The following is a 57,188-nucleotide window of genomic DNA, read 5'->3' as shown; positions in this document are numbered from 1 at the left end:
CCGGCGGTCGAAGTCGGGCCACAGCACGTCCTGGAAGACCATCTCCGCGTACGCGCTCTGCCAGAGCAGGTAGTTGGAGGTGCGCTGCTCGCCGCTCGGGCGCACGAAGAGGTCCACGTCCGGCATGTCCGGGTAGTACATGTACTTCGCGAAGGTCTTCTCGTTGACCTTCGACGGGTCCAGCCGGCCCGCCGCCACATCGCGCGCGATGGCCTGCGCCGCGTCCGCGATCTCCGCGCGGCCACCGTAGTTCACGCAGAAGTACAAGGTCATCGCGTCGTTGCCGACGGTCTGCTCCTGCGCGACCTGGAGTTCCTGGACGACGGACTTCCACATCTTCGGCATCCGGCCGACCCAGCGGATGCGGATGCCCAGCTCGTTCATCTCGTCGCGGCGGCGCCGGATGACGTCACGGTTGAAGTTCATCAGGAAGCGGACCTCGTCGGGCGAGCGCTTCCAGTTCTCCGTCGAGAAGGCGTACAGGGAGAGGTTCTTGACGCCCATCTCCAGGCAGCCCTTGAGCACGTCGAGCACGACGCCCTCGCCGACCTTGTGGCCCTCGGTGCGCGGCAGGCCGCGCTCCTTGGCCCAGCGGCCGTTGCCGTCCATGACGATCGCGACGTGGTTCGGGACCAGCTCGCCGGGGATCTTCGGCGGGCGCTCACCGGACGGGTGCGGCTCGGGAACCTTGTACTCGGGGCGAGAGCGTCCCAGAATCCCGCGTCGTGCCATGTGCCCAGCTCCTATTTCTCGACGTATCGCAGGGAGCGCAGTCCGCGCTCCAGATGCCAGTGCAGATAGGCGGAGACCAGCCCGCTGCCCTCCCGTACGTGGCGCGCCTCGCAGGCGTCGGCGTGGCCCCAGTCGCCCGTCAGCAGCGCGCTGAGCAGGGCGATGGCCTCCGACGAGGGTACGACGCTGCCGGGCACCCTGCAGTCCCCGCACACCACCCCGCCCGCGCCGACGGAGAAGTGCCGGTTGGGCCCGTGGATGCCGCATTTCGCGCAGTTCTCGAAGCTCGGCGCGTAGCCGTTGACGGCGAGGGAGCGCAGCAGGAAGGCGTCGAGGATCAGGTGCGGCGCGTGTTCGCCGCGCGCGAGGGTGCGCAGGGCTCCGACGAGCAGCAGGTACTGCTGGACGGAGGGTTCGCCCTCGTTCTCGGTGAAGCGTTCGGCGGTCTCCAGCATCGCGGTGCCGGCGGTGTAGCGGGCGTAGTCGGTGACGATGCCGTTGCCGTACGGGGCGATGATCTCGGTCTGGGTGCAGAGCGGGAGGCTGCGGCCGACCAGCTCGCTGCCTCGGGCGAAGAACTGCACGTCGGCGTGGGAGAAAGGTTCCAGCCCGGCGCCGAACTTGGACTTGGTGCGCCGCACTCCGCGGGCGACGGCCCGCACCCGGCCGTGGCCCCGGGTCAGCAGGGTGATGATGCGGTCCGCCTCACCCAGCTTCTGGGTGCGCAGCACGATGCCGTCGTCGCGGAACAGACTCATGGGCCCATTGTCCCGTACCGGGAGGGGGCGTCGGGGCCGGGAGCGCGGGAACCGGGCGGCCCGCCGCGCCCGCGACGGGCCCGGCGGGGCCGAGGAAGGGGGCCTACGGGGCCCGGACCGCGGAGAGCAGGCGGGTCACCTCGTCCGCGTCGATCCGCAGGGCCGCGCCGACGGTGGCGAGGACCTCGCGCTCGGCCGGGATGTACGGTCCGTCCGCGAGCGCGATCCGGGCGCCCTGGAGCAGGATCGATTCGCGGCCCGGGGCCGCCAGGTGCGGGGCCAGCGGTTCCAGGACCTCGTGGAGCTCGATCGACAGCGCCGCCCCGCAGCACTCCGGGACGGAGTACAGCCCGAGCCGGCCCTCGTCGGTGGAGACCGCCTCCACCAGGGCCTCCAGCTGCTCCTCCGTACAGTCGGGGAACCCGGCGTTCCGTACGACGTGCGCCGCGGCCTCCAGCGCCCCGCGTGAGGTCGTCCCGCCCGCGGTGAGCACGGCCAGCGTCACCGTGTGCACGGCGTCGCGCAGCAGCGCCGTGAAGCGGGTCGTGGTGAGGCGGTCCAGGGCCTCAGTGGCGAAGCGTTCGCGGCAGCCCTGGCACTCGACGACGGGCCCGGCCTCCCCGCGCGGCAGCAGCGGCACGCCGAGGATGGTGAACCGGCGGCGCCCGGTACGGCGGCGGTAGTTGCGGTCGCCACCGCAGGCGGGGCAGAAGAACTCCCCGTCGCCCACGGTGCTCCAGGTGGTACGGATGCCCCAGACCACCGGCTTCCGGCCGCCCCCACCCCGAACTGGCACCACGTCGCACCTCCGTAACGCCCCCGTGGCCCTTCGGGCAGGGGAGGGATGCCCGGCGGCACCGCCGGGTTGGCGTGATGTTAGCCACATCGGTGAGGATGCGTCAGTCGTGTGACCGGACAACCTCTGCCCAGAGCCCGGACTTGGCCGGTCTGCGCCCCCCTTGTGCGCCCCTCCCGTACCTCCTGGCACGCCCTCCTCTGCGCCCCCTGTGCTCCTCTGCGCCCCCGCCCGCCCGTCCCGTCCTGTCCACCCTCGCGGCGGACACGACAGACACGACAGACACGGCGGACACGACGGAGCCCCGCCCTCCGCGCGAGAACGGGGGGCGGGGCTCCGGGAACCGGCGGCCGGGCGGGCGGGCTGGCCGGGTGGGTCAGCGGCCCGCGCGGTTGACGGCGGAGATGACCGCCTTCAGCGAGGCGCGCGTGGTGTTGGCGTCGATGCCGATGCCCCACAGGACCCGGCCGTCGATCGCGCACTCGATGTACGAGGCGGCCACGGCGGAGGCGCCCTCGCTCATGGTGTGCTCGGTGTAGTCCAGCAGCCGGGCGTCGATCCCGATGGCGGCCAGGGCGTCGAAGAAGGCCGAGATCGGACCGTTGCCGGTGCCGTTCAGCACGGTCTCCGCGCCGTCCACGACCGCCTCGACGGTCAGGGTGTCCGCCCCGTCCTTGTCGGTGGTCGTCTGGCCGGAACGCAGCTGGACGCGGCCCCAGCGGGCCCCGGCGTCGTCCGGGTGGGGCAGGTACTCGTCCTGGAAGACGGACCAGATCGCGGCCGGGGTGACCTCGCCGCCCTCGGCGTCGGTCTTGGCCTGGATGATCCGGGAGAACTCGATCTGCATCCGGCGCGGCAGGTCCAGCTTGTGGTCGTTCTTCAGGACGTAGGCGATGCCGCCCTTGCCGGACTGCGAGTTGACGCGGATGACGGCCTCGTAGGAGCGGCCGACGTCCTTCGGGTCGATGGGCAGGTACGGGACCGCCCACTCGATCTCGTCGACCGTCTTCCCGGCCGCGGCGGCGTCGGCCTCCCTCGCGTCGAAGCCCTTCTTGATGGCGTCCTGGTGGGAGCCGGAGAAGGCGGTGTAGACCAGGTCGCCCGCGTAGGGGTGGCGCGGGTGGACCTCCATCTGGTTGCAGTACTCGCTGGTGCGGCGGACCTCGTCGATCTGCGAGAAGTCGATCTGCGGGTCGATGCCCTGGGAGAACAGGTTCATGCCCAGCGTGATCAGGTCGACGTTGCCGGTGCGCTCGCCCTGCCCGAACAGGCAGCCCTCGATCCGGTCCGCGCCCGCCATCAGCGCCAGCTCGGCGGCGGCGACGGCGGTGCCGCGGTCGTTGTGCGGGTGGACGGAGATGCAGATGTGCTCGCGGCGGGTCAGGTTGCGGGCCATCCACTCGAAGCGGTCCGCGTGGGTGGAGGGCGTCGAACGCTCCACGGTGGCGGGCAGGTTCAGGATGATCTCGCGGCCCTCGCCGGGCTGCCAGACGTCGCAGACGGCCTCGCAGACCTCCAGGGCGAAGTCCAGCTCGGTGTCGGTGAAGATCTCCGGGCTGTACTGGTAGCCGAAGACGGTCTCGGGGCCCAGCAGCTTGTCGGCGTACTCCATGACCAGCCGGGTGCCGTCCACGGCGATCTGCTTGATCTGTTCCTTGGAGCCGCGGAAGACGACGCGCCGGAAGGTCGGGGCGGTGGCGTTGTACAGGTGGACGGTGGCGCGCCGGGCGCCGACCAGGGACTCCACGGTCCGCTCGATCAGGTCCTCGCGGGCCTGGGTCAGTACGGAGATGGTGACGTCGTCCGGGATCGCGCCCTCGTCGATGATGGAGCGGACGAAGGCGAAGTCGGTCTCGCCGGAGGACGGGAAGCCGACCTCGATCTCCTTGTAGCCCATGCGCACCAGCAGGTCGAACATCTCGCGCTTGCGGGCGGGGGTCATCGGGTCGATCAGCGACTGGTTGCCGTCGCGCAGGTCGGTCGACAGCCAGCGGGGAGCCCTGGTGACGCGGGCGTCCGGCCAGGTGCGGTCCGGAATGTCCACCTGCTCGTAGAACCCGTACTTGTGGACGGGCATCCCGGAGGGCTTCTGGGCGTGCGTCGCGTTCGTGATGGGCGTGGGGCTACCGGCAAAGGTGTGCTGGCTCATGACGTGGGGCTCCTCGCGTGTCCGCGTGCAGTTCGCTGGGACGGCCGACGGGCGGGGCGTGAATCCGCAACACCAGACTCCGCGGGGAGGGGGTCGGCCTACGACTACAGGCCCTCGCCGCGGCAGCTAAGGAGAAGCAGCCCGAAACGCATGATGGGCCGAGACTAGCCGAGCCGTGCCGTCTGCGGGGACCCGTTTCAGTATGCAAGACCGGCCGGTCCCGACCGCCCGGTATGTGGGCCATGTCTCCCCCGTCGGGGCGTCCCACGGTCCGTCCCGCGGTCCGGACCGTGGGACGGGCGGGGCGCGCCGTCCCGTCACGGGCGTGACACAACCGGATGAAATCACCGTCGCGGCTAGTGACAATCAGATCACCCCCTGCCACATTGCCGGGCATGAATGACTTCCGCGCACCCGGCCGCCCCGACGGCCGCCACCCGGTGTTCTGCACCGTCGTTCCGCCGCACCTGCACGACAGGATCGCCCGGTCCGAGGATCCCCGTCGCGCCGATGTCGCCCAGCGCACCCTCGAACACGACTCCTTCCTGCGCACCCGGCGCCGGGTCACCACGCTCCGGGGAATCGCCCCGGAACCGGTGACACCCGTCGTGGACGGCCCGCTCCGGACCGTCTACGACGCCCAGCACCGCACCCGGCTCCCCGGGAAGAAGGTGCGCGGGGAGGGCGACCCGGTGCACGCGGACGCCACCGTCAACCGCGCGTACGCGGGGCTCGGGGCCACGTACGAGCTGTTCCTGAAGGGCTTCGGTCGGCGCTCGATCGACGGCACCGGGCTCGCGCTGGACGCCAGCGTCCACTACAGCGAGGACTACGACAACGCCTTCTGGGACGGCCGGCAGATGGTCTTCGGCGACGGCGACGGGGAGCTCTTCCTCGACTTCACCGTGGCGGTGGACGTCATCGGGCACGAGCTGACGCACGGGGTCACCCAGTACTCGGCGAACCTGGAGTACCACGGCCAGTCGGGCGCCCTCAACGAGTCGGTGTCGGACGTGTTCGGCTCGCTGATCAAGCAGTACACCCTGGAGCAGACGGCGGACCAGGCGGACTGGCTGATCGGCGCCGGACTGCTCGGCCCGCGCGTGAGCGGGGTCGCGCTGCGGTCGATGAAGGCGCCGGGCACCGCGTACGACGACGACGAGCTCGGCAGGGACCCGCAGCCCGCGACCATGGACGCCTACGTCCGCACCAACCGGGACAACGGCGGGGTGCACATCAACTCCGGCATCCCCAACCACGCCTTCTACGTCGTCGCGACCGAACTCGGCGGCAAGTCCTGGGAGCGGGCCGGGCAGATCTGGTACGACACGCTGACCGGCGGACAGCTCGACACGGACGCGGACTTCGCCCAGTTCGCCCGGGTCTCGCTGGCCGCGGCCACGGCCCGGTACGGGGACGGCGGCGCGGAACACCGGGCCGTGCAGAAGGCATGGTCGGTGGTGGGCGTCCCGACGGCCGGGTAGACGGGTCCCATGCGGATTCAGGTGGTACGGACAGGCGGCTTCGCGGGCATCGAGCGCCGGGCCGAGGTGGACACCTCGGGACTCCCGGACGAGGCGGAGTGGCAGGCCCTGGCGCGGCTGGCGCTGCGCCCCGGCCCGCCGGGGCGCGGGGCGGACCGGGTGCGGGACGGTTTCTCGTACCGGATCACGGTGGACGGGCGGACGGTGTCCTGCCGGGAGCCGGACCTCTCGCAGGCGCAGCGCACGCTGATCTCACGGGTCCTGAAAGAAGGTGCCTGAGCGCCGCCGCTTTGCTTGGATGACCCGATGACCGATACGACGACCGTACTGGCGGAGCTGGAACGGTACTGCGACGCGGTACCACGGGTGGGCGGGGCGCGGGCCGAGGAGTTCGGCCCGCTGACCCTGTTCGTGCAGGAGGGCACGGGGTGGCCGTACTACGCGCGCCCCGCGCTCGGCGGCCCCGCCGGGACGGCCGCGGACGTGCGGCGGGTCCGGGCCCGTCAGCGGGAGCTGGGCCTCCGGGAGACCTTCGAGTGGCTGGACGGGACCGCTCCCTGGCTGCGGGCGGCGGCGGAGGCGGCCGGGCTGGAGGTCCACGCGTACCCGCTGATGGTGCTGGAGCCCTCGGCGGCGCCGCTTCCCGCGCACCCGCGGACACGGCTGCTGACCCCGGACGACCCGCTGCTGCGGGCGGCGGTGACCGTCCCGGAACTGGCCTTCGCCGACCCGGGGACGCGGGTGGGCGGGGCCGGACCCGTGGAGCTGGCGGAGGCCGTGGCGGACCCGGAGGCGCGGACCCGCCGGGAGCGGGTGGCGGAGATGGTCGCGTCGGGCCGTACGGTCGTGGCCGCCACCGCCCGGGACGGCGTGGTGCTCTGCTCGGGCCAGTACAACCCGGTCGGTGACGTCGGCGAGGTGGTCGGGGTCGGCACCCTTCCCTCGGCCCGCCGCCAGGGCCTGGCCGTCGCCGTCACGGCCGCCCTGGTCGCCCGTGCCCGGGCCCTCGGGGCGCGCACGGTCTTCCTCTCGGCGAGCGACGAGGACGTGGCCCGCGTCTACGCCCGCGTCGGTTTCCGCCGGGTGGGGACGGCCTCCGCCCTGGTCGCGCAGCCGCCGGGCTGATCACCCTGCTACCGGTGACCGGGTGACCGCTCGGGCCGGGCCCTCCTCGGACTTGCCGGAACGGCAAGGATATTTGCCTTGGGGTGCGGTTCGGGCGGACCATCGGCGCCACCGGCACCCGGGGAGACGGGTCCGCGCAGAGGAAGAGACCCCATGCCCGAGCACACGCACGCGCCCGCGCCCGCCCGAGACCACGGTCACCACCATGACCATGACCATGACCACGGCCAGGTGCCGGACTCCTCCTCCGGTCCGGTCGACCGGGAGGAGTTCTGGGACGCCTTCTACCGCGAGCGCGACCAGGTCTGGAGCGGCGAGGCCAACGCCCTCCTGATCCGCGAGGCCGAAGGGCTCGCCCCCGGCCGGGCCCTGGACCTCGGCTGCGGCGAGGGCGCCGACTCCGTCTGGCTGGCCCGGCAGGGCTGGCAGGTCACCGCGACCGACGTCTCCGGGGTCGCCCTCGGACGGGCCGCGGCCCACGCCGCGGAGGCCGGGATCGGTGACCGCGTCGAGTGGCAGCGCCACGACCTGGCCGAGTCCTTCCCCGCCGGGGAGTTCGACCTCGTCTCGGCCTGCTTCCTGCACAGCCACACGGAGTTCCCCCGCGAGCACGTCCTGCGGACCGCCGCCGCGGCCGTCGCCCCCGGCGGCATCCTGCTGGTCGTCGGCCACGGCGGCCGGCCGTCGTGGGTCGAGGAGCCCTCGCACCAGGGGGTCGAGTTCCCGTCGCCCGACGAGGTCGTGGCGCGGCTGGAGCTGGCGGAGGGCGCCTGGGAGGTCCTCCTCGCGGAGGAACACGTACGGGTCCACCACCAGCCCGACGGCCGGGCGGGGACCCTCGCGGACAACGTGGTGAAGGTGCGGCGTACCGCCTGAGGGCCACCGCGGCGGCCGGGAAGGGGCACCGGCCCGTCGGACCTCACCGGCCGCCGCACGGATGCGGCGGCCGGTGAGGTTCAACGACTAGAAACCGAGCTTGCGCAGCTGCTTGGGGTCCCGCTGCCAGTCCTTGGCGACCTTCACGTGGAGGTCGAGGAAGACCGGGGTCCCGAGCAGCGCCTCGATGTGCTTGCGCGACTTCATCCCGACCTCCTTCAGCCGGGAGCCCTTCGGGCCGATGATGATGCCCTTCTGGCTCGGCCGCTCGATGTAGACGTTGGCGTGGATGTCGAGCAGCGGGCGGTCGGCCGGGCGGTTCTCGCGCGGGATCATCTCCTCGACGACCACGGCGATGGAGTGCGGCAGCTCGTCCCGTACGCCCTCCAGCGCGGCCTCGCGGATCAGTTCCGCGACCATGACCATCTCGGGCTCGTCGGTGAGGTCGCCCTCCGGGTACAGCGGCGGGCTCTCCGGCAGCAGCGGCGCGATCAGGTCGGCCAGCAGCTGGACCTGGGTGTCACCGACCGCCGAGACCGGGACGATCTCCGCCCACTCGAAGCCGAGTTCCGCGGCGAGCTGGTGGATCGCGAGGAGCTGTTCGGCGAGGACCTTGGAATCGACCAGGTCGGTCTTGGTCACGATGGCGATCTTGGGGGTCTTCTTGATCCCCGCGAGTTCCTTCGCGATGAACTTGTCACCGGGTCCGAGCTTCTGGTCGGCCGGCAGGCAGAAGCCGATGACGTCGACCTCGGCCCAGGTGGTCCGTACGACGTCGTTGAGGCGCTCGCCGAGCAGGGTGCGCGGCTTGTGCAGGCCGGGCGTGTCCACAAGGATCAGCTGGGCGTCGGGGCGGTGCACGATGCCGCGGACGGTGTGGCGCGTGGTCTGCGGCCGGTTGGAGGTGATCGCGACCTTCGTCCCCACGAGTGCGTTGGTGAGGGTCGACTTCCCCGCGTTGGGGCGGCCGACGAAGCAGGCGAAGCCCGCACGGTGCGGGGCGGTGGGCTCGGGGGAACGATCGCTCATACGGGCCATTCTCCCCGATGCGGCCCCCGGCGCCGACCAGGCCACGGCCACGGGCGCCCGGGAGGCCCCACGGCCGCCCGCGCGAAGGCCCCCGAGGAGCCCTTCCGGGAGGCCGGAGAGGGCGCGGGAGAGGGTCCGCGCGGGGTCCCGGCCGGGCCCGGGGCGGGCCCGCCCCGGCCAGGACCGGGGCTCCGGGTCAGCCCGCCGGGGTCGTGGACTTCACGGTGCCGTCCGGGGCGGCCAGGAGGACCGGGGTCAGCGGGCCGCCGAGGTCACGGACGGCCGCGCGGTCGGCCGCGTCGGGGGCGTCCGCCTCGCTGACGACGGCGGCGGCCTCCAGGGAGCGGGCCCCGCTCGCCACCGCCATCGCGACGGCGGTCCGCAGCGCGCTGAGCTTCAGGGAGTCGAGCTCCACCGTCCCGGCGACGTACGTACGGCCGGTCTCGTCGCGCACCGCCGCCCCCTCGGGGACACCGTTGCGGGCCCGGGCGCTGCGCGCCAGCGTGATGATCTTGCTGTCCTCGGGGTCGATCCCGGTGGTGTCGGTCATGGGCGAAAGCATAGGGAGCCCCCCGGCCGGCCACGCACCGGCCCCGCCCGGCGGTCACCGCCCGGCGGTCACCGCCGGACGGGTCGCGCCCGCCGGGTCACGCCCGGTCGAGGCGCAGCCGCTCCGCCCGGGGCAGCCCGGCCACCACCAGGTCGTACGAGTCCTCCACCAGCTCCCGCACCAGCCGCTCCGGGAGCCCGTCCGGCCCGCCTGCGGTCACGGTGTTCCAGTGCCGCTTGTTCAGGTGCCGGCCCGGCACCACGGCCGGGTACCGCTCCCGCAGCCGCACCGCCTCCTCCGGCTCGCACTTGAGGCTGACCTTCAGCGGCCGCACGTCGAGCACCGAGAGCGCGAAGAGCTTGCCCAGTACCTTGAAGGCCGACAGTTCGGGGGTGAACGGGAACTCCTCCACCGCCGCGTTGAAACCGAGGCAGAAGCCGCGCAGCGCGGCCGGGGTCACGGCCCCTCCCCCGCGCCGTCCGGGGAGTCCGCCGGGACCACCGGCTCCACCAGGACCGTCACGATCTTGTTCCGGCGGCCTGCGGGAGACTCGGCCGTCAGCCGCAGCGGACGCCCGTCCGGCAGCTCCAGCACCGCCGAGGCGCCCGCGATCGGCACCCGGCCCAGCGCCTTCGCCAGCAGCCCGCCGACCGTCTCCACGTCCTCGTCGTCGAACGCCTCGACCTTGAACAGCTCACCGAGGTCGGTGATGTCCAGCCGCGCCGTGACCCGGTAGCGGTCCCCGCCCAGCTCCTCGACCGGCGGCAGCTCCCGGTCGTACTCGTCGGTGATCTCACCGACGATCTCCTCCAGGATGTCCTCGATGGTGACGATGCCGGCCGTGCCGCCGTACTCGTCGATGACGACCGCCACGTGGTTGCGCACCTGCTGCATCTCCCGCAGCAGGTCGCCCGCGTTCTTGGTGTCCGGCACGAAGACGGCCGGCCGCATCGCCGTCGGGACCAGCGCGGTCTCCGCCTCACGGCTGACGTGGGTCCTGCGGACCAGGTCCTTCAGGTAGACGATCCCGATGATGTCGTCCTCGTTCTCGCCGGTCACCGGAATCCGCGAGAACCCCGAGCGCAGCGCGAGCGTGGTCGCCTGGCGGATCGTCTTGTACCGCTCGATGCAGATCAGGTCGGTGCGCGGGACCATCACCTCGCGCACCAGAGTGTCGCCGAGCTCGAAGACCTGGTGCACCATCCGGCGCTCGTCGTCCTCGATCAGCGACTCCTTCTCCGCCAGGTCCACCATCGCGCGCAGCTCGGCCTCGGAGGCGAACGGCCCCTTGCGGAAGCCCTTCCCGGGTGTGAGCGCGTTGCCGAGGAGGATCAGCAGCTGCGGGACCGGCCCCATGATCCGGGCGAGGGGCACCAGGACGTAGGCGGCGGCCGTCGCCGTGTTCAGGGGGTGCTGGCGGCCGATCGTGCGGGGCGAGACGCCGACCGCGACGAACGAGACCAGCACCATCACGCCGATGGCCACGAGCAGCGCGGTCCAGGTCTCGCCGAACTCGTGGAGGCAGACGTACGTGACGAGCACGCCCGCCGCCATCTCGCAGGCGATCCGCACCAGCAGGGCGACGTTGAGGTAGCGGGTCGGGTCGGCGGCGACCTGCGCGAGCTTCGCGCTGCCGCGCCGCCCCGCCCGTACGGCCTCCTCGGCCCGGAAGCTGGAGACCCGGGCGATCCCGGACTCGGCACAGGCCGCGAACCAGGCCACGACCACCAGCAGCACCGCCCCGGCGATCAGCTGGGGGGCGCTCACGAGACGGTCGGGGCCGGTGAGGGACCCGTGATGCCGCGCTCTTCGCGCCAGCCGTCCACGATGGCCGCCTGGAGGCCGAACATCTCGGCCTTCTCGTCCGGCTCCTCGTGGTCGTACCCGAGCAGGTGCAGCACCCCGTGGACGGTCAGGAGCTGGAGCTCCTCGTCCATGGAGTGCCCCGTCGGGGCGTCCTCGCCCTGCCTCTTCGCCACCTCGGGGCAGAGCACGATGTCGCCGAGGAGGCCCTGCGGGGGCTCCTCGTCGTCCTTCGCCGGCGGACGGAGCTCGTCCATCGGGAAGGACATGACGTCGGTGGGACCGGGCAGGTCCATCCACTGGATGTGGAGCTGCTCCATCGCCTCCTCGTCGATGACGATGACGGAGAGCTCGGAGAGCGGGTGGATCCGCATCCGGGTGAGTGCGTAGCGGGCGATGTCGAGGATCGCCCGTTCGTCGACCTCGGTCCCGGACTCGTTGTTGACGTCGATCGACATGGTGCGCTGAGTTCTACTTCCCGTGTTCGCCGCCCCGGCCACTGCGGCCGTCACGGCCGTTGTGGACCTGTCGGTCCTGTCGGCTGTCGTACTTCTCGTACGCGTCGACGATACGGCCGACCAGCTTGTGACGGACGACATCCTCGGACGTGAGCCGCGAGAAGTGGATGTCCGGAACCCCTTCGAGGATGTCCTGGACCTGCCGCAGCCCGCTCTTGGCACCGCCCGGGAGGTCCACCTGCGTCACGTCACCGGTGACGACGATCTTCGAGCCGAAGCCGAGCCTGGTCAGGAACATCTTCATCTGCTCGGTGGTGGTGTTCTGCGCCTCGTCGAGAACGACGAACGCCTCGTTCAAGCTCCTGCCCCTCATATAGGCCAGGGGTGCCACCTCGATGGTTCCGGCGGCCATGAGCCGGGGGATCGAGTCCGGGTCGATCATGTCGTGCAGGGCGTCGTAGAGCGGGCGCAGGTACGGGTCGATCTTGTCGAAGAGGGTGCCCGGCAGGAAGCCGAGGCGTTCGCCGGCCTCGACGGCGGGCCGGGTCAGGATGATCCGGCTGACCTGCTTGGACTGGAGGGCCTGGACGGCCTTGGCCATGGCGAGGTAGGTCTTGCCGGTACCGGCGGGGCCGATGCCGAAGACGATCGTGTTCTTGTCGATCGCGTCGACGTACCGCTTCTGGTTGAGGGTCTTGGGGCGGATGGTGCGGCCACGGCTGGAGAGGATGTTCTGGGTGAGCACCTCGGCGGGTGTCTCGCGCGGGCCGTCGGCCCGGCCGTTGCTGTTCGACTTGAGCATGGCGATCGAGCGTTCCACTGCGTCCTCCGTCATCGGCTGCCCGGTGCGGAGCACGAGCATCATCTCGTCGAACAGGCGCTGGATCAGGGCGACTTCCGCCGCTTCGCCGACCGCGCTGACCTGGTTGCCCCGCACGTGGATGTCGGCCTTCGGAAAGGCTCCCTCGATCACGCGCAACAGGGCGTCGCCCGATCCGAGCACCGTCACCATCGGGTGCGTGGCCGGAACGGTGAAGTGGGCGCGCGCCTGACCCGGCGCGGGGGTGTGGGCTGTCGGTGTCTGAGTCATGGGCCGGCACTGTGGCCTGCGCACACCTCCCGCTGAGGGGCCGCGCCGTTCGACGGCCTCCGGATTACCAAGCCTACGTCTCCACCGCCCCGTCCCCGAGGGGTTTTCCCGCCCTCCCCGGGCGGGGCCGGGGACGGCTCTCGCCTCCCCCGGCCCGCCCCCGACCGGCCCGGCTACGCGAACTGGCGGAAGCCGATCGTCGGCACCGCCCGGCGGCGGGTGGCGGGGGCCGAGCCCGGCCGGACCAGGTCGTCGAGGAAGCCGTACCGGCCGCGCAGCCCGTCCGGCGCGGTCCGCCACCAGTGGGCCACCTCGCACCAGCCGGGGGCCGACAGGGAGCCGCCGAACTCCTGGACGGAGAGCGCGGCCGTCAGGCCGGCGAAGGCCAGCCGGTCCGCGAGCGGCCACCCCGCCAGGGTCCCGGTGACGAAGCCCGCCACGTACACGTCCCCCGCCCCGGTCGGGTCCAGCGCGTCCACCGTGATCCCGGGGACGTGCGCGGTCTCCCCCGTCCGCCCGTCCACCGCGTACGAGCCCTCCGCCCCCATCGTCACCACCGCGATCGGCACCTTCTCCGCCAGTGCCCGGGCCGCCGCCTTCGGACACTCGGTCCGGGTGTAGCGCATCGCCTCGCCCGCGTTCGGCAGGAACGCCTCGCAGTGCTCCAGGTCGGCCAGGGCGTTCAGGTCCCACCGGCCGCTCTCGTCCCAGCCGACGTCCGCGAAGACCCGTGAGCCGCGTCGCGCGGCCTCGCCGACCCAGGCCTCGCCGCTGCCCGGCCCCAGCGAGGCCACGGCCGCCCGGGCCAGCGGCGGGCGCTGCGGGAACGGTCCGGGGCCGGTGGCGTCCAGGGTCTCCTCGCCGAAGACGGGGGAGGGTGCCTCGTGGCCGTGCGAGACCATCGTGCGCTCGCCCTCGTAGGCCATCGAGACCGTGACGGGGCTGTGCCAGCCGGGGACGGTGCGCGACATCGACAGGTCGATGCCCTCGCCCTGTTCGAGCGCGTCCCAGCAGTACTCGCCGTAGTGGTCGTCGCCGAAGTCGGCGGCCAGCGCGGTGCGCAGGCCGAGCCGGGCCAGGGCGGCCGCCATGTTGGCGACCCCGCCGGGGCTGGAGCCCATGCCGCGCGCCCAGGACTCCGTGCCGCGCACCGGGGCCGAGTCGAGGCCCGTGAAGATGATGTCGAGGAAGACGGTTCCGGTCAGGAAGACGTCGCAGCCCGGTCCGTGCGGATCGCGCAGCGGGCCGAGCGGGTCCACGGAGGCTGTGCGGCTGGTACGGCTGTCCCGACTGGTCACGGTGTACTCCCCGTTCGCTGCGTGTACGGATCGACGGCCCGGAGGATCGTTTCCGCGCGGGGCGCCCGCGGGGCGCCGCCGGTCGCGCCCGCGGGGACCCGGGCCACCACCAGTGTGGCGCACATCACCCACTGGGGGTTCTTCGTCCGTGCCCCACCACCGGGCGGGGTTCCGCCGGACGGCCGGAGCGCTACGCCCGCTTCGGCAGGGGAACCCGTGCGAGGTCTGCGGCGACGGTCAGCTCGCCCTCGAAACCGGCGGCGCGGGCCTGGCGTCCGAACTCGTCGGGATCGGGGTAGCGCTGGGAGAAATGTGTCAGGACGAGGTGTCGTACGCCCGCGTCCCGGGCGACCCGGCCCGCCTGGCCGGCGGTGAGGTGTCCGTGGTCGGTGGCCAGCCGGTGGTCCTCGTCGAGGAAGGTCGACTCGATCACCAGCATGTCGCAGCCCTCGGCGAGCGCGTCCACGCCGGGGCAGAGCCGGGTGTCCATGACGAAGGCGAACCGCTGTCCGGGCCGGTGCTCGCTGACGTCGTCGAGCGTCACCCCGTTCAGCCGTCCCTCCCGCCGCAGCCGTCCGACGTCGGGCCCCCCGATGCCGTGGCGGGCGAGCAGGGCGGGCACCATGCGTCGCCCGTCGGGTTCGGTGACCCGGTAGCCGAAGGACTCCACCGGGTGCGAGAGCAGCCGGGCCTCCAGGGTGTACGAGCCGCCGTGCGCCAGGGTCCCGTCCGCGGTGACGGGTTCCTCGTTCAGGCGCACCGTCTCCCGGTAGGCGGTGGCGTACCGCAGGCGGTCGAAGAACTTCTGCCCCGAGGCGGGGTAGTGCGCGGTGACGGGGTGCGGGACCTGGTCGAGGTTGATGCGCTGGATCACTCCGGCGAGGCCGAGGCTGTGGTCGCCGTGGAAGTGGGTGACGCAGATCCGGTCGATGTCGTGCGCGGCCACTCCGGCGCGGAGCATCTGGCGCTGGGTGCCCTCGCCGGGGTCGAAGAGGATGCCCTCGCCGTCCCAGCGCAGCAGGTAGCCGTTGTGGTTGCGGTGGCGGGTGGGGACCTGGCTGGCGGTGCCCAGGACCACGAACTCTCGTACGGACACGGTCTATCCGGGCGGCCACTGGAGGCCACGGCCACCGAGGACGTGGGCGTGGGCGTGGAAGACGGTCTGGCCGGCGCCGGCGCCGGTGTTGAAGACGATCCGGTAGCCGTGCGCGTCGGCCTTCTCGTCGGCGGCGACCTGTCCGGCCTCGCGCAGCAGGTCGGCGGCGATGCCGGGTTCGGCGGCGGCGAGGGCCGCGGCGTCGGGGTAGTGCACCTTGGGGATCACGAGCACGTGGGTGGGTGCTTGCGGGTTGATGTCCCGGAAGGCGAGGGTCGTCGCGGTCTCCCGGACCACGGTCGCCGGGACGTCCCCTGTGACGATCTTGCAGAACAGGCAGTCGGCCTGCGGTTCCCCGGCCATTGGTGCGCCTCCCGTGACGGTGATCGGTCCGGGCATCGTATCCGGCCCGGTCACCGGCCCCCCCGGCCGGTGACCGGGCCGGACCGTCCGGGGGGCGGGGGTCGGTCAGGACCAGCGGCCGGTGCGGGCGAGCAGGACCGCCGCCGCGGCGGTGCCGGCCGTGGAGGTGCGCAGCACCGAGGGGCCGAGCCGGCAGGTCCGGGCCCCGGCCGCGGCGAAGGCGGCCAGTTCCTCGGGGGAGACCCCGCCCTCGGGGCCGACCACCAGGACGACCGTGCCCGAGGCGGGCAGGGCGAGGGTGGCCAGCGCCTCCGAGGGGGCGTCGCGGTCCTCGTGGAGGACGACCGCCAGCTCCGCGGCCTCCAGCAGCGCCGCGACCTGCTTCGTGGACAGGGCCTCGGTGACTTCGGGGAAGCGGACCCGGCGCGACTGCTTGCCCGCCTCGCGGGCCGTGCCCCGCCACTTGGCGAGGGACTTGGCGCCCCGGTCGCCGCGCCACTGGGTGATGCAGCGCGAGGCCTGCCAGGGCACGACCTCGTCGACGCCGGTCTCGGTCATGGTCTCGACGGCCACCTCGCCCCGGTCGCCCTTGGGCAGGGCCTGGACCACCGTGATCCGTACGGCCGGTGCCGGTTCCTCGAAGACCCCGGAGACCTCCACGGTCAGCCGGTCCTTGCCCTCCGCCGAGACCACCACGGCCTCGGCCCACCGGCCCCGGCCGTCGGCGAGGACCACCGCCTCGCCCGGGTTGAGCCGCTTGACGGAGACCGCGTGACGGCCCTCCGGGCCGTCCAGGACCCATCGCGGCCCGGCGGGGACCTCCTCGACGACGAAGACGGGGGCGGTCATGACGTACTCCTCATCTGGTTGTTCTCCGGCGCGCCGCGGGTTTCGGCCAGTTCGGCCGCGAGCACCTCCACCAGTTTCCCGGCGGGCAGGGTCCGCGCGAGCCGGTGTCCCTGGCCCGCCCACAGGGCCATGCCCTGCGGGTCCCCGGCCGCGGCGGCGGCCTTGCGCAGCCCCGAGGTCAGGTGGTGGACCTGCGGGTAGGCGGCCGGGGCGTACGGTCCGTGCTCGCGCATGAAGCGGTTGACCAGGCCCCGGGCCGGGCGGCCGGAGAAGGCCCGGGTCAGTTCGGTGCGGACGAACAGCGGGTCGGTCAGCGCCGCCTTGTGCAGCGGGTCCGCGCCCGACTCCGGGCAGGTCAGGAAGGCCGTGCCGAGCTGCGCCGCGTCCGCGCCCGCCGCGAGCAGCGCGGCGATCTGCGAGCCCCGCATCACACCGCCCGCCGCGATGATCGGCAGCGGCACCGCCTCGCGCACCTGGGTGACCAGCGAGAGCAGTCCGACGGCCGCGGTGCCGTCGGTCTGCGGGTCGTCGCGGTGGGTGCCCTGGTGGCCGCCCGCCTCGGAGCCCTGGACGCAGAGCGCGTCGGCGCCCGCCTCCCGCGCGGCGCGGGCCTCCTCGACCGAGGTCACGGTGACGACGGTCCAGGTGCCGGCCCGGCGCAGACGGGCGAGGGCCTCGGGGGCGGGGTGGCCGAAGGTGAAGGAGACGACCGGGACGGGGTCCTCGATGAGGAGGGCGAGTTTGGCTTCGTAGCCGTCGTCGCAGGTGCCGAGGGTGTCGTCGGCGGCGAGGGAGATCCCGTACCAGCCCGCCTCGCCGGCCAGCTGTCCCCGGTAGGTCTCGACGGCGGCCTGGTCCACGGAGCCGCTCTGGGGCATGAAGAGGTTGACACCGAAGGGGCGCCGGGTGAGCGCGCGGAGCTGCTTGATCTCCTGGTACATGCCGTCGGCGGTCTTGTAGCCGCCGGCCAGGAAACCCAGCCCGCCGGCCTCGGAGACGGCGGCGGCGAGCGGGGGGCAGGAGGCGCCGCCCGCCATGGGTGCCTGCACGATCGGGTGGGGGGAGAGACCGTTCGGTGCGGAGGACATGGACTGCATCGTGCCATGTACCGCTCACGGGGCCGAAATCATGTCATTCACCTGGCATAGTCCACTTCCCGGTGCCCCGCACCCGGCCTCCGGCCGGCCCGGTGGAGGGGGTCGCGGGCGCCCGCCGGACATGCGGCGAGCCCGGTCCGGGGGCTCCCGGACCGGGCTCGTACGCGGGGACGGCGCGGTGGTCAGCGGCCGTTGAACGCGTCCTTCAGGCGGCTGAACAGCCCCTGCTGCCCCGGCGCGAACTGGCCGGTCGGCCGCTCCTCGCCGCGCAGCTTGGCCAGCTGGCGCAGCAGGTCCTCCTGCTGGGCGTCCAGCTTGCTCGGGGTGGTGACCTCGACGTGGACGATCAGGTCGCCGCGCCCGCCGCCGCGCAGGTGGGTCACGCCGCGGCCGTGCAGCGGGATCGCCTGGCCGGACTGGGTGCCGGGCCGGATGTCGATCTCCTCCAGGCCGTCGAGCGTCTCCAGCGGGCACTTGGTGCCCAGGGACGCCGCGGTCATGGGGATGGTGACCGTGCAGTGCAGGTCGTCCCCGCGCCGCTGGAAGGTCGGGTGCGGCAGCTCGTGGATCTCCACGTACAGGTCGCCCGCGGGGCCGCCGCCGGGGCCGACCTCGCCCTCGCCCGCGAGCTGGATGCGGGTGCCGTTCTCGACACCGGCCGGGATCTTGACCGTGAGGCTGCGCCGGGAGCGGACCCGGCCGTCGCCCGCGCACTCGGGGCACGGGGTCGGGACCACGGTGCCGAAGCCCTGGCACTGCGGGCAGGGGCGCGAGGTCATGACCTGGCCCAGGAAGGACCGGGTGACCTGCGAGACCTCTCCTCGGCCGCGGCACATGTCGCAGGTCTGCGCCGAGGTGCCGGGGGCGGCGCCCTCGCCGGAGCAGGTGGTGCAGACGACGGCCGTGTCGACCTGGATGTCCTTGGTCGTCCCGAAGGCCGCCTCGTCCAGCTCCAGGTCCAGGCGGATCATGGCGTCCTGGCCGCGACGGGTCCGCGAGCGCGGGCCGCGCTGCGAGGTCTGGCCGAAGAAGGCGTCCATGATGTCGGAGAAGTTGCCGAAGCCGCCCGCCCCGAAGCCACCGGCTCCGCCACCGCCGCCCGAGGAGGAGAGCGGATCGCCGCCGAGGTCGAAGACCTGCTTCTTCTGCGGGTCCGAGAGCACCTCGTACGCCGCGTTGATCTCCTTGAAGCGCTCCTGCGTCTTCGGGTCCGGATTCACGTCCGGGTGGAGTTCACGGGCGAGGCGGCGGAATGCCTTCTTGATCTCGTCCTGCGATGCGTCGCGGCGCACGCCGAGAACGGCGTAGTAGTCCGTGGCCACTTACGACTCCGCCAGGATCTGTCCGACGTAACGTGCCACTGCGCGTACCGCTCCCATCGTTCCGGGGTAGTCCATGCGGGTCGGTCCGACCACGCCGAGTTTGGCGACTGCTTCGCCGCCCGAACCGTAACCGACCGAGACGACGGACGTGGAGTTCAGTCCCTCGTAGGCGTTCTCATGCCCGATCCGTACGGCCATTCCCGACTCACTGGCCTCGCCCAGCAGCTTGAGGAGCACGACCTGCTCCTCCAGCGCTTCGAGCACCGGCCTGATCGTCAGGGGAAAATCGTGTCCGAAGCGGGTGAGATTGGCGGTTCCGCCGATCATCAGCCGCTCCTCGGCCTCCTCGACCAGGGTTTCGAGGAGGGTCGCGAGCACGGTGGAGACCGTGGCGCGGTCCTCGGCCTCGAAGGACTCGGGGAGGTCCTGGACGAGTGGGGGCACATCGGTGAACTTGCGTCCGACGACCCGGCTGTTGAGCCGTGCCCGCAGGTCCGCGAGCGAGGTCTCGCCGAAGGGCCCGGGGCAGTCGATCAGCCGCTGTTCCACGCGGCCGGTGTCGGTGATCAGGACGAGCATCAGCCGGGCCGGGGCCAGTGCCAGCAGCTCCACGTGGCGCACGGTGGAGCGCGTCAGCGAGGGGTACTGGACTACCGCGACCTGCCGGGTGAGCTGCGCGAGCAGCCGCACGGTGCGGCCGACCACGTCGTCGAGGTCGACGGCGCTGTCGAGGAAGCTCTGGATGGCCCGCCGCTCGGGCGTCGACAGCGGTTTGACGCCCGCCAGTTTGTCGACGAAGAGGCGGTAGCCCTTGTCCGTGGGGATGCGTCCGGCGCTGGTGTGGGGCTGGGCGATGTAGCCCTCGTCCTCCAGCACGGCCATGTCGTTGCGCACCGTGGCGGGCGAGACGCCGAGGCGGTGCCGCTCGGTGAGCGCCTTGGAGCCGACCGGCTCCTCCGTCCCGACGTAGTCCTGGACGATGGCGCGGAGCACTTCGAGTCTGCGTTCGCTGAGCATCGCGCACACCTCCATCTGTGATGCGTGTTCGTTCTGTGACGCCTGCTGTGACACCTGTGGTGACGCCTGTTCGTTGGCACTCAGAGTGTCCGAGTGCCAGAGATCCCCCGGTCAGTGTACGGCGGGGTGGTACGCCCCTAGCAAGGGCGGCCCGTCAGGGTAGCGTCGCCGCATGGAAGCGCAATGGGAAGAGGGCGGCTGGGAACGGCTGACCGGACGGGCCGGACGGCGCCGGCTTCCGGTGTGGGACTGCACGGTGGGACTGGTGGTGGGCGAGGAATCCGTCCTGGTGATCGACCCTGGTTCCTGTGTGCGGGAGGGCGCCCGGGTACGGGCCGAGGCGAAGCGGCTGACGGGCCGGAGCGTGACTCATCTCGCATTCACGCACGGACATTTCGATCACGTCATGGGCGGCTCGGCCTTCCCCGGCGCCGAGGTCTACGGGGCGGCCGGGCTGGACGGGCTGCTGTCGACGCCCGCCGGGCGCGAGGAGCTGCGCGGGGACGCGGTCCGGCACGGGCTGGACCCCGCGGAGGCGGCCGAGGCCGCGGAGCGGCTGGTGGCGCCGGGCCACCTGGTGTCGGGCGAGCGGACGCTGGACCTGGGCGGGGTGCGGGTGCTGCTGGCCGAGGCGGGTCCCGGGCACACCGGGCACGACCTGGCGGTCCTCGTCCCGGGCGAGCGCCCGGTGGTGTTCTGCGGGGACCTGGTGGAGGAGTCGGGCGAGCCCTCGGCGGGCCCGGACGCGGTGCCCGGGCGGTGGCCCGCGGCCCTGGACCGGCTGCTCTCGCTCGGCGGCGGGGACGCGCTGTACGTGCCGGGTCACGGAGCGGTGGTCGGGGCGGAGTTCGTCCGCGCGCAGCGCGACGCACTGGCGGCCCGGTTCGGCGTGTCGCCCGCCTGAGCGCGGCCCGGTCTCCTAGCGTGGGCAGGATGCGCGAATACTCCCCCGACCTGACCCCGCAGTGGAAGCGTGCCCGGCCGGTGCCGGAGGTGGCGGCCGGGAACGGCCTCGTGGTCGAGTCGGCGGGAACGGACTTCTGCGGCGCGGTGGTGGCCTGCGAGGCGGGCACGGTGACCCTGGAGGACCGTTTCGGCAAGCGCCGGGTCTTCCCGCTGGAGCCGCGCGGTTTCCTGCTGGAGGGCGCGGTGGTCACCCTGGTCCGTCCCGTGCGTACGGCGTCCGCGCCGTCGCGCACCGCCTCCGGCTCGGTCGCCGTCCCGGGGGCCCGGGCCCGGGTGGCCCGCGCGGGCCGGATCTACGTCGAGGGCCGCCACGACGCCGAGCTGGTGGAGCGGGTCTGGGGTGACGACCTGCGGATCGAGGGCGTGGTGGTGGAGTACCTGGAGGGTGTCGACGACCTCCCGGCGGTCATCGACGACTTCGCCCCGGGCCCGGACGCCCGGCTGGGCGTCCTGGTGGACCACCTGGTGCCGGGCTCGAAGGAGTCGCGGATCGCGGCGGCGGTGACCTCGCCTGACGTCCTGGTCGTGGGCCACCCGTACGTGGACGTCTGGCAGGCGGTGAAACCCTCCGCCCTGGGCATCGGGGCCTGGCCGGTGGTCCCGCCCGGCCAGGACTGGAAGACGGGCGTCTGCCGGGCCCTGGGCTGGCCGGAGAACACCGGGGCCGCCTGGCGGCACATCCTGTCGCGCGTGACGTCGTACCGGGAGCTGGAACCGCCGCTGCTGGGCGCGGTGGAACACCTGATCGACCACGTCACGGCGCCGTAGCCCGGCGCCGGGCCACGGCCGGGCCGGGCCGGGAGGACGGGCCCGGCAGCCGCGGCGGCCGGTGACCGGCTAGTCGACCAGGTCGCGGACCACCGCGTCGGCCAGCAGGCGTCCCCGCAGGGTCAGCACGGCCCGGCCGGCCGCGTAGGGGCCGGGTTCCAGCAGGCCGTCCGCCAGGGCTCCCGCGGAGGCCGCCAGCCCGGCGGGGGCCAGCAGGGAGAGCGGGCAGCCGTCCACCAGCCGCAGCTCCAGCAGGATCCGCTCCACGCGCCGGTCCTCGTCCGAGAGCCGCTCGCGCCCGGCGCCCGGTGAGCGCCCCTGGGCGAGCGCCGCGGCGTACGCGCCGGGGTGCTTCACGTTCCACCAGCGCACCCCGCCCACGTGGCTGTGCGCGCCCGGTCCCGCGCCCCACCAGTCGGCCCCGCGCCAGTACAGCTCGTTGTGCAGGCACCGCCCGGCGTCCGAGGTGGCCCAGTTCGACACCTCGTACCAGGCGTACCCGGCCTCCGCGAGCACCGAGTCCGCGATCAGGTAGCGGTCGGCGTGGACGTCGTCGTCGGTCATCGGGACCTCGCCGCGCCGGATGCGCCGCGCCAGCTGGGTGCCCTCCTCGACGATCAGGGCGTAGGCGCTGATGTGGTCCGGCCCCGCTCCCAGCGCGGCGGCCAGCGAGGCCCGCCAGTCCTCGTCCGACTCCCCCGGGGTCCCGTAGATCAGGTCGAGGTTGACGTGGTCGAAGCCCGCCGCCCGCGCCTCGGCCACGCACGCCTCGGGCCGCCCCGGCGTGTGGGTGCGGTCCAGCACCTTCAGGACGTGCTGCCGGGCGCTCTGCATGCCGAAGGAGACCCGGTTGAAGCCCCCGGCCCGCAGTTCGGCCAGGTACCGCGGGTCCACCGACTCCGGGTTGGCCTCCGTGGTGATCTCGGCGTCCGGTGCCAGGCCGAACTCGTCCCGGACCGCCGCGAGCATCCGGACGAGGTCCCCGGCCGGCAGCAGGGTCGGCGTACCGCCGCCCACGAAGACGGTGCGGACGGGCCTCGGGTCGTCGCCCAGCACCTTCCGCGCCAGCCGGACCTCGTCGATCAGGGTGTCCGCGTAGTTCTCCCGGGAGGCGAGCACCCCGCCGGTCCCGCGCAGCTCGGTCGCCGTGTACGTGTTGAAGTCGCAGTACCCGCAGCGCGTGGCGCAGTACGGGACGTGCAGGTAGAACCCGAGCGGCCGGTCCCCGGCACCCGCCAGGGCGTGCGACGGCAGCGAGCCGTCTTCGGGCATGGGTTCACCGTCGGGCAGTGCGGAAGGCATGGCTCCATTGTCCTGCACCCGGCCGCTCCGCTCTCCCGGCCCGGCGGCGGCCGGTGCGCACCGGGTACCGCCGGGCCGGGCGGACGCTGCGGTACGGGGTGGCCCTGGCCCGCCGGGTCCGGCCGGCGGCGGGCCCGCCGGCCGGGTCAGAGCTCGCGCGTGCCCTCGTACATCTCGTCGATCAGGTGCTTGAACTCCCTTTCGACCACCGGCCGCTTCAGCTTCAGGCTCGGCGTGAGGTCCCCGTGCTCGACGTCCAGGTCGCGCGGCAGCAGCCGGAACTTCTTCACGGTCTGCCAGCGCTGGAGGCCCTCGTTGAGGCTCTGTACGTACGTCTCCACGAGCCGGGTGGTCTCCGGCGCGGCCACGACCTCGGCATACGTCTTCCCGGCCAGCCCGTTCTCGGCCGCCCAGCCCAGGATGGCCGGGCCGTCGAGCGCGATCAGCGCCGAGCAGAAGTTCCGGTCCGCGCCGTGCACCACGATGCTGGAGACGTACGGGCAGATCGCCTTGAACTGTCCCTCGACCTCGGCGGGGGCGACGTACTTGCCGCCCGAGGTCTTGATCAGGTCCTTCTTGCGGTCGGTGATGCGCAGGTAGCCGTCGGGCGACAGCTCGCCTATGTCGCCGGTGTGCAGCCAGCCGTCCGCCTCCAGTACCTCGGCGGTCTTGTCGGGGAGCCCGTGGTAGCCCTGCATGATGCCGGGGCCGCGCAGCAGGATCTCGCCGTCGTCGGCTATCCGGACCTCGGTGCCGGGGAGCGGCTTGCCGACGGTGCCGGTGCGGTACGCCTCGCCGGGGTTCACGAACGAGGCCGCGCTGGACTCCGTCAGGCCGTAGCCCTCCAGGATGTGGATGCCCGCGCCGGCGAAGAAGTAGCCGATCTCGGGGGCGAGGGCGGCCGAGCCGGAGACGGCGGCGCGCAGCCGTCCGCCGAAGGCGGCGCGCAGCTTGGAGTAGACGAGCACGTCGGCGATCTTGTGCTGGACGGTGAGGCCGAAGGGGGCGGACGCCCTGCCGGTGCGCCGGAAGCTGTCCTGGGAGGCCTTGGCGTAGGCGCGGGCGACCCCGGAGGCCCACTCGAAGATCTTGTACTTGGCGCCGCCGCCCGCGCGGGCCTTGGCGGCGACCCCGTTGTAGACCTTCTCGAAGATGCGCGGGACGGCAGCCATGTAGGTCGGCTGGACGACCGGCAGGTTCTCGATGATCTTGTCGATGCGGCCGTCGACGGCGGTGACGTGCCCGACCTCGATCTGGCCGGAGGTCAAGACCTTGCCGAAGACGTGGGCCAGCGGCAGCCACAGGTACTGGACGTCGTCCTTGGTGATGAGGCCGGTCGCCACGGTCGCCTTGGCCATGTACGACCAGTTGTCGTGCGGCAGTCGCACGCCCTTGGGGCGGCCGGTGGTGCCGGAGGTGTAGATGAGGGTGGCGAGCTGGTCGGCGGTGATGGCCGCGATCCGCTCCCTGACCGCCTCGGGCTCCTTGGCGAGGTGCTCCGCGCCGCGCCGCTCCAGTTCGGCGAGGGAGAGCACCCAGCCCTCCGGGTCCCCCTCGGCGGGGACGGCGTCGGCGGCCTCCAGGACCACGACGTGGGCCAGCTCGGGCAGGTCGGCCCGGTGCTCGCGGGCCTTGGCCAGCTGCACCGCGTCCTCGGCGATCAGGACCCGGCTCGCCGAGTCGGCGAGGATGTAGGCCGACTCCTGGGCGTTGGTGCTCGGGTAGACGGTGGTGGTCGCGGCCCCGGCGCACATCACGCCGAGGTCGGCGAGGATCCACTCGATCCTCGTGCTGGAGGCGAGCGCGACCCGGTCCTCGGCCCGCAGTCCGAGGGTGATCAGACCCGCCGCGACGGCGAAGACCCGTTCGGCGGCCTGACCCCAGCTGAGCGACTTCCAGTCGTCGGGACCGCCCCGCCCCCCGGCCGCGGGCACTGGGAACCGGTAGGCCTCACCGTTCGGCGTGGCGGCGACACGCTCCAGGAAGAGCGTCGCCACGGTGGGCGGACGGTTCTCGATCAAGGTCTGTGTGTCGCTCACGGATGTCCTCCGGACCACGCGGCAGGGCTTGTAACTGGCGGGTAACCATCGAGCCCGATCAGCCTAGAGGCCGCCCGGCCGGTGCGTAAGGGCTGGCGGGTGGCCGCTTGATAACGAAACGGGCCCCCACGCGTGTGCGTGGGGGCCCGTCTCGCGCGGCCCGGGGACAAGACCGTCCCCGCCGGTCACCCGGGAGTCACCGGATCACTTCTTCTTGCCGCCGGACTCGTCGCTGGAGAGGACGGCGATGAACGCCTCCTGCGGGACCTCCACGGAACCGACCATCTTCATCCGCTTCTTGCCCTCCTTCTGCTTCTCCAGCAGCTTCCGCTTACGGGAGATGTCACCGCCGTAGCACTTGGCGAGGACGTCCTTGCGGATGGCGCGGATGGTCTCGCGGGCGATGACGCGGGAGCCGATCGCGGCCTGGATCGGGATCTCGAAGGCCTGCCTCGGGATCAGCTCGCGCAGCTTGGCGACGAGGCGCACGCCGTAGGCGTAGGCGGCGTCCTTGTGCGTGACGGCGGAGAAGGCGTCGACCTTGTCGCCGTGCAACAGGATGTCGACCTTGACCAGGCCGGATGCCTGCTCGCCGGTGGGCTCGTAGTCGAGGGAGGCATAACCGCGCGTCTTGGACTTCAGCTGGTCGAAGAAGTCGAAGACGATCTCCGCGAGCGGGAGCGTGTAACGGATCTCGACCCGGTCCTCGGAGAGGTAGTCCATCCCGAGGAGGGTGCCGCGGCGCTGCTGGCAGAGCTCCATGATCGCGCCGATGAACTCGGACGGCGCGAGCAGGGTGGCCCGGACGACCGGCTCGAAGACGTCCGAGATCTTGCCCTCGGGGAACTCGCTCGGGTTGGTGACGGTGACTTCCTTGCCGTCCTCCAGGACGACCCGGTAGACCACGTTGGGCGCGGTGGCGATCAGGTCGAGGCCGAACTCGCGCTCCAGGCGCTCGCGGACCACGTCGAGGTGGAGCAGGCCGAGGAAGCCGACGCGGAAGCCGAAGCCGAGCGCCGCCGAGGTCTCGGGCTCGTAGACGAGCGCGGCGTCGTTGAGCTGGAGCTTGTCCAGGGCCTCGCGCAGGTCCGGGTAGTCCGAGCCGTCGAGCGGGTACAGGCCCGAGAAGACCATCGGACGCGGGTCCTTGTAGCCGCCGAGGGCCTCGGTCGCGCCGTTGTGCAGGCTGGTGATGGTGTCACCGACCTTGGACTGCCGGACGTCCTTCACGCCGGTGATGATGTAACCCACCTCGCCGACGCCGATGCCGTCGGACGGGGTCATCTCCGGGGAGGAGACACCGATCTCCAGCAGCTCGTGCGTGGCGCCGGTGGACATCATCCGGATGCGCTCGCGCTTGTTGAGCTGGCCGTCGACCACACGGACGTAGGTCACGACACCGCGGTACGAGTCGTAGACCGAGTCGAAGATCATCGCGCGGGCGGGGGCGGCCTTGACGCCGACCGGGGCCGGGACGGTGGCGACGATCTTGTCGAGCAGGACGTCCACGCCGACACCGGTCTTCGCCGAGACGCGCAGCACGTCCTCGGGCTGGCATCCGACCAGGTTGGCGAGCTCCTCGGCGAACTTCTCCGGCTGGGCGGCCGGCAGGTCGATCTTGTTCAGGACCGGGACGATCGCGAGGTCCTTCTCCATCGCCAGGTACAGGTTGGCGAGGGTCTGCGCCTCGATGCCCTGCGCGGCGTCCACCAGGAGGACCGTTCCCTCGCACGCGGCGAGGGAGCGCGAGACCTCGTAGGTGAAGTCGACGTGCCCGGGGGTGTCGATCATGTTGAGGATGTGGGTGCTGCCCTGACCCTCGCCCGTCGTGGGAGCCCACGGCAGCCGGACCGCCTGGGACTTGATCGTGATGCCGCGCTCACGCTCGATGTCCATGCGGTCGAGGTACTGGGCACGCATCTGCCGCTGGTCGACCACACCGGTGAGCTGGAGCATCCGGTCGGCAAGGGTCGACTTGCCGTGGTCGATGTGCGCGATGATGCAGAAGTTGCGGATCAGCGCCGGGTCGGTACGGCTCGGCTCGGGCACGTGGCTGGGGATCGCGGGCACGCAGTGTCCTGATTCTCGGGTCGCAGTCGGAACGAAGTCGGAACGGAGTCTCAGCGAAAGTTCGGATCTCGTCGCAGCGAAGTCGGATCTATACGCAGACTCCCATGGTCCCATGGACGGGGCAGTGCGCTCGGTTTGGGCCGCCCGGAGCCCTGCTGGTAGCCTGGGCAGCTGTGTCTCGTATGACCTCTCATCGTCCGGGACGCAATCCGAAGATCAAACTCTGAACCTGAAAAGGCTCTTTCGTGGCGAACATCAAGTCCCAGATCAAGCGGAACAAGACGAACGAGAAGGCGCGCCTGCGTAACAAGGCCGTCAAGTCCTCGCTCAAGACCGCGATCCGCAAGGCCCGCGAGGCCGTCCTCGCCGGTGACGCCGAGAAGGCCACCGTGGCTTCTCGCGCCGCCGCGCGTGCGCTCGACAAGGCTGTCTCGAAGGGTGTCATCCACAAGAACGCCGCCGCCAACAAGAAGTCGGCGCTGGCCACCAAGGTTGCCACCCTCCAGGGCTGAGCTCCTGATGTGAATCGCCGGTGAGGAACCAGCGGGCCCTCTCTCCCGCTCCTGACCGGCCCCCGCGCCGCACGCGGCCTGCGTTCGCCACGCGGGTGCGGCGCACTCCAGCAGTACGACGAAGGCCCCGGCCTCCGCCCTCCCCAGGGCGGCGCCCGGGGCCTTCTCGCATCCCGCCCCTTCTGGCCCCGGCCCGGCCACCCGGCCACCCGCGTACGGGGTCCCCTGGCCGCCGGTGCGGGCAGGCGGGCAGGCGGGCAGGCGGGCCATGGTGTCGCCGGGCGGCAGGGCCGAGGGGTGGGGACTCCTCCTGGGGCGCCGGCCCGGGACAACGGCCCGGGCGAAGCCCGAGGCGCGGCTTGCCGGAGAGCCGGGCCACAGCGGCTCCCGGCCCGGTCCGGGTGCGGTGCGGTACCGGCGGAGGCGTGAACCGCCTCCAGCACCTCACCGCCCGGCGCCACCCATCACCCCGACACCGCTCGCCGTCTCCAGCACCTCACCGTGCCGACGCGCACAGGCTCCCGCGCGGACGGTCCCGACGGATTCACCCCGCGCCGTGCTTCCGCCCCACGACCGCACCACACCGAGGCGGGAGGGACAGGGCGGGACATGAGAAACAGGAGCGGGGACAAGAACGGGGGCGGGGACGGAACAGGGGCGACGCGGGCCGTCCTCGGCCGACGAGGTACCCGGCGACAGCAGGGGAAGAGCCGCCGCGGCCGTAGACCCAGCAGCAGCCGGGTACCCGGCGGGGCGACCGTTCCGGGCGCGGCAGTGGCCCTGCGTCCGGCCCGGCGGCAGCCGGGGGGCCTCGCGGGCCGACGCCCCTTCCCGGTCACCACCCCCGAGCGGCGGTAGTCAGCGGCTAGCGGCGCGGGGTGCGGGCCGCGCGGGCCACTGCCACGACCGCCTTCTCCAGGGCGTACTCGGGGTCGTCCCCGCCGCCCTTCACCCCCGCGTCGGCGGCGGCGACGGCCCGCAGCGCGTCCGAGACACCATCCGCGGACCAGCCCCGCATCTGCTGACGGACCCGGTCGATCTTCCACGGCGGCATGCCCAGGTCCCGGGCGAGGTCTCCCGGGCGGGCCCCGCGCGGGGCGGAGGCCAGCTTGCCGATCGCCCGCACCGCCTGGGCGAGGGCACTGGTGATCAGGACCGGCGCCACCCCGGTGGACAGGGACCAGCGCAGGGCTTCGAGAGCCTCGGCCGCGCGCCCCTCGACGGCCCGGTCGGCGACCGTGAAGCTGGACGCCTCCGCCCGGCCCGTGTAGTAGCGGCCGACGACGGCTTCGTCGATGGTGCCCTCGACGTCCGCGCACAGTTGCGCCGCCGCACTCGCCAGCTCCCTCAGGTCGCTGCCGATCGCGTCGACCAGGTTCTGGCACGCCTCGGGGGTCGCCGTACGCCCCAGCGTCCGGAACTCGCCGCGCACGAAGGCCAGCCGGTCCGCCGCCTTCGTCATCTTCGGGCAGGCGACCTCCCGGGCCCCGGCCTTGCGGGCCGCGTCCAGCAGTCCCTTGCCCTTGACCCCGCCCGCGTGGAGGAGGACGAGCGAGATCTCCTCGAACGGCGCCGCGAGGTACGCCTTGACCTCCTTGACCGTGTCCGCGGCCAGGTCCTGCGCGTTGCGCACCACCAGCACCTTGCGCTCGGAGAAGAGCGAGGGACTCGTCAGCTCGGCCAGGGTGCCGGGCTGGAGCTGCTCGGAGGCCAGGTCGCGGATGTCCGTGTCGGCGTCCGTCGCGCGCGCGGCCGTCACCACTTCCCTCACGGCACGGTCGAGCAGCAGTTCCTCCTGCCCCACGGCGAGGGTGAGCGGGGCGAGCGGATCGTCGGTGGAGTTCTTCCTGGTGGCCATCGGGTCCAGCATCCCATGCCGCACCGACAGCCCCCCGCCCCGCGTACCCGAGAATGGTCGCGTGAACGTGCGACATGTACTGGTTCTGCCCGACCGCGACGCCGCCGAGGAGGTGGCGCGTGAGGTCGTCGACCGCTTCGGGCTCCTGGAGGAACCGCAGCTGTTCCGTGACGCCCTGGCCGGCGAGGACGACGCCGAGGACGCCCAGTGGCTGGTCGTCGTCGAAGACCCCCGGGAGCAACTGGACGCGACCTCGCTGGACGACCTCGTCGCAGAGTACGAGGGCTGGCTGGAGACCCCGTAGGGCCCCGACCCGGTTCCAGATCCGGGTCCGGAACCGGGCCCAGATCCGGGTCCGGGCCCAGATCCGGGTCCGGGCCGCATCCGTTCCCGCGCCGGCACCTGCCCCTACGCCTGGTCCTGGTCCTGCCCCTACGCCTTGTGCACGATCTGGATGTCCAGCGTGACCTTCACGCCCGATCCGACGGCCGCCATCCCGTGCGCCAGGATCGACTGCCAGTTCAGGGAGAAGTCCTCCCGGTTCAGTTCGGTGGTGGCCCGGCAGGCGGCGCGCGGTTCTTCCTCCAGGCCCGTGCCGAGGCCCAGGTACTGGGTGTCCAGGGTGACGGAGCGGCTGACTCCGTGGAGGTTGAGGGCGCCCGCGACGGCCCAGCGGCTGCCGCTGCGGTGGATGAACCGTTCGCTGTAGAACTCCACGGTCGGGTGCCGGACCGCGTCCAGGAAGTCGCCGGACCGCAGGTGGTCGTCGCGCAGCCGCATCCCGGTGTCGATGCTCGCCGCGTCGATGATCACGCGCATGGAGGAGTCCTCCATCCGCTCGGCTATCCGTACCGCCCCGGCGAACGTGTTGAACCGGCCGTGGATCCGGGCGAAGCCGATGTGCCGGGCCGTGAAGGCGATGGACGAATGCGTCGGGTCGATCTCCCAGTGACCGGGCTGCGGCAGCAGCGGCGGTTCCACCGCGTCGAGGATGATCTCCCCGGTGCCGGGCTGCGCCGGGTCCCCCACGAGTGTGGCCCCGTGGAACGGCGCGTAGCCCTCGGCGGTGACGGAGAGCCGGTACTCCCCCTCCGGCAGGGCCGCGGTGAACCCGCCGTAGGGGTCGGTCTCCCCCCTGACGATCCGCCGGCCGATCGGGTCGGTCACCTCGAACCTGGCCTGCCGGACAGGTTGGTGGACCGTGTCGAGGACCCGGCAGCTGAGCAGACGCGCCGTCGGCGGCAGCGTCAGTGTCGCGGATGTGTGCGGGCTGGAGCTTCCGCCCGCCTCCATCCCCCGTCGCCGACCGAACATGGCTGATGCACCCCCGTGCTGTGTGGACTTGGACCGTTCTGGCGAAGACGCATTCGATCATGCTGCCGGGTCGGGGGCAAACAGAGTGGTCACGTCCGGAATGCCCGCGCCGGTTCCGCCGCCCGCCGCGCGGCCCGTTCCGGCGCCGGTCGGTGGTGAACGCCCGCAGCCGTGGACCGGTGCCGGTGACGGCGATCGAGCCGTCGGTGTCGGTGCGCAGTACGGTCGATCCCAGCGCCCGCAACCGTGCGAGCGTACCGGGCGCGGGGTGCCCGTAGCGGTTGCCCGCGCCGACCGGGACGATCGCGAGGCGGGGTCGGACGCGGGCCAGCAGGGCGGGGTCCTGGTGTGCGGAGCCGTGGTGGGCGACCTTGAGGACGTCCACCGGTCCCAGCTGCGGGTGGTTCCTCAGGAGGGCTTGCTGTGCGGGTGGTTCGAGGTCGCCCAGCAGGAGCAGAGCCGTCCCGGCGGCACGGACGAGCAGGGCGACGCTCGCGTCGTTGGGGCCCTCGGTGAGGGGCCCGCCCGGCGGCGGCCACAGCACCTGCCACTCCAGGGGGCCGGCCCGGCGCCGCTCCCCCGGTACCGCCGTCACGACGGGTACACCGGCTCCGGCCGCGGTCCTGCGTACGGCCGCGGCCTGCCCCGGCGGCTCTTCCCGCGCGGTGGTCTGGATCATGCCCACGGTCCGGCCCCGCACCACACCGGCCAGGCCCCCGACGTGGTCGGCGTGGAAGTGCGTCAGCAGCACCAGGGGGACCCTGCGCACGCCCAGGGCGCGGAGGCAGTCGTCCACCGGGCCCGGTTCGGGTCCGGTGTCCACCACCACGGCCGTGCCCGGGCCGACGGCGAGTACGGCGGCGTCCCCCTGGCCGACGGCGCACTGGACATAGCTCCACCGCGGCGGGGGCCAGCCGGTGAGCGTACGGGTGAGCTGCGGCGGCCTCAGCACGGCGAGGAGGAGCAGTACGGCCAGGGCCGCGCAGAGCCACCGCCGCCGTCCGATCCTGGCGCCGAGGACCACGACGGCCAAGGTGAGGGCGGCGAGGAGCACACCGCCGGTGAGCCCGCCCGGCCAGGGCAGTTCCGCTCCCGGGAACCGGGCGCCGGTCCTGGCCACCGTGGCGATCCACCCGGCCGGGACCCCCGCGCACCGGGCGAGCAGCTCCGCGCCGGACATCCACACCGGGGCCACCGCGAGCGTCGCGAAGCCGAGCACCGTCGCCGGGCCCGCCGCCACCTCGGCCAGCAGGTTGCACGGCACCGCCACCAGGCTGACCCGGGCCGTGAGCACGACGACCACGGGCGCGCACACCGCCTGGGCGGCCAGGGCGGCCCCCAGCGCCTCGGCCGGCCGGGGCCGCATCCCGCGCCTTCGCAGGGCGTCGCTCCACCGGGGGCCGAGGGTCAGCAGGGACCCGGTGGCCAGTACGGAGAGCAGGAACCCGTAGCTGCGGGCGAGCCACGGGTCGTAGAGCACCAGCAGGAGCACGGCGGCGGCGAGGGCCGGGATCAGGGACCTGCGGCGCCCGGTGGCGATGGCCAGCAGGGTGACCGCCCCGCAGGCCGCGGCCCGCAACACGCTCGGTTCCGGTCGGCAAACCACCACGAACGCCAGCGTCAGGGCCGCCCCGCACACGGCCGTGGCCCGCAGCGAGAGCCCGAGGCGGGGCGCCAGGCCGCGTCGTTCCGCGTGTTGTGCCCGGGCCGGGGGGCCGATGAGCAGGAAGAGCACCACGGTAAGGTTGGAACCGGACACCGCCAGCAGGTGCAGCAGGTCGGTGGCCCGGAACGCCTCGTGGAGGTCGGGCGGGACCCTGGACGTGTCCCCGACCACCAGCCCCGGGAGCAGGGCCCTGGCATCCGGGGCGAGCCCTTCGGCGGCCTCGCGCAGCCCGGCCCGCAGGTGCCCGGCGAGGCGTTGCGCGGTGTCCGGGCCGCCGGTCACCGCGGGCGGTGTGCCGCTCGCGGGGCGGAGCAGGGCCACGGCCCGCTCCCCGCTCCGGGCCGGGGCCAGCGCGGCGACCGTCTCGACCCGGGTCGAGGGCAGCAGCCGGGCCCATCCCGGGTGCCCGGCCAGTACCCGCACCGGGGTCGCGACCCGGGTGCGCGCCCCGTCGGGCCCGGTCACCCGGGTCACCACCGCGTCCAGCGCGGTCAGGGGCGGCCCGCCCGTGCTCCGCACGGCCCGGGGATCGGAGCCGACGGTGAGTTCCACCTGGACCCGGGCGTGCTCGCGGGCCAGTCCCACCACCGGCCCGGCCCGGGACTCGGCCCGCTGGAGCCCGGCGACCCCGGCTCCGGCCGCCGCGCACAGCAGGGCTGCCGCCCCGGCCGCGGCGACCCTCCACAGCAGGTCCGGCCGCCTGTGCCCGGCCAGTATCAGCAGCCCCGCGCCGGCCACGGCCGCTCCCGCCCCGACGGCGGTCGCGCCGGCGGACGCGTCCAGGGCGACGGCGGCTGCCGCCCAGGCCGCCAGGGCCGGCACCACGAGGCGCAGATCCACCGGGCCCGCGTGCTCGGGCCGGTTCACGGCCGCACCAGCCTGCGCAGATCGGCGAACCGCCGCTCACCGATGCCGTTGACCTGGCGGAGTTCGTCCACGGAGCGGAAGCCTCCGCGGGCCGTCCGGAAGTCGACGATGTGCTGGGCCAGCACCGGCCCGACCCCCGGCAGGCCGTCCAGTTGTTCGACCGTGGCCGTGCCGAGGCTGAGCGGGCCGGGGCTCGGGCCGCCCCCACCGGGCTGCGGCTGCGCCGTGGCGCCCACCAGTACGTGTTCGCCGTCCACCAGGACCCGGGCCCGGTTCAGCCCGGTGGTGTCCGTGCCCGGCCGTACTCCCCCGGCGGCGGCCAGGGCGTCCTCCACCCGCGACCCGGCGGGCAGCTTGCGCACGCCGGGGTCCCGGACCTTGCCGCTGACGTCGACGACGATGCGGGTGCTCCCGGCGGTGGCAGCCGCTCCGGGCTCCGGCCCGGGCACCGGCGGCGCTGCCGGGCCCGGGGCGACGACCGTGGGCGCGGTCACCGGCTGCGGCCGGGCCGACCAGTACTGCTGTGCGGCGAACCCGACCGCGACGACCAGGGCCACGGCCACGGCGGCGACGGTGCGCGGCGCCGTCTCGCAGCGGGCCTGGAGCCACACGGGCAGCCGCTCCCGCACCGCGAGCCACCGCGCGGTCCCGGCGCCCGGCCCGGCCGCTTCCCCGGGCTCCCCCGCGGAGGGGTTCCCGCCCGCCACCGGAGCGGAGCCGGGCTCCCTCCGGGGCGCGGGTCCCGCCACGGACTCGGGAGCCGTCACCGCCCGGGGTGCGGTTTCCGCAGCCTGCCGGGGTACCTCGCGAGGTGCTGCCCGCGCCACGGCTTCCGCCGCCCCGGGCCCGGGCGCCGGACCGGCCTCCGGCGCGGTCGGTGTCCCCGGCCCTGCACCCGGTGGACCACCGCCGCCCATGAGGGCCTCCACACGGCGGCGTACCGCCTCGTGCTCCGGAAGCGGTGGCCGATGGCCACCACCCCGGCGGTGACGTGGGCGGCTGCCGGGGGGACGGTCACCGGAGGGACGCCTGCCGTAGGGACGGCCGTGGAACGAACGGCTGTCGGACGAGCGGCTGTCGGAACGGCGGGATCGGCCGGGTCCGCTGGTGGCCCCGGCCGGATACGAAGCCGGGTACGGATACGCAGACGACGTACGTGCGCGAAGAGTCATGTCCCGACGGTAGGGGTGAATCCGAAAGGCCGTCCGGAGCCTTCAATTCCTGTGGAGAACAGGACCGTTGTGGATATCCCCCTCACTCGTTCCGGTGATCAGCGGGGATCAGCGGGGCGAGACGACCGCCGCCAGCAGCCCCGGTCCGGTGTGCGCGCCGATCACCGCGCCCACCTCGCTGACGTGCAGTTCGACCAGGCCGGGGATACGTTCCCGGAGTCGTTGCGCGAGCTTCTCCGCCCGTTCGGGGGCCGCCAGGTGGTGCACCGCCACGTCGACACTGCCCGCCCCGGCGCGCTCGACGGCCAGCTCCTCCAGCCGGGCGATGGCCTTGGAGGCGGTGCGGACCTTCTCCAGCATCTCGATCCGTCCGCCGTCCAGCGTGAGCAGTGGCTTGACCGCGAGGGCCGAGCCGAGGATCGCCTGCGCGGCCCCGATCCGGCCGCCGCGGCGGAGGTAGTCGAGGGTGTCGACGTAGAAGTACGCGGACATCTCCGCGGCCCGCTTCTCGGCGGCGGCCACGGCCTCGTCCACGGAGCCGCCGGTCTCCGCCACCTCGGCGGCGGCGAGGGCGCAGAAGCCGAGGGCCATCGCGACCATTCCGGTGTCGACGACGCGGACGGGCACGGGCGCGGTCCTGGCCGCGACCACGGCGGCGTCGTAGGTGCCGGAGAACTCGGCGGACAGGTGCAGGCTGACGATGCCGGTGGCGCCGTCGTCCGCGGCGGCCTGGTAGGCCCGTACGAACTCCTGCGGACTGGGCCGGGAGGTGGTCACCGAGCGGCGCTTCTGCAGGGCCAGGGCGAGGCTGCGGGCCGAGATCTCGGTGCCTTCCTCGAACGCCTCGTCGCCGAGCACCACGGTGAGCGGGACGGAGGTGATTCCGTGCCGCGTCATCGCCGGTTGGGGCAGGTAGGCCGTGGAATCGGTGACGATCGCGACATGGCGGGACATGAGCCGGAGGTTACCGCCCGTAGCACCGGGGCGGCAGCCTGGGGCCCTCCACCCGGGCCTCCGCCGGGACGGCCCCACCGCGACCGGGAGCCTCTGCCGCACCGCACAAGGCCGCCGACCGGCACCACCGTGCCCGCCGGCCCCACCGCACCCGCCCGCCGCCCCGTGCTCACACCGCCACCGACGGCCCCGCCCGGCCCGACTGCGTCAGGTCGTGGTCTCCGGCCGCCGGGCCTGCTGCCAGGGGTACGGGGACGTCTGCGCGGCCGGGTTCAGAGCGGCCGGCCCGGGCCTCGCGGCCCGCCCGTCCGCTGCCGGGGCCTCGGCCGGAGCCGCCGCACCAGCGCCGGTACCGGTACCGGTGGCAGAGGCCTGCGCCGCGTCCCACTCGGCAGCGGCCGCCGCCAGCTCGTCCACCGGCTCGTGGGACCAGTCCCGCAGCGCGCCGGACTCGACATCGATCTGACCCGACAGGTGGGAGAGGTCGTCCTCCGCGAGGCGCCGGGCACGGTCGCGCGCGGCCCAGCGCAGCGAATCCGCGGCCTGCGTGATCTTGGTGGTGCGTTCCCGCAGGTCGGGCAAGCTGGTGGCGATCCGCTGCCGGTCCGGCTCCTGTTCCAGCCGCTTCAGTTCGGCGTCCAGTTCGTGTCCGTACGCGCTCAGCCGCTCGAACAGGGCTATCGACTCCCCGAGCGAGGCGTCCGTCCGGACCCCTTCGTTCAGCTCCTGCTGCGTGGTCCGCATCGAGGTCCGCAGGTCGAGCCGTAGCTGCGCCAGCGCCCCCGTGACCCCGACCTGGCCGAAGCTCTTCGCCTTCAAGGTGGTGTCCTCCACCGTCCGGCGGGCCTGGGTGATCGTACGGTCCACACCGCGCTTGGCCGCCCCGACCACCTTGGCGGTCGCGTACGCGCCCAGTCCGAGGAGGGCGAGAAGCAGCGTCAGCGCGAAGATGATCAACGCGACCTCCATGAGTGTCCCTTCCCCAGTCCCCGGTCGGCTCTTCGTCCGTACTCTCCACGGTAAACGCCACGGGCAGATCAAGGGTTCCCGTCGAACCCCCAACCTGCCCGTACGGGACTACCCCTATACACGGCCTGTACACGGCGGGAAGTCCCGGTCGACGCGGTCCGGGCACCCCCGAGGGCGACCCGGACCGCCACGCACCGGCCACGCGCCGGCCTCAGATGACGATGTTCACCAGCTTCGGCGCGCGCACGATCACCTTGCGGATCTCCGCGCCGCCCAGCGCCGCGACCACGCCCGCGTCCGTGACCGCCAGCTGCTCCAGCTCCGCGTCCGAGATCGTCGGCGCCACCTCCAGCCGGGCCTTGACCTTGCCCTTGACCTGCACCACGCACGTCACGGTCTCATCCACCACGTACGCCGGGTCCGCGACCGGGAAGTCCTGGTGGACCACCGAGTCGCTGTGCCCCAGCCGGTGCCACAGCTCCTCCGCGATGTGCGGGGCCAGCGGCGCGACCAGCAGCACCAGCCGCTCCGCGACCGAGCGCTCCAGCGGGCGGCCCGCCTTCGTCAGCGCGTTGTTCAGCTCGGTGATCTTCGCGATGGCGGTGTTGAACCGCAGCCCGGACAGGTCCGCACCGACCCCGTCGATCGCCTTGTGCAGTACGCGCAGGGTCACCTCGGCGGGCTCGGCGTCGACGACCGTCACCGCGCCCGTCTCCTCGTCCACGATGTTGCGCCACAGCCGCTGCAGCAGCCGGTACTGGCCGACCACGGCCCGGGTGTCCCACGGGCGCGAGACGTCCAGCGGGCCCATCGCCATCTCGTACAGGCGCAGGGTGTCCGCGCCGTACTCCTCGCAGATCTCGTCCGGCGTGACGGCGTTCTTCAGGGACTTGCCCATCTTGCCGTGCTCGCGCTTGACCGGCTCGCCCTGGTAGAAGTACCCGCCGTCACGCTCCTCGACCTCGGCCGCCGGCACGTACACACCGCGCGAGTCGGTGTAGGCGTACGCCTGGATCATGCCCTGGTTGAAGAGCTTGTGGAACGGTTCGGCCGACGAGACGTGACCCAGGTCGAAGAGGACCTTGGACCAGAAACGCGCGTACAGCAGGTGCAGCACCGCGTGCTCGGCGCCGCCCACGTACAGGTCCACGCCCCCGTGCGGGGCGCCCTCGCGCGGGCCCATCCAGTACTGCTCGATGACCGGGTCGACCAGCGCCTCGGCGTTGTGCGGGTCGAGGTAGCGCAGCTCGTACCAGCAGGAACCGGCCCAGTTGGGCATGGTGTTGGTCTCGCGGCGGTAGCGCTTGACCCCGGAGCCGTCGCCCAGGTCCAGCTCCACGTGGACCCACGCCTCGTTGCGCGACAGCGGGGTCTCCGGCTTCGACGTGGCGTCGTCCGGCTCGAAGGTGCGCGGCGAGTAGTCCTCGACCTCCGGCAGCTCCAGCGGCAGCATCGACGCGGGCAGCGCGTGGGCGACGCCGTCCTCGTCGTAGACGATCGGGAAGGGCTCGCCCCAGTACCGCTGACGGCTGAAGAGCCAGTCGCGCAGCCGGAAGTTGACCGTCCCCTCACCGATGCCGCGCTCCCGCAGCCATTCGGTGATCGTGGCCTTCGCCTCGACGACGCCCAGTCCGTCGAGCGAGATGCCGTCACCGGTCGAGTTGACCAGCGCGGCGTCGTACGAGGCGAACGCGTCGTCCCACTCCGCCGGGTCGGTGCCGCGGCCGTCCGAGGGCTGCACCACGCAGCGCATCGGCAGCTCGAAGGCGCGCGCGAACGCGAAGTCGCGGGTGTCGTGCGCCGGCACGGCCATGATCGCGCCGGTGCCGTAGCCCATCAGCACGTAGTCGGCGATGAAGACCGGCACCTGCTCGCCGCTGACCGGGTTGGTCGCGTACGCGCCGGTGAAGACACCGGTCTTGTCCTTGGCCTCGGCCTGCCGCTCGACGTCCGACTTCGACGCGGCCTGCTTGCGGTACTCCTCCACGGCCTCGGCCGGGGTGGCGTGGCCGCCGGTCCAGACGGGGTGGGTGCCCTCGGGCCAGGCCGCCGGGACGAGCGCGGGGACCAGCTCGTGCTCGGGCGCCAGCACCATGTACGTCGCGCCGAACAGCGTGTCCTGGCGGGTGGTGAAGACGGTGATCGCGGCGTCGTCGCCGACCGCGAAGTCGACCCGCGCGCCTTCGCTGCGCCCGATCCAGTTGCGCTGCTGGAGCTTGATGGCCTCGGGCCAGTCCAGCCCGTCCAGGTCGTCCAGCAGCCGGTCGGCGTAGGCGGTGATCCGCATGTTCCACTGGCTCAGCTTGGACTTGAAGACGGGGAAGTTGCCGCGCTCGGAACGCCCGTCCGCGGTGACCTCCTCGTTGGCCAGTACGGTGCCCAGCCCGGGGCACCAGTTCACGGGCGCGTCCGAGGCGTACGCCAGCCGGTACTCGTTGAGGACGTCGGCCCGCTCGCCCGCGGTCAGCCCGGCCCATTCCCGGCCTCCCGGGACCTCACGGGAGCCGTCCTCGAAGGCGGCGATCAGCTCGGCGACCGGCCGGGCCCGGCGCGCGTCCGCGTCGTACCAGGAGTTGTAGATCTGCAGGAAGATCCACTGGGTCCACTTGTAGTAGTCCGGGTCGATCGTCGCGAACGACCGGCGCTTGTCGTGGCCCAGACCCAGCCGGCGCAGCTGGACCTTCATGTTCTCGATGTTCGCCTCGGTCGACACCCGCGGGTGGGTGCCGGTCTGCACGGCGTACTGCTCGGCCGGCAGGCCGAAGGCGTCGAAGCCCAGGGTGTGCAGGACGTTGTGGCCGGTCATCCGCTGGTGACGGGCGAAGACGTCGGTGGCGATGTACCCGAGCGGGTGGCCGACGTGCAGCCCCGCGCCGGACGGGTACGGGAACATGTCCATGATGAACTTCTTGGGCCGGGCGACCACCGCCGGGTCACCGGCCAGGTCACCGGTCGGGTTCGGGGCCTCGTAGGTGCCCCGCGCGTCCCAGACGTCCTGCCAGCGTGCCTCGATGTCGGCGGCCATGGCAGCCGTGTAACGGTGCGCCTCGGCCGCCTCGGGGGCCGGGGTGTTCGTCTCGCTCATGATTTCTGAAGCTCCATCGATCGTCTCTGCCGTCTCTGCCTGCCCAAACGAAAAAACCCCTCGCACAGGAGGGGACGCCGCGCCGATGCCGACCGTCTCGAAGGGTCGGCGCTGATCAGCGCGGCTCGGTAAGCAGAAGGCGTACGGCACGCATGGCGCCAGGGTACCGCAGCGGCCCCCACGGCTGCTCGGCCGCTCCGGAGGACGGCCGGGCCGTCGGACCGCCGGACCGTCGGCGTCACGGACCCGCCGAAGACCGTGGGCACGAAGAAGACCGTGGGCACGACGAGAAGCGGGCCACCCGATCCGGGTGACCCGCTTCTTCACTGTGGAGCTAAGGAGAATTGAACTCCTGACCTCCTGCATGCCATGCAGGCGCTCTACCAACTGAGCTATAGCCCCTCGTCTTGCCTGCCGCCTGGTTTCCCTGTGCCGGTTCCCCTTGGCGACGTCCCAAACATTACACGGTGATGGCCCCGGTCCAAAAATCGGTTCCGGCCGCCCCCTGGGAAGGTTCGTCACGCCCGCTCGGGCCGTGCCTCCACCGCTGTGACCACCGGGTCCGGCCCGGGCCGGGGCCAGGGCCGCCGTCCGCGCCGACACCCGTGTCACACCGCCCGCGCCGCCGCCACCGTCACGCTCTCGCGAACTGGTAGAACCGCTTGAGGGTGCAGTGCTCGTCGAGGAGCCGGCCGTAGATCGGCTCCCCCTCCAGTTCGCGGTACGTCTCGATCGGGTCGCCTTTTATGATCAGTGCCCGCGCGCATTCCTCGCACCAGTACTGGTAGTCGAGATTGACGGGGTCCATGTCCCGCACGATCGGCGTGCCGTTGTCGCACCAGTCGCACCGCCGCCGGTGTGCACCCATCCGTCAGCGACTCCCTCCCGCGTCGGGCCGTCGTGTCCCCCTCCGGCCGTCCGATTCTGCCATGCCGGTGCGGGCCGGGTCAGCAAGTGCAAAGAGTACAAAAGCAAGAATCCCGCCCCCTGTTGGGGACGGGATTCTGATTGTGGAGCTAAGGAGAATTGAACTCCTGACCTCCTGCATGCCATGCAGGCGCTCTACCAACTGAGCTATAGCCCCGCTCTCCGCCGCGCTCCCCCCGTTTCCGGCGTTCCGCGCTGCGAACAAGAAGAACTCTAGCCTGCGACCAGCCGGAAAGTGAAATCCGGGTGGCGGCCCCGGCGGGAGGGTCCTCAGTCGTCGTCGCCGAGCACCGGTTCCGGCAGCGTGCCGGCGTTGTGCTCCAGCAGACGCCAGCCGCGGGCGCCCTCGCCGAGGACGGACCAGCAGCAGTTGGAGAGCCCGCCGAGGCCCTCCCAGTAGTACGAGTCCAGGCCCAGCAGACGGCCGATGGTGGTACGGATGGTGCCACCGTGGCTGACGACGACGAGCGTGCCGTTCTCCGGCAGCCGGCCGACGTGGCCCAGTACCACCGGGGCGGCCCGGTCGGCGACCTCGGTCTCCAGCTCACCGCCGCCGCGGCGGACCGGTTCGCCGCGCTTCCACGCCGCGTACTGCTCGCCGTACTTCGCGAGGATCTCGTCGTGCGTGAGGCCCTGCCAGTCACCGGCGTAGGTCTCGCGAAGCGCCGCGTCGTACTCCACGGGCAGGCCCGTCACGGCGGCCAGTTCGGCTGCCGTGGCCGAGGCCCGCCGCAGGTCGGAGGCGACGACGGCATCCGGTTTCAGCGACGCGAGCAACCGCGCGGCACGGCGCGCCTGCGCCACGCCCGCCTCGGTCAGCTCGATGTCCGTGGAGCCCTGGAAGCGGCGCTCCAGGTTCCACGCGGTCTGGCCGTGACGCCAGAGGACGATCTTCCTGCCGGTCGTACCGGGACCGGTGGCACCGGCGCCGGTCCTGGTGCTGGTGGTGCCGGTGTCGGGCGCGCTCAGAACAGATCACCGTCCAGTTCGTCGTCGCCCGCCGCCTCGCGCAGCTTGGCGTGCTCCTCGGCCTTGCCCTTGGTGAGCTTGGCGTCCTCGGGCAGGTCGATCTCGGGGCAGTCCTTCCACAGGCGCTCCAGCGCGTAGAAGACCCGCTCCTCGCTGTGCTGGACGTGGACGACGATGTCGATGTAGTCGAGCAGGATCCAGCGGGCGTCGCGGTCGCCCTCGCGGCGTACCGGCTTGGCGCCGAGCTCCTTGAGCAGGCGCTCCTCGATCTCGTCCACGATCGACTTGACCTGGCGGTCGTTGGGCGCCGAGGCGAGCAGGAAGGCGTCGGTGATCGACAGCACGTCGCTGACGTCGTACGCGATGATGTCGTGCGCGAGCCGGTCGGCCGCAGCCTGGGCGGCGGCGGTGATGAGCTCGATGGAGCGGTCCGTGGCGGTCACTGGCCATGCTTTCGGGTTGGCGGGCAGATCCTTACAAGGGTCTCATGTACCGCCGACACCGCCCGCGCGGAACGTCCCGCGCGGGCGCGACCGCTGCTCAGGGCCGTGCCCGGACCGTTCCCCGGACCGGCCGGGGCCCCTTGCCCGCACCCGGCCGGGCCCTTGCCCGCACCGGGTCCGCGGTGGCTCCGCAGGGGTCAGGACGCCTTGTAGTCCTTGCCCAGGACCACCACGACGTCCGCGTTCACCGCGTTCTCGGCCTTCTTCACGGCCGCCTCCGGCAGCCCCAGCGTCCTGGCGACCCCGATCGCCTTCTCCCGCCGCGCGTCGTCCTGGTACGTGATCTGCGAGGTGGCGGCGGCCCGGTCGGCCCTGCCGCCGTCCACGAAGGTGTAGCCGCCGTTCAGCAGCGCCGCCTTCGCCGCGGTCCGCGTCCTCTCGTCGCCGGTGGCGTCCTTGAGGCCGACCCGGGGCGCGGCCCCGGCGGGCGGCGCCGTGACGGAACCGCCCAGGACCTCCCTGACCACCGTCCGGTTCGTGTCGTCGGTGAGCGTGCCGTCCGGTTTCACCGCGAGCACGTCGGTGCGGTACGCGCCCGCCTTGGCGTGCTCGCCCAGCCGGGCCAGCAGGGCCCCCAGCGACCGGGCGTCCAGGGCCGGGTCGAGGATCTGGCCCATGCTCTCGACGGTCAGGGTCGCCGCCTTCGGGTCACCGGGGACCTTGCGCAGCACCGCGTACAGCACCGAGCCCAGCCGTTGCAGTTGCCTGGCCTCCGGCTCGCCCTGGCCCCGGTGGGTGGCGTACGCGACCGCCATCGCGCCGCTGAGGCTCTGCCGCTGCCCCTGGGCGACGGCGGGGGCCCTGGTCGCCTCGTCGGCCGGGACCGCGGTGTCGGTGTCGACCTCGATGCCGCCGACCAGCTCGACCAGGTTCTCCAGGAAGGGGGTGTCCAGGCGCCAGGTGCCGCCGATGTGGGTGCCGAGGACCGAGTCGACGGCCTCGCGGGTGGAGAGCCCGCCCTCGCCGACCGCCTTGGCGAGCACCGTGGAGGTGCCGTCCGCGCCGGGGACGCCGAGCTCGTTCGGCAGCAGGACGGTGGCGCCCTGCCGGGTGGTGACGTTGTCGACGAGCAGCGCCGTGGAGGTGCCGCCCTTCTTGGTGTGGTGCACGTGGACGACGATCATGTCCCGCTTCTGCGGCCCGTCGGCGGCCGGGGCGGCCTTCTGCTCCCCGTCGTCCGCCAGGAACGGCAGCTTCTCCGCGTACCAGAGGTGACCGAGGCCGCCGACGACGAACAGGGCGAGGACGACGATCAGGACCACCACCCGGTTGCGGCCCCGGCGGCGGGCCTCCTCGCGGCGTTCGGTGCGGCTCTCGGTGAACTTGAGCCAGTCGATGACGTCCTCGGAGTCCTCGTCCGGCCGGTCGGTGAAGTCGAACGGCCCGGCGGGGTGAGCGGGGTCCGGCCCGGCGCCGCCCGGCCCGGGAAACCGGGCGGGGGGCCCTTCGCGCGCCGGAGAGGGCTGCTCCGGGAAGGACCGCTGCGGGAAGTTCTGCCCCGGAGGGGTCTGCTGCGGGGAGCCCTGCTGCGGAATCCACTGCGGGTCCTGCCGCAGGTCGTACCCCTGGGCGGGGGCCGGGGGCTGCTGTCCGTACACCGGCTGCCCGTAGGACTGCGGCCCGGGTTCCGGGGCGGCCGGCTGCGGCGGGTGGTAGGGCTGCTGCTGCGCTCCGTACGGCTGGTGGTCGTAGCCGTACGGCTGTCCGTATTCCGGGGCCGGGACAGGTGGGGCGGGTGAGGTGGGTAAGGCAGGTGAGGTGGGTAAGGCAGGTGCCTGGCCGTACACCGGCTGCCCGTACGCGTCGTAGCCGATGAGCCGCTGCGGCTCCTGGGCGGCGTACGGGTCGTACGGCTCCTGTCGGTCGTTCACCGCGGGCCCCCTTCTCTGCCGGAAAGCGCGGGCGCCGAAAGCTCAGACGCCCCGGTACAGCTCACGCTTGTCGATGTAGCGCACCACGCCGTCCGGCACCAGGTACCAGACGGGGTCGCCCTGTGCGACGCGGGTCCGGCAGTCCGTGGAGGAGATCGCCAGCGCGGGCACCTCGACCAGGGAGACACCGCCCTCGGGCAGCCCGTCGTCGGTGAGCACGTGGCCGGGCCGGGTCACTCCGATGAAGTGGGCGAGCGAGAAGAGCTCGTCGGCGTTGCGCCAGGTCAGGATCTGCGCGAGGGCATCGGCGCCGGTGATGAAGAACAGGTCGGCGTCGTCGTGGAGCGCGCTCAGGTCCCGCAGGGTGTCGATCGTGTACGTCGGGCCGCCGCGGTCGATGTCGATGCGGCTCACGGAGAACTGGGGGTTCGAGGCCGTGGCGATGACCGTCATCAGATAGCGGTCCTCGGCGGGCGACACGGCCCGCTGGGACTTCTGCCACGGCTCACCGGTGGGCACGAACACCACCTCGTCGAGGTGGAAAAGGGCGGCCACCTCGCTGGCGGCCACCAGGTGTCCGTGGTGGACCGGATCGAACGTCCCGCCCATCACGCCGAGTCGGCGCTTGACCGGGCCGGTAGGCACTTCCTGCTCTCCCATGAGCGCAGAGCCTACTGGCCCGGTGGCACGGTCCGGGCCCTCATCCGAGCCTGCGGGCACCGCCGGCGGGCGGGCGGCAGGACAGTCGTGATCGCGAAGGAGGCGGTCTAGCGGTCGCGGTTGAGGCGGGTGGTGACCCAGAGCATCAGGAGAAGGATGCCGAGTGCGGCGCCACCGGTCAGGAAGGGGCTGAGACTGTCGTGGTTGCCGCCCTTGCCGCCGGCCCCCTCCGAGGCGAGGACGACCAGGTTGTGGGCGGTGGAGGAGAGGCTCATCAGGCAGGTACCTATCGAGTCGGGGAGCGGGCGGAGACTTCACTCACATCGTATGCGGGGGCCCTGGGCACGCTCACGCCGACTCAGGCGTTGAAGAGGACAGGGCGGACAGTCCGCCAGGTCGACCGAGGGGGTTGCGCGATGACGGGGACCGGATTCGAGAAGGCACCGGCACGTGACCGCAGGAGGTTCCCGGAGATCTCCTCGCGTGCGTACGAGCATCCGGCGGACCGGTCGGCCCTGGTCGCGCTGCGCAGGCTGACCGGGTTCGACACGGTGTTCAAGGCCCTGAGCGGCCTGCTCCCGGAACGCAGCCTGCGGCTGCTGTTCCTGTCGGACTCGGTGCGGGTGGGCGAGACGCAGTTCCCGCACCTGTACGCCATGCTCCGCGACGCCTGTCACGTCCTGGACCTGGAGAAGGTCCCGGACATGTACGTGCAGCAGGACCCGAAGCCGAACGCGATGTGCGTCGGGCTGGACGAGCCGATCATCGTGGTGACCACGGGCCTGGTGGAGCTGCTCGACGAGGAGGAGATGCGGGCGGTGGTGGGCCACGAGGTGGGCCACGCGCTGTCGGGGCACTCCGTGTACCGCACGGTCCTGCTCTTCCTGACGAACCTGGCGCTGAAGGTGGCGTGGGTCCCGCTGGGCAATGTGGCGATCACGACGCTGGTGGCGGCGTTGCGGGAGTGGTTCCGCAAGTCGGAGCTCTCGGCGGACCGGGCCGGGCTGCTGGTGGGACAGGACGTGGACGCCTCGATGCGGGGGCTGATGAAGCTGGCGGGCGGCAACCACCTCCACGAGATGGACGTGGACGCCTTCCTGACCCAGGCCGAGGAGTACGAGGCCGGCGGCGATCTGCGCGACTCCGTCCTGAAGATCCTGAACGTACTGCCGCGGACGCACCCGTTCACCACGGTGCGGGCGGCCGAGCTGAAGAAGTGGTCGGAGAGCCGCGACTTCCAGCGGATCATGGACGGCCACTACCCGCGGCGGGCGGAGGACAAGGACACCTCGGTGACCGACTCCTTCCGGGAGTCCGCCGCCCACTACGCGGACGCGGTGCGCACCAGCAGAGATCCGCTGATGAAGCTGGTCGGCGACATAGCGGGAGGCGCGGGCGACCTGGGCGGCAAGCTCCGCGACAGGTTCACCGGTACGGGCGCGGGCGCGCGCGGCGGCACGGACCGGCCCAAGGACGACGGGGCCAAGGACGACCGGTCCAAGGACGGCGAGGGAACCGGCGGGGGAACTACGGGGCAGGGCTGACGGGCGGGGCTCCCGGTTCGGGAGCGGCCGGCCGGGCCACGGGGGCGGGCGCGGGCAGGGCCACCGGGGCGGTCGGGAAGGGCTCACCGCCGGGTGCGGTCACCACCGTCGCGGGGGCGCCGGGTGCGGGCGCGGCCGTGGGGGCGGTCCGTTCCGGGGGCGCCGCCAGGGCGCCGCACAGCCCGGCCGTGCGCCGCGGGTGGCCGCTCGTGTACGGGTCGCTCGCGGGCGGTCCCACCGCGGCCGGGTGGGCTCCGGCCGTCAGGGGGCGGAAGCCCGCCGCCGGGTCGGCGGAGCAGTCCTGGGGACCCGCCATGACGTAGGCCGAGGCCAGCTCCGCCCGCCGGGCCGCGAGGTCCTCCCGGTCGAAGCGCAGGCGCAGTTCGCGGCGGACGGTGAAGAGCGAGGCGCCGTCCACCGCGGCCGGGGCGCCGGTGGCGGGGCGCACGGCGTACACGAAGGTGTGGTCGGTGGTCACCTCCAGCACGTCCGGGGCGGTCTCCTCGAAGGCGAGGGTGCCGCTCACCCGGACCCGGGGGTCGGCGAGGACGGCGGCGGCCGGGTCGAAGCGGACCAGCCAGCCGGTGGCCGCGTGCTTCCCGTCGCCGGAGGGCGAGGACACGCTGCGGTCGAACTGCGCCAGCTGGTCGGGGTCGAGCAGCACCCGGACCGGCCGGGAGGCGGCGCCGGCCAGGACGTCGGGGTCCAGCGAGGACTGCACCAGGTAGTCCTTGGCGATGGACAGCGCGGCGACGACCTGCCCGTCACTGAAGTGCCGGGTGTGGCGCACGGCGGGCATGGTGATCCCGGCCGCCCCCACCCGGTAGTCGGCGGCGGGGCTCCGCGCGAACAGGTCGGCGGGCCGCCCGCCGGGCACGGCGGTGGCGGGGGCGAGCGGGACGACGACGGTGGCCAGCGGCCCGGCCGGGCCCCCGGGCGCCGGGTCGTAGGGGGTGCGCAGGCCCAGGTAGACGGCGGTGGCGAAGGCCGTGGCGATGAGCAGGACGAGGAGCATGCCCTGCCGCGCGCCCCGGCCCGGGGTGCTGGTGCGGGGTCCGGAGCCGCCGCTCGACCAGGAGGAGCGGCTACGGACGGCGCGGGCGTGCTCGCCCATGCGTTCCCGCGCGGAGAACTCCTGGAGCCGGGCAGCCCGGACGAAGTCCTCGTCGAACACCACCGACCGGTACTCGTCCGACCGGTACTCGTCCGACCGGTACTCGTCGTCGTTCCCGCCGATGCCCTCGGGGGTGCCGTCGGGTGGATCTCCTGGCACGGCCATCGCTTCTCCCCGCTGTCCCCGCTTCAGAGAAGCCCCCGGCTCCGGTCTGCGCGAGTGGGGTCGTACTTTCAGGGTTGGCGGACGACGGGGTGCGTAAACGCGTCGGCGCCGGTGACTTCCCTGAGCGGAGTACTGGCGGGCACCGGAACGTGGTCCGCCTCGCCCGGGGCGGAGCGGTAGACGGCGCTGAAGGCGAGCGCGACCATGCCGAGCCCCAGCACGAAGGCGAGCACCCAGGCGACGGGCCGCAGCCAGGGCGAGCGGCCCCGGTAGGGGCGCATGCTGCCGCCGTAGGCGCCGTAGGGGCCTTCCGGCCAGTCGTGGTCGTGGTCCCCGCCGGGACCGTCGAGGCCGTAGCCGCGGTGGCGGCCGTAGCCCTCGTGGTCGTCGTCGCCGGGGCGGCCCCCGGTGAAGGTGGCGGCGCGGGCGGCCTCGGCCTCCGCGCGCGCCCGGTCGGCGGCCCGCTGGCGCTCGGCCGCGCTCGGTTCACGGATCTCGGCGTTCCGGACGAAGTCCTCGTCGAACACCACGGAGGCGAAGTCGTGATCCGCGCCTCCGCGGTCGTCGTCGTCGGGCTCCCCGTCGTCCGGGAACGGTTTGCCCCCCACGTCGTCCGGCACGGATTCAGCGTAGACCCGGGGGGCGGCTTTGGGCAGGGTGCGGAACGGATTCCGGCCACGCCCCACCCGCCTTCGGTCACCGGATGTGACCGTCTCCGGTGACGATGTACTTGGTGGAGGTGAGCTCCGGGAGGCCCATGGGGCCACGGGCGTGGAGCTTCTGGGTGGAGATGCCGATCTCGGCGCCGAAGCCGAACTGGCCACCGTCCGTGAACCTGGTGGAGGCGTTCACGGCGACCGTGGTGGAGTCGACCAGCTGGGTGAAGCGGCGCGCGGCGGCCTGCGAGGTGGTGACGATCGCCTCGGTGTGGCCGGAGGTCCAGCGGCGGATGTGGGTGACGGCGTCGTCGAGGGAGTCCACGACGGCGGCGGCGATGTCGTAGGAGAGGTACTCGGCGGCCCAGTCCTCGTCGGTGGCGGGCAGGGCGGTGACCTTGGAATCCTCGGCGGCGGCGAGCACGCGGGCGTCGCCGTGCACGGTCACCCCGGCGTCGGCGAGGGCGTCGAGGGCGAGCGGCAGGAAGGCGTCGGCGATGTCGCGGTGGACGAGCAGGGTCTCGGCGGCGTTGCAGACGGAGGGCCGCTGGGCCTTGGAGTTGACGAGGATGTCCACGGCCATGGAGAGGTCGGCCTGGGCGTCGACGTAGACGTGGCAGTTGCCGGTGCCCGTCTCGATGACCGGGACGGTCGACTCCTCGACCACGGTCTTGATGAGGGAGGCGCCGCCGCGCGGGATGAGGACGTCGACGAGGCCGCGGGCGCGCATCAGCTCGCGGACGGAGTCGCGGGACTCGCCGGGGACGAGCTGGACGGCGTCGGCGGGCAGGCCCGCGCTCGTGACGGCGTCGCGCAGGACGGCGACGAGGGCGGTGTTGGAGGCGTAGGCGGAGGAGCTGCCGCGCAGCAGGACCGCGTTGCCGGACTTGAGGCAGAGGGCCGCGGCGTCGACGGTGACGTTGGGGCGGGCCTCGTAGATGATGCCGACGACGCCGAGCGGGACCCGGACCTGCCGCAGGTCGATGCCGTTGGGGAGGGTACTGCCGCGGACGACCTCGCCGACGGGGTCGGGGAGGGCGGCGACGTCCCGGACGTCGGAGGCGATGGCCGCGACCCGCTCCGGGGTGAGCGTGAGCCGGTCGACGACGGTCTCGCCGGTCCCGGCGGCACGGGCCTTCGCGGTGTCCACGGCGTTGGCCGCGACGATCTCGGCCGTACGGGCCTCCAGCGCGTCCGCGATCGCCAGCAGGGCGGCGTCCTTGGCGGACCGCGGCAGTGGGGCGAGGGCGGCGGCGGCCGTGCGGGCGGCTCGCGCCGTGGCGAGGACGGGGGAGGCGGCGGGGGCGTCGTCGTGCGAGGTCATGCGGCCAGGGTAAGCCCCTGGCGGGTCCCGGCCGAGGGGGTTCCACCCCGCGAGACGGGCCCGCGGGGGCGGGTCGGTGTCCGGGCGCGCGAGGCCGTCTCGCGGGAGTGCTCCGGGCGCGTGGGGCCCCGGCCTCGTCCGTCGGCCGGGGCAGTGCCGGTGCCGGTGCCGGTGCCGGTGCCGGTGCCGGTGCCGGTGCCGGTGCCGGTGCCGTCAGGGTCCGGGGGTGGGTGGGCCGCTGCGCGGGGCTTCCTCCCCGCCCCGCCCCTTCCCGTTTCCCGGGCTCCGCCCGGACCCGGTCCTCAATCGCCGGACGGGCTGGAAGCTGGGGCTGCCGCCCCGGCCCCGCGCCTCGGACGCCGGCCGGGCCGAAGCCCGGGAGGCCCGCCGGGGCCGAGCGGTGCGAGGGGCGCGTCAGGAAGGGCGTCAATAGGGGTGGACGCCCACCGGGTGGGCCGGTGGGGGGCCGTAGCCCTCTGCCACGCGTTGGTGGTAGGTGGCCCGGTCGATGACTTCGAGGCCGACGATCTCCCAGGGCGGGAGCTGCGCGGAGGAGCGGTGCTCGCCCCAGAGGCGCAGGGCGACGGCCGCCGCGTCGTGGAGGTCGCGGGCCTCCTCCCAGTACCGGATCTCGGCGTGGTCCTCGGCGTAGCGGCTCGTCAGCAGGAAGGGGTGGTCGTGGGCCAGCTGTTCCAGTCCTCGCCGGACCTCGGGAAGCGGCGCGGACCTGCCGGAGACGCTCAGGGTCACGTGCCAGAGCCGGGAGCGGTCCCGGTCGTCCCCGCATCCGTTCCCGTTCTCACGGCCCTCACCGTCCCCCGGTCCGACGCTGGTCAGCGCTCGTCTCACCAGCCGCCTCCTGTCTGCGCTACGCGTGTCCGCCGCTCACAGTTGACCAGTCCCCGGCCCGGCGCGCGGCGTTTTCGCCGAACCTCAGCCCTGGAGCAGGACCAGATCATCGCGGTGGACGACCTCCCGTTCGTACGCGGGTCCGAGTTCCCGTGCGAGCTCTCGGGTGGAGCGGCCGAGGAGTTGCGGGAGCTCCTTGGCGTCGAAGTTGACCAGGCCCCGGGCGACGGCCCGGCCGTCGGCCGCGCGCAGTTCCACGGGGTCCCCGGCGACGAAGTCGCCGCCGACGGCCGCGATGCCCGCGGGCAGCAGGGAGCTGCCGCGTTCGGTGACCGCGCGGACGGCGCCGTCGTCCAGGACCAGGTGCCCTCGCGGGGTGGAGGCGTGCTGGAGCCAGAGCAGCCGGTCGGCCGAGCGGCGGCCCGTCGCGTGGAAGTGGGTGCCCGTGGCGCGGCCGGCCAGCGCGTCGGCGGCCTGGCTCGCCGAGGTGAGGACCACCGGGATGCCCGCCGCCGCCGCGATCCGGGCCGCCTCGACCTTGGTGACCATGCCGCCGGTGCCCACGCCCGCCTTGCCGGCGCTGCCGATCGAGACGTGCGCGATGTCCCCGGCCCCGTGGACCTCGTCGACGCGGGTGGTGCCGGGGAGCGAGGGGTCGCCGTCGTACAGGCCGTCCACGTCGGACAGCAGGACGAGCAGGTCGGCCCGGACCAGGTGGGCGACGAGGGCGGCCAGGCGGTCGTTGTCGCCGAAGCGGATCTCGTCGGTGGCGACGGTGTCGTTCTCGTTGACGACGGGCAGCGCGCCCATGGCGAGCAGCTGGTCCAGGGTCCGGTAGGCGTTGCGGTAGTGCGCCCGCCTGCTGGTGTCGTCGGTGGTGAGCAGTACCTGGCCGACGCGGACCCCGTAGCGGGCGAAGGAGGCGGTGTAGCGGGCGACGAGGAGGCCCTGGCCGACGCTGGCGGCGGCCTGCTGGCGGGCGAGGTCCTTGGGGCGGCGGTGCAGGCCGAGCGGGGAGAGTCCGGCGGCGATGGCGCCGCTGGAGACGAGGACGATCTCCTTCTCCCCGCCGCCGCGCGCCTTGGCCAGGACGTCGACCAGCGCGTCCACCCGGTCGGCGTCGAGCCCGCCGGCCGCCGTGGTCAGGGAGGAGGAGCCGACCTTGACCACGATCCTGCGGGCGTCCACGACACCCTGCCTAGCCGCTGACACGTCTCTCCCCTTGCCTCGCCCTGCCCGGGTACTGCCCCTCGGGGCCGCCTTCCGGCCCAATCTACGGGGTGGCCGCCCGGGGCCGCTCAGGGGTTTCGGCGGGTGGGACGGCCGGGCCGGTGCCCGGGACGAGGATCTTGCGGGAGAGCAGGAAGGTGAAGGGGACGGCGGCGACCGCCGCGACCAGCGGGGCGATCCGGGTGTCCATCCCGGCCCAGGTCACCAGGGCGAAGAGGCCGGCCGACTGGATGACGTAGTTGGTCAGGTTCGTCAGCGGGAAGAGCAGGAACTTCTTCCAGGTGGGCCGGGTGCGGTAGGTGAAGTAGGTGTTCATGAAGAACGAGCCGACCATCGACAGCAGGAAGGCGAGGGTGTAGGCGGCGAAGTACGGCATCCACGGGTGGAGCAGCAGGTAGCAGCCGAAGAAGGTCGCGGTGTTGACCCCGCCCACCAGGGCGAAGCGGAAGATCTGGCCGAGCTGGGCCCTGCCGGTCATCGCGCGGTCCGCCCGGAGCTGTGTCCGGAGCTGTGTCCGGTACTACGTTCGGCGCCGCGTTCGGCACTACGTTCGGCGGTCACCGGCTGCGCGGCCGGGGCCTCGCGCCCGGCCTGCGCCGCCCGGGTGGCGGGGCCGGCGCCGTGCGCCTCCTTGACCAGGAAGTGCGGGCGGCGCTTGGTCTCGTAGTAGATCCGGCCGATGTACTCGCCGATCAGACCCAGCATGATCATCTGGACGCCGCCCAGGCCGACGATGATCGCCACGAGGGAGACGTAACCCGGCGACTCCACGCCGTTGGTGACCGCCATGACCGTGATCCACAGCGCGTACAGGGCGGTCAGGGCCACCAGCGACACGCCGAGCCAGATCCCGATCCGCAGCGGCCGGTTGTTGAAGGAGATCAGACCGTCCATGCCGTAGTTCAGCAGGGCGCCGAACTTCCACTTCGTCTCACCGGCCTCGCGCCGCGCGTTGCGGTAGTCGAAGTGGACGGTGTCGAAGCCGATCCAGGAGAAGAGGCCCTTGGAGAACCGGTTGTACTCGGGCAGCGACAGCAGGGCGTCCACGGCCGCGCGCGAGAGCATCCGGAAGTCGCCGACGCCGTCGGTCAGCTCGACGTCGACCCAGCGGTTGACGCCCCGGTAGTAGAGGCGGCTGAACGCCGAGCGGAGCTTCTTGTCGCCCTCGCGGGTACGGCGGGCGATGATCTGGTCGTGGCCCTGCCGGTAGTGGTCGAGCATGGTGGCGATCAGCTCCGGCGGGTGCTGGAGGTCCGCGTCCATGATCACGACGGCGTCGCCGGTGGCCTCGCGCAGGCCGGCGAGCATGCCCGCCTCCTTGCCGAAGTTGCGGCTGAAGGAGACGTACCGGGTCCGTTCCCCGTGCTCGGCGGCGATCCGCCGGAGCTTTCCGAGGGTCCCGTCACGGCTGCCGTCGTCGACGTAACAGACCTCGTACTCCACCGGGAGGAGCTCCAGAACCCTGCGGATCTCGACGTCGAAGCTGTCGATGACAGCCTCTTCGTTGTAACAGGGCACTACTACCGAGAGCTTGGTCATGAACACTTCCTGCTGGGTCCGAACGGGTGATTGTCTGCGCCCCGACCCACCGCACACGTCTTCCTCAGAAGTATGCACGACCGAGGTCGGACCGCCTGGGACGAGCGCGGCGCACGGTAGCTTTGACGGGTTGGGGGTCCCCCCGGACGAGGTCCGGGGGTGGATGAGCGCGATGAGTGGATGAGCGCAATGAATCGAAGGGATCGAGGTGCACGTGCCTGACGTCTCCGTGGTCGTCATCGTCTACAACGACGCAGAGCGTCTTTCGACAGCCGTCCGGTCGGTACTCGACCAGACCCTGCACGGGGTCGAGGTCGTGATCGTCGACGACTGCAGCAAGGACCGGTCCTACGCGGTGGCCCAGGAACTGGAGGCGGCGCACCCCGGCCGGGTCCGCGCCTTCCGGCTGCCGGAGAACAGCGGCGGCTGCGGCGCGCCCCGCAACCACGGCATCCAGCAGGCCACCGGCACGTACGTGATGTTCCTGGACAGTGACGACGTCCTGGAGCGCAACGCCTGCCGGAACATGCTGGACGCCGCCGAGCGGACCGGTTCCGACCTGGTCGCGGGCATGTGCGTCCGCGTCCACCTCGACAACCGGTGGGGCAAGACCACCGAGTGGTACCCGTGGATCTACTCCCGCACCCGCACCCTGGAGTCGATCACCGACTTCCCCGACCTGCTGGTCTACGACACCCTCTCCACGAACAAGTGCTACCGGCGCGCGTTCCTGCTGGAGCAGGGGCTGGAGTTCCCGGTCGGCATCCACTACGAGGACCTGCTGTTCTCCGCGCAGGCGTACGTCGCGGCCCGCCGCATCACGCTGATCCCGAACCACGTCTACTTCTGGAACGTGGTCGAGAAGGCCGCCGCGAAGTCGATCAGCAACCGGCGCCACGAGATCGAGAACTTCGTCCACCGGATGGAGATCCACCGCCGCGTCGACGAACTGCTCGCCGCCAAGGGCCACACCGCGATCAAGTCCGCGAAGGACGCCAAGTTCCTCAAGCACGACCTGGTGCTGCACCTGCGCGACCTGCCCCTGCTGGGCGACGCCTACCGCCAGGAGTTCGCCCGCCTGGCCAACGGCTACCTGGCCGGCATCGACCCGGCCGCGTACGAGAGCGTCACCTACCTCCAGGCGATCTGCGCCTACCTGCTGGGCAAGGAGGACTGGGACAACCTGCTCCCCGCCGCCGACGCCATGACCAACAAGGGCCGGCTCTCCTCCCCCCTCGCCGAGCGCGACGGGCGCGTCTACTGGTGCGCGCAGCACATCGACCACCCCGACGGGGCCGAGGCCGCCGAGGCCCGCCGGATACTGGACGTCACCGCGCAGGGCTTCCACACCGCCCCGCTCGCCTCCCTCCACCTGGGCAACCGCCTCACCTCCTACGCGGACGACGGGCGCGGCACCGTCACGCTCTCGGGCGCCGTGGTGAACCCGCTGGGCCGGATCGGCCCCGGGGCCGAGCTGACGGCCTCGCTCGAATTCCGGGCCCGGCGCCAGATCGGGGTGCGTTCCTTCAGCTTCCCGGTGGCAACCGTGCGCCACGCCGGTGACACGATCGAGTGGAGTGGCACCGCCGACATCGGCTCCACCGTCCGCCCCCTCGGCATCATCGACGCCGTCTGGGACGTCCGCCTCAAGCTCACCGCCGACGGCGAGCGGATCAGCACCCGCGTCTCGGTCGGCGGGGTCGACCTGGAGTCGGCGGCCCGGCTGCGGGTGCGCCCCCGGCTGACCCGGCTGGTCTCCGACCGGTTCGAGCCGGAGGTCACCAAGAAGGGCAACCTCTCCTACGTCCTGATCGCCGAGAGCGCCGCCGCCGTCCGCACCCGGACGCTGATCGACAGCGCGATGCACGGCAAGGCCGCCGGTGTCGTCAAGCGGGGCCTGCGCAAGGCCCTGCGGGCCCGCCGGAACATGGGCTCGGGCGAGCAGAAGGTGAAGGTCTACCACGAGGTCTTCTCCAAGCTGCCCGTCAAGAAGGGCACCGTCGTCTTCGAGAGCCACATGGGCAAGCAGTACAGCGACAGCCCGAAGGCCATCTACGAGGAGATGGTCCGCCAGGGCGTCCCCTTCGAGGCCGTCTGGTCGTACGCGGGCGCCAAGCCCACCGGCTTCCCCAAGGAGGCCACCTTGGTGCGGCGCTGGAGCTGGCCCTACCTGCGGGCGCTGGCCCAGGCCGAGTACTGGATCGACAACCAGGGCTTCCCGCTGGCGCTGGCCAAGCGCCCGGGGACCACGTACATCCAGACCTGGCACGGCTCCGCGCTCAAGCGGATGGGCTTCCACGAGCCGCGCACCAAGGCCCAGGGCCGCGCGGGCCAGGACCGTTTCCAGGCGGCCGTGGACCGCTTCGACCACTTCCTGATCCGCTCCGAGCACGACACCCGCACCCTCGCCAAGGGCTTCCGGCTCCGCGACGAGGTGCTGCTGCGCACGGGCTACCCGCGCAACGACGCCCTGGTCGAGACGCACCGGGCCGAGGTCCGCAGCGGGGAGCGGGTACGCGGCCCGCTCGCCGCCGAACTCGGCATCGACCCGGGAAGGAAGGTGCTGCTCTACGCGCCGACCTTCCGGGCGAACGCGGACGGCGCGGTGGAGGGCTTCGCGTTCCCCTTCGACGTGGAGGAGTTCGCGGACCGGCTCGGTGACCGCTTCACGCTGCTGGTGCGCACCCACTACCTCAACAGCGTCTCGCTGCCGCCATCGGTCGCGGGCCGGGTGATCGACGTCTCCCGGCACCACGACATCACCCCGCTGCTGGCCCTCGCCGACGGGCTGATCACCGACTACTCGTCCGTCATGTTCGACTACGCGGCGCTGGACCGGCCGATGCTGTTCTTCGCGTACGACTACGAGAAGTACGCCACCGACCTCCGGGGCACCTACTTCGACCTGAAGGAGAAGGCGCCGGGCCCGGTGGTGGCCACGGCGGACGAACTCCTCCAGGCCCTGGCGGCCTTCGACGAGGAGGACGCCAAGTACGCCGAGGCGCGGCGGCGTTTCCTCGCCGAGTTCGGCGAGTACGACCGCGGGGACGCGGCCCGCCGGATCGTCGAGAAGTTCTTCCCCAGGAGCGGCAAGTGAGCCAGCAGAGCGCCGGCCCCGGCGGCCGTGACATCTTCCTCGTCTCCAACAGCGTCGACGAGCTGGGCGGGGTGACCACCTGGTCGCACCAGATGGCCCGGCTGTTCACCGACCGCGGGCACCGGGTGCACCTCGTCGGCATCGCCCCCGTCGCCCCCGAGATCCGCCAGGAGCTGGCGCCGGAGCTGCCGTACGCCATGACCACGCTCTACCCGTCCCACCCGCCGAAGGCCCGCCGGCTGCACGGGATCAAGGGCCGGCTGAACGCCCCCGAGCGGCGCCGCCAGGCCGCCCGGCGGGCGGGGATGCGGGCCAGGGCCGAGGAGCTGACCGCGCTGCTGCGCGCGGCCCGCCCCGGCGGTGTCGTGATCGTCACCCAGGTCTGGGCGATGGAGTGGGTGGCGCTCGCCGACACCAAGGGGCTCACCGTCATCGGGATGAGCCACGAGTCGTTCGAGGCCAGCCAGAAGTCCACCCGAGCCAACCGGGTCCGCCGCCACTACGCCGACACCGACCGGCTGCTCGTCCTGACCCCGGAGGACGCGGACCTCTGGATCAGGGCGGGCATGGAGAACGTCTCCAGCATGCCGAACCCGCTGCCCTTCATGCCGGACGCCCCCGCTCCGCGCACCGCGAAGGTCGTCGCGAGCGTCGGCCGCCTGGCGTTCGAGAAGGGCGTGGACCTCCTGCTCGACGCGTGGGCCGACGCCGCTCCGCACCACCCCGACTGGGTCCTGCGGATCTACGGGGCGGGCGCGGAGGAGCCGACGCTGCGGGCGCACTGCACCGCGCTCGGGCTGGACGGCTCGGTGGAGTGGATGGGCAGCACCGGCGACGTGCTGGGGGCGCTGCGCGGGGCCTCGGTCTTCGCGCAGGCGTCCCGGGCCGAGGGGTTCCCGATCACCCTGCTGGAGGCGATGGCGGCGGGCCTGCCGGTGGCCGCGTTCGACTGCGCGCCCGGGGTGCGGGAGATCGTGCGGCACGGCGAGGACGGGCTGCTGGCCCGGCTCGGCAACACGATGGAGCTGGCGGGTCACCTGGACGCGCTGATGGCGGGCCAGGAGCTGCGCGACCGGCTCGGGGACACCGCCTTCCGCGAGGTGAAGCGGTACTCCAGCGCCGAGATCACCGACCGCTGGGAGGCCCTGTTCGCCTTCCTGGAGCGCTGACCCCGGCCCGGGCCCCGCACCGGACATGCCGACGCCGCCCGCCCCGGGAACCACCGGGGGCGGCCGGGGCGGCCAGGCCCCGTCCGGTCCCCGGGGCCGGACCCCGGGGCCGGCCCCCCGGGGGGCCGCCCCCCCCG

General features: G+C 72.8%; 50 protein-coding genes, 2 tRNA genes and 1 pseudogene (1 of these 53 running past the window's edge). 11 read left to right on the top strand and 42 right to left on the bottom strand.

Features of this window, described 5'->3' with window-relative positions; all coding sequences use genetic code 11:
• The 4 genes from ACIA5F_RS22675 to leuA form a co-directional block, all read right to left on the bottom strand.
• Positions 1-732 carry the 5' portion of an isoprenyl transferase gene (locus tag ACIA5F_RS22675; protein WP_399355728.1) on the bottom strand. It extends 90 nt beyond the left edge of the window, so 732 of the gene's 822 nt are visible here — the first part of the coding sequence; it begins with the start codon at positions 730-732; the stop codon falls past the left edge of the window.
• An 11-nt stretch (positions 733-743) separates the two neighbouring features.
• On the bottom strand, positions 744-1,490 hold the full coding sequence (gene recO / locus ACIA5F_RS22670) for a DNA repair protein RecO (protein WP_399355726.1): 747 nt from the start codon (positions 1,488-1,490) through the stop codon (positions 744-746).
• A gap of 103 nt (positions 1,491-1,593) precedes the next feature.
• Complete coding sequence (locus tag ACIA5F_RS22665; protein WP_399355724.1) at positions 1,594-2,289, bottom strand: TerB family tellurite resistance protein; 696 nt, start codon at positions 2,287-2,289, stop codon at positions 1,594-1,596.
• A 373-nt stretch (positions 2,290-2,662) separates the two neighbouring features.
• Positions 2,663-4,435 carry a 2-isopropylmalate synthase gene (gene leuA / locus ACIA5F_RS22660; protein ID WP_399355722.1) on the bottom strand — a complete coding sequence of 591 codons (1,773 nt, stop codon included), beginning with the start codon at positions 4,433-4,435 and terminating at the stop codon, positions 2,663-2,665.
• Positions 4,436-4,830: 395 nt separating this feature from the next.
• On the opposite strand from leuA, the gene ACIA5F_RS22655 reads away from it, so the two are divergent.
• The 4 genes from ACIA5F_RS22655 to ACIA5F_RS22640 all read left to right on the top strand — a co-directional run bounded on the left by ACIA5F_RS22655 (position 4,831) and on the right by ACIA5F_RS22640 (position 7,920).
• The gene (locus ACIA5F_RS22655; protein WP_399355720.1) at positions 4,831-5,919 is read left to right on the top strand and encodes a M4 family metallopeptidase; all 1,089 of its coding nucleotides are present in this window, start codon (positions 4,831-4,833) and stop codon (positions 5,917-5,919) included.
• 9 nt (positions 5,920-5,928) lie between these two features.
• Complete coding sequence (locus ACIA5F_RS22650) at positions 5,929-6,198, top strand: protealysin inhibitor emfourin (protein WP_399355718.1); 270 nt, start codon at positions 5,929-5,931, stop codon at positions 6,196-6,198.
• Positions 6,199-6,225: 27 nt separating this feature from the next.
• Positions 6,226-7,044 (top strand): GNAT family N-acetyltransferase, encoded by an 819-nt coding sequence (locus ACIA5F_RS22645; RefSeq protein ID WP_399355716.1) that lies wholly within the window; start codon positions 6,226-6,228, stop codon positions 7,042-7,044.
• Positions 7,045-7,197: 153 nt separating this feature from the next.
• Positions 7,198-7,920 (top strand): class I SAM-dependent methyltransferase, encoded by a 723-nt coding sequence (locus ACIA5F_RS22640; RefSeq protein WP_399355714.1) that lies wholly within the window; start codon positions 7,198-7,200, stop codon positions 7,918-7,920.
• A gap of 87 nt (positions 7,921-8,007) precedes the next feature.
• Here ACIA5F_RS22640 and era read toward each other — a convergent pair whose 3' ends face one another.
• The 13 genes from era to hrcA all read right to left on the bottom strand — a co-directional run bounded on the left by era (position 8,008) and on the right by hrcA (position 19,892).
• Entirely contained in the window at positions 8,008-8,958 is a 951-nt protein-coding gene (era, locus tag ACIA5F_RS22635; RefSeq protein WP_399355712.1) for a GTPase Era, read from the bottom strand.
• Positions 8,959-9,145: 187 nt separating this feature from the next.
• Positions 9,146-9,499, bottom strand: a complete 354-nt coding sequence (locus ACIA5F_RS22630) for a cytidine deaminase (RefSeq protein ID WP_399355710.1) — start codon at positions 9,497-9,499, stop codon at positions 9,146-9,148.
• Positions 9,500-9,596: 97 nt separating this feature from the next.
• Positions 9,597-9,959 carry an MmcQ/YjbR family DNA-binding protein gene (locus ACIA5F_RS22625; RefSeq protein WP_399355708.1) on the bottom strand — a complete coding sequence of 121 codons (363 nt, stop codon included), beginning with the start codon at positions 9,957-9,959 and terminating at the stop codon, positions 9,597-9,599.
• Complete coding sequence (locus ACIA5F_RS22620) at positions 9,956-11,266, bottom strand: hemolysin family protein (RefSeq protein WP_399355706.1); 1,311 nt, start codon at positions 11,264-11,266, stop codon at positions 9,956-9,958. The genes ACIA5F_RS22625 and ACIA5F_RS22620 overlap by 4 nt, the downstream gene beginning before the upstream one ends.
• On the bottom strand, positions 11,263-11,760 hold the full coding sequence (ybeY, locus tag ACIA5F_RS22615) for an rRNA maturation RNase YbeY (protein ID WP_399355704.1): 498 nt from the start codon (positions 11,758-11,760) through the stop codon (positions 11,263-11,265). The genes ACIA5F_RS22620 and ybeY overlap by 4 nt, the downstream gene beginning before the upstream one ends.
• Before the next feature lie 13 nt (positions 11,761-11,773).
• Positions 11,774-12,850, bottom strand: a complete 1,077-nt coding sequence (locus ACIA5F_RS22610; protein WP_399355702.1) for a PhoH family protein — start codon at positions 12,848-12,850, stop codon at positions 11,774-11,776.
• Positions 12,851-13,023: 173 nt separating this feature from the next.
• Positions 13,024-14,148 (bottom strand): PfkB family carbohydrate kinase, encoded by a 1,125-nt coding sequence (locus tag ACIA5F_RS22605; protein WP_399355700.1) that lies wholly within the window; start codon positions 14,146-14,148, stop codon positions 13,024-13,026.
• 190 nt (positions 14,149-14,338) lie between these two features.
• Positions 14,339-15,244 (bottom strand): ribonuclease Z, encoded by a 906-nt coding sequence (locus tag ACIA5F_RS22600; protein ID WP_399355698.1) that lies wholly within the window; start codon positions 15,242-15,244, stop codon positions 14,339-14,341.
• Between the two features lie 3 nt (positions 15,245-15,247).
• Complete coding sequence (locus ACIA5F_RS22595) at positions 15,248-15,607, bottom strand: histidine triad nucleotide-binding protein (RefSeq protein ID WP_399355697.1); 360 nt, start codon at positions 15,605-15,607, stop codon at positions 15,248-15,250.
• Between the two features lie 105 nt (positions 15,608-15,712).
• A complete protein-coding gene (locus ACIA5F_RS22590) occupies positions 15,713-16,456 on the bottom strand; it encodes a 16S rRNA (uracil(1498)-N(3))-methyltransferase (protein WP_399355695.1) in 744 nt (247 codons plus the stop codon).
• On the bottom strand, positions 16,453-17,544 hold the full coding sequence (locus tag ACIA5F_RS22585) for a nitronate monooxygenase (RefSeq protein ID WP_399355693.1): 1,092 nt from the start codon (positions 17,542-17,544) through the stop codon (positions 16,453-16,455). Before ACIA5F_RS22585 ends, ACIA5F_RS22590 begins: the two co-directional genes overlap by 4 nt.
• 191 nt (positions 17,545-17,735) lie before the next feature.
• Positions 17,736-18,875, bottom strand: a complete 1,140-nt coding sequence (gene dnaJ, locus ACIA5F_RS22580; RefSeq protein WP_399355692.1) for a molecular chaperone DnaJ — start codon at positions 18,873-18,875, stop codon at positions 17,736-17,738.
• Complete coding sequence (gene hrcA, locus ACIA5F_RS22575) at positions 18,876-19,892, bottom strand: heat-inducible transcriptional repressor HrcA (protein WP_399355690.1); 1,017 nt, start codon at positions 19,890-19,892, stop codon at positions 18,876-18,878.
• Positions 19,893-20,064: 172 nt separating this feature from the next.
• On the opposite strand from hrcA, the gene ACIA5F_RS22570 reads away from it, so the two are divergent.
• Together ACIA5F_RS22570 and ACIA5F_RS22565 are read left to right on the top strand one after the other, a co-directional pair.
• On the top strand, positions 20,065-20,796 hold the full coding sequence (locus ACIA5F_RS22570; RefSeq protein ID WP_399355688.1) for an MBL fold metallo-hydrolase: 732 nt from the start codon (positions 20,065-20,067) through the stop codon (positions 20,794-20,796).
• 29 nt (positions 20,797-20,825) lie between these two features.
• On the top strand, positions 20,826-21,626 hold the full coding sequence (locus tag ACIA5F_RS22565) for a DUF3097 domain-containing protein (protein WP_399355686.1): 801 nt from the start codon (positions 20,826-20,828) through the stop codon (positions 21,624-21,626).
• 69 nt (positions 21,627-21,695) lie between these two features.
• Here ACIA5F_RS22565 and hemW read toward each other — a convergent pair whose 3' ends face one another.
• The 3 genes from hemW to lepA form a co-directional block, all read right to left on the bottom strand.
• Complete coding sequence (gene hemW, locus ACIA5F_RS22560) at positions 21,696-22,928, bottom strand: radical SAM family heme chaperone HemW (RefSeq protein WP_399355684.1); 1,233 nt, start codon at positions 22,926-22,928, stop codon at positions 21,696-21,698.
• 146 nt (positions 22,929-23,074) lie between these two features.
• Positions 23,075-24,967: an AMP-dependent synthetase/ligase gene (locus tag ACIA5F_RS22555; RefSeq protein WP_399355682.1), complete on the bottom strand. Its 1,893-nt coding sequence runs from the start codon at positions 24,965-24,967 to the stop codon at positions 23,075-23,077.
• Positions 24,968-25,171: 204 nt separating this feature from the next.
• Positions 25,172-27,037, bottom strand: a complete 1,866-nt coding sequence (gene lepA, locus ACIA5F_RS22550; protein WP_399355680.1) for a translation elongation factor 4 — start codon at positions 27,035-27,037, stop codon at positions 25,172-25,174.
• A gap of 245 nt (positions 27,038-27,282) precedes the next feature.
• Between lepA and rpsT the strand changes: the two genes are divergently transcribed.
• Complete coding sequence (rpsT, locus tag ACIA5F_RS22545) at positions 27,283-27,549, top strand: 30S ribosomal protein S20 (protein WP_399355678.1); 267 nt, start codon at positions 27,283-27,285, stop codon at positions 27,547-27,549.
• 865 nt (positions 27,550-28,414) lie between these two features.
• Here rpsT and holA read toward each other — a convergent pair.
• A complete protein-coding gene (gene holA / locus ACIA5F_RS22540; RefSeq protein WP_399355676.1) occupies positions 28,415-29,407 on the bottom strand; it encodes a DNA polymerase III subunit delta in 993 nt (330 codons plus the stop codon).
• Between the two features lie 61 nt (positions 29,408-29,468).
• Between holA and ACIA5F_RS22535 the strand changes: the two genes are divergently transcribed.
• Entirely contained in the window at positions 29,469-29,711 is a 243-nt protein-coding gene (locus tag ACIA5F_RS22535) for a hypothetical protein (RefSeq protein ID WP_399355674.1), read from the top strand.
• Positions 29,712-29,839: 128 nt separating this feature from the next.
• Here the strand turns inward: ACIA5F_RS22535 and ACIA5F_RS22530 are convergent, their stop codons facing one another.
• The 14 genes and pseudogenes from ACIA5F_RS22530 to ACIA5F_RS22465 form a co-directional block, all read right to left on the bottom strand.
• A complete protein-coding gene (locus ACIA5F_RS22530) occupies positions 29,840-30,721 on the bottom strand; it encodes a YceI family protein (protein ID WP_399355672.1) in 882 nt (293 codons plus the stop codon).
• 160 nt (positions 30,722-30,881) lie between these two features.
• A pseudogene (locus ACIA5F_RS22525) lies at positions 30,882-33,254 on the bottom strand (ComEC/Rec2 family competence protein); the annotation flags it as partial.
• On the bottom strand, positions 33,251-34,021 hold the full coding sequence (locus ACIA5F_RS22520; protein ID WP_399355671.1) for a helix-hairpin-helix domain-containing protein: 771 nt from the start codon (positions 34,019-34,021) through the stop codon (positions 33,251-33,253). The gene ACIA5F_RS22520 and the pseudogene ACIA5F_RS22525, both read right to left, overlap by 4 nt.
• Before the next feature lie 513 nt (positions 34,022-34,534).
• Positions 34,535-35,380, bottom strand: coding sequence for a DegV family protein (locus tag ACIA5F_RS22515; RefSeq protein WP_399355669.1), 846 nt, complete (start codon positions 35,378-35,380; stop codon positions 34,535-34,537).
• Positions 35,381-35,587: 207 nt separating this feature from the next.
• A complete protein-coding gene (locus ACIA5F_RS22510) occupies positions 35,588-36,349 on the bottom strand; it encodes a hypothetical protein (RefSeq protein ID WP_399355667.1) in 762 nt (253 codons plus the stop codon).
• A gap of 211 nt (positions 36,350-36,560) precedes the next feature.
• Positions 36,561-39,434, bottom strand: a complete 2,874-nt coding sequence (leuS, locus tag ACIA5F_RS22505) for a leucine--tRNA ligase (RefSeq protein ID WP_399355665.1) — start codon at positions 39,432-39,434, stop codon at positions 36,561-36,563.
• 329 nt (positions 39,435-39,763) lie between these two features.
• A tRNA-Ala gene (locus ACIA5F_RS22500) sits at positions 39,764-39,836 on the bottom strand.
• A 232-nt stretch (positions 39,837-40,068) separates the two neighbouring features.
• On the bottom strand, positions 40,069-40,302 hold the full coding sequence (locus ACIA5F_RS22495; protein WP_399355663.1) for a hypothetical protein: 234 nt from the start codon (positions 40,300-40,302) through the stop codon (positions 40,069-40,071).
• Positions 40,303-40,445: 143 nt separating this feature from the next.
• Positions 40,446-40,518 (bottom strand) — tRNA-Ala (locus tag ACIA5F_RS22490).
• Between the two features lie 113 nt (positions 40,519-40,631).
• Positions 40,632-41,252 carry a histidine phosphatase family protein gene (locus ACIA5F_RS22485; RefSeq protein WP_399355802.1) on the bottom strand — a complete coding sequence of 207 codons (621 nt, stop codon included), beginning with the start codon at positions 41,250-41,252 and terminating at the stop codon, positions 40,632-40,634.
• Positions 41,253-41,326: 74 nt separating this feature from the next.
• Positions 41,327-41,773 (bottom strand): ribosome silencing factor, encoded by a 447-nt coding sequence (rsfS, locus tag ACIA5F_RS22480; RefSeq protein ID WP_385229742.1) that lies wholly within the window; start codon positions 41,771-41,773, stop codon positions 41,327-41,329.
• Positions 41,774-41,970: 197 nt separating this feature from the next.
• A complete protein-coding gene (locus tag ACIA5F_RS22475; protein WP_399355661.1) occupies positions 41,971-43,704 on the bottom strand; it encodes a LytR C-terminal domain-containing protein in 1,734 nt (577 codons plus the stop codon).
• A 42-nt stretch (positions 43,705-43,746) separates the two neighbouring features.
• Positions 43,747-44,364 carry a nicotinate-nucleotide adenylyltransferase gene (nadD, locus tag ACIA5F_RS22470; protein WP_399355659.1) on the bottom strand — a complete coding sequence of 206 codons (618 nt, stop codon included), beginning with the start codon at positions 44,362-44,364 and terminating at the stop codon, positions 43,747-43,749.
• A 107-nt stretch (positions 44,365-44,471) separates the two neighbouring features.
• Positions 44,472-44,639, bottom strand: coding sequence for a hypothetical protein (locus ACIA5F_RS22465; RefSeq protein ID WP_399355657.1), 168 nt, complete (start codon positions 44,637-44,639; stop codon positions 44,472-44,474).
• Positions 44,640-44,780: 141 nt separating this feature from the next.
• Here ACIA5F_RS22465 and ACIA5F_RS22460 point away from each other — a divergent pair, with 141 nt between their 5' ends.
• Positions 44,781-45,908 (top strand): M48 family metallopeptidase, encoded by a 1,128-nt coding sequence (locus ACIA5F_RS22460; protein WP_399355655.1) that lies wholly within the window; start codon positions 44,781-44,783, stop codon positions 45,906-45,908.
• On the opposite strand, the gene ACIA5F_RS22455 is transcribed toward ACIA5F_RS22460, so the two are convergent.
• The 7 genes from ACIA5F_RS22455 to ACIA5F_RS22425 all read right to left on the bottom strand — a co-directional run bounded on the left by ACIA5F_RS22455 (position 45,892) and on the right by ACIA5F_RS22425 (position 52,785).
• Entirely contained in the window at positions 45,892-47,187 is a 1,296-nt protein-coding gene (locus ACIA5F_RS22455; protein WP_399355653.1) for a hypothetical protein, read from the bottom strand. The genes ACIA5F_RS22460 and ACIA5F_RS22455 overlap by 17 nt on opposite strands.
• A 68-nt stretch (positions 47,188-47,255) precedes the next feature.
• On the bottom strand, positions 47,256-47,807 hold the full coding sequence (locus tag ACIA5F_RS22450; protein WP_399355651.1) for a hypothetical protein: 552 nt from the start codon (positions 47,805-47,807) through the stop codon (positions 47,256-47,258).
• Between the two features lie 76 nt (positions 47,808-47,883).
• On the bottom strand, positions 47,884-49,167 hold the full coding sequence (locus ACIA5F_RS22445; protein WP_399355649.1) for a glutamate-5-semialdehyde dehydrogenase: 1,284 nt from the start codon (positions 49,165-49,167) through the stop codon (positions 47,884-47,886).
• Between the two features lie 426 nt (positions 49,168-49,593).
• Positions 49,594-50,016: a hypothetical protein gene (locus ACIA5F_RS22440; RefSeq protein ID WP_399355647.1), complete on the bottom strand. Its 423-nt coding sequence runs from the start codon at positions 50,014-50,016 to the stop codon at positions 49,594-49,596.
• Positions 50,017-50,100: 84 nt separating this feature from the next.
• Positions 50,101-51,228 carry a glutamate 5-kinase gene (gene proB / locus ACIA5F_RS22435; protein WP_399355645.1) on the bottom strand — a complete coding sequence of 376 codons (1,128 nt, stop codon included), beginning with the start codon at positions 51,226-51,228 and terminating at the stop codon, positions 50,101-50,103.
• 61 nt (positions 51,229-51,289) lie between these two features.
• On the bottom strand, positions 51,290-51,724 hold the full coding sequence (locus ACIA5F_RS22430) for a GtrA family protein (RefSeq protein WP_399355643.1): 435 nt from the start codon (positions 51,722-51,724) through the stop codon (positions 51,290-51,292).
• Positions 51,721-52,785, bottom strand: coding sequence for a glycosyltransferase family 2 protein (locus tag ACIA5F_RS22425; protein ID WP_399355641.1), 1,065 nt, complete (start codon positions 52,783-52,785; stop codon positions 51,721-51,723). Before ACIA5F_RS22425 ends, ACIA5F_RS22430 begins: the two co-directional genes overlap by 4 nt.
• Before the next feature lie 208 nt (positions 52,786-52,993).
• Here ACIA5F_RS22425 and ACIA5F_RS22420 point away from each other — a divergent pair, with 208 nt between their 5' ends.
• Together ACIA5F_RS22420 and ACIA5F_RS22415 are read left to right on the top strand one after the other, a co-directional pair.
• On the top strand, positions 52,994-55,882 hold the full coding sequence (locus ACIA5F_RS22420; protein ID WP_399355639.1) for a CDP-glycerol glycerophosphotransferase family protein: 2,889 nt from the start codon (positions 52,994-52,996) through the stop codon (positions 55,880-55,882).
• Positions 55,879-57,051 (top strand): glycosyltransferase, encoded by a 1,173-nt coding sequence (locus tag ACIA5F_RS22415; RefSeq protein ID WP_399355637.1) that lies wholly within the window; start codon positions 55,879-55,881, stop codon positions 57,049-57,051. The genes ACIA5F_RS22420 and ACIA5F_RS22415 overlap by 4 nt, the downstream gene beginning before the upstream one ends.
• The last annotated feature ends 137 nt before the right edge of the window (positions 57,052-57,188 follow it).

Source organism: Streptomyces sp. NPDC051567, from assembly GCF_044454165.1.
Classification (GTDB): Bacteria; Actinomycetota; Actinomycetes; order Streptomycetales; family Streptomycetaceae; genus Streptomyces.
The sequence above is the reverse complement of the archived record's forward strand: the minus strand, read 5'-3'. Positions and strand labels throughout refer to the sequence as shown.

Bases quoted from the DNA above. Each gene is read 5' to 3' on its own strand.
- recO (WP_399355726.1), bottom strand. From the start codon at position 1,490: ATGAGTCTGTTCCGCGACGACGGCATCGTGCTGCGCACCCAGAAGCTG.
- leuA (WP_399355722.1), bottom strand. From the start codon at position 4,435: ATGAGCCAGCACACCTTTGCCGGTAGCCCCACGCCCATCACGAACGCG.
- ACIA5F_RS22655 (WP_399355720.1), top strand. From the start codon at position 4,831: ATGAATGACTTCCGCGCACCCGGCCGCCCCGACGGCCGCCACCCGGTG.
- ACIA5F_RS22650 (WP_399355718.1), top strand. From the start codon at position 5,929: ATGCGGATTCAGGTGGTACGGACAGGCGGCTTCGCGGGCATCGAGCGC.
- ACIA5F_RS22645 (WP_399355716.1), top strand. From the start codon at position 6,226: ATGACCGATACGACGACCGTACTGGCGGAGCTGGAACGGTACTGCGAC.
- ACIA5F_RS22640 (WP_399355714.1), top strand. From the start codon at position 7,198: ATGCCCGAGCACACGCACGCGCCCGCGCCCGCCCGAGACCACGGTCAC.
- era (WP_399355712.1), bottom strand. From the start codon at position 8,958: ATGGCCCGTATGAGCGATCGTTCCCCCGAGCCCACCGCCCCGCACCGT.
- ACIA5F_RS22630 (WP_399355710.1), bottom strand. From the start codon at position 9,499: ATGACCGACACCACCGGGATCGACCCCGAGGACAGCAAGATCATCACG.
- ybeY (WP_399355704.1), bottom strand. From the start codon at position 11,760: ATGTCGATCGACGTCAACAACGAGTCCGGGACCGAGGTCGACGAACGG.
- ACIA5F_RS22610 (WP_399355702.1), bottom strand. From the start codon at position 12,850: ATGACTCAGACACCGACAGCCCACACCCCCGCGCCGGGTCAGGCGCGC.
- ACIA5F_RS22595 (WP_399355697.1), bottom strand. From the start codon at position 15,607: ATGGCCGGGGAACCGCAGGCCGACTGCCTGTTCTGCAAGATCGTCACA.
- ACIA5F_RS22590 (WP_399355695.1), bottom strand. From the start codon at position 16,456: ATGACCGCCCCCGTCTTCGTCGTCGAGGAGGTCCCCGCCGGGCCGCGA.
- ACIA5F_RS22585 (WP_399355693.1), bottom strand. From the start codon at position 17,544: ATGTCCTCCGCACCGAACGGTCTCTCCCCCCACCCGATCGTGCAGGCA.
- hrcA (WP_399355690.1), bottom strand. From the start codon at position 19,892: ATGCTCAGCGAACGCAGACTCGAAGTGCTCCGCGCCATCGTCCAGGAC.
- ACIA5F_RS22570 (WP_399355688.1), top strand. From the start codon at position 20,065: ATGGAAGCGCAATGGGAAGAGGGCGGCTGGGAACGGCTGACCGGACGG.
- ACIA5F_RS22565 (WP_399355686.1), top strand. From the start codon at position 20,826: ATGCGCGAATACTCCCCCGACCTGACCCCGCAGTGGAAGCGTGCCCGG.
- hemW (WP_399355684.1), bottom strand. From the start codon at position 22,928: ATGCCTTCCGCACTGCCCGACGGTGAACCCATGCCCGAAGACGGCTCG.
- holA (WP_399355676.1), bottom strand. From the start codon at position 29,407: ATGGCCACCAGGAAGAACTCCACCGACGATCCGCTCGCCCCGCTCACC.
- ACIA5F_RS22530 (WP_399355672.1), bottom strand. From the start codon at position 30,721: ATGTTCGGTCGGCGACGGGGGATGGAGGCGGGCGGAAGCTCCAGCCCG.
- ACIA5F_RS22515 (WP_399355669.1), bottom strand. From the start codon at position 35,380: ATGTCCCGCCATGTCGCGATCGTCACCGATTCCACGGCCTACCTGCCC.
- ACIA5F_RS22510 (WP_399355667.1), bottom strand. From the start codon at position 36,349: ATGGAGGTCGCGTTGATCATCTTCGCGCTGACGCTGCTTCTCGCCCTC.
- leuS (WP_399355665.1), bottom strand. From the start codon at position 39,434: ATGAGCGAGACGAACACCCCGGCCCCCGAGGCGGCCGAGGCGCACCGT.
- ACIA5F_RS22495 (WP_399355663.1), bottom strand. From the start codon at position 40,302: ATGGGTGCACACCGGCGGCGGTGCGACTGGTGCGACAACGGCACGCCG.
- nadD (WP_399355659.1), bottom strand. From the start codon at position 44,364: ATGGGAGAGCAGGAAGTGCCTACCGGCCCGGTCAAGCGCCGACTCGGC.
- ACIA5F_RS22465 (WP_399355657.1), bottom strand. From the start codon at position 44,639: ATGAGCCTCTCCTCCACCGCCCACAACCTGGTCGTCCTCGCCTCGGAG.
- ACIA5F_RS22460 (WP_399355655.1), top strand. From the start codon at position 44,781: ATGACGGGGACCGGATTCGAGAAGGCACCGGCACGTGACCGCAGGAGG.
- ACIA5F_RS22455 (WP_399355653.1), bottom strand. From the start codon at position 47,187: ATGGCCGTGCCAGGAGATCCACCCGACGGCACCCCCGAGGGCATCGGC.
- ACIA5F_RS22445 (WP_399355649.1), bottom strand. From the start codon at position 49,167: ATGACCTCGCACGACGACGCCCCCGCCGCCTCCCCCGTCCTCGCCACG.
- ACIA5F_RS22430 (WP_399355643.1), bottom strand. From the start codon at position 51,724: ATGACCGGCAGGGCCCAGCTCGGCCAGATCTTCCGCTTCGCCCTGGTG.
- ACIA5F_RS22425 (WP_399355641.1), bottom strand. From the start codon at position 52,785: ATGACCAAGCTCTCGGTAGTAGTGCCCTGTTACAACGAAGAGGCTGTC.